45 protein-coding genes and 1 pseudogene (1 of these 46 running past the window's edge) are annotated in these 57,671 nt (G+C 71.9%); 36 read left to right on the plus strand and 10 right to left on the minus strand.

Going from position 1 to position 57,671, the window contains the following annotated elements:
* The 4 genes from IO33_RS0131425 to IO33_RS0131440 all read left to right on the plus strand — a co-directional run.
* A partial coding sequence (locus IO33_RS0131425; protein WP_031171240.1) for an AMP-binding protein occupies window positions 1-645 on the plus strand: 645 nt, incomplete at its 5' end.
* 37 nt (window positions 646-682) lie between these two features.
* Window positions 683-3,463 carry a serine hydrolase domain-containing protein gene (locus IO33_RS44645; RefSeq protein ID WP_245235931.1) on the plus strand — a complete coding sequence of 927 codons (2,781 nt, stop codon included), beginning with the start codon at window positions 683-685 and terminating at the stop codon, window positions 3,461-3,463.
* A complete protein-coding gene (locus IO33_RS0131435; protein ID WP_051927085.1) occupies window positions 3,463-4,728 on the plus strand; it encodes an MFS transporter in 1,266 nt (421 codons plus the stop codon). Before IO33_RS44645 ends, IO33_RS0131435 begins: the two co-directional genes overlap by 1 nt.
* A gap of 404 nt (window positions 4,729-5,132) precedes the next feature.
* Window positions 5,133-7,040, plus strand: coding sequence for an AfsR/SARP family transcriptional regulator (locus tag IO33_RS0131440; RefSeq protein ID WP_078963977.1), 1,908 nt, complete (start codon window positions 5,133-5,135; stop codon window positions 7,038-7,040).
* Here IO33_RS0131440 and IO33_RS0131445 read toward each other — a convergent pair.
* Entirely contained in the window at window positions 7,002-7,316 is a 315-nt protein-coding gene (locus tag IO33_RS0131445) for a hypothetical protein (protein ID WP_031171246.1), read from the minus strand. The genes IO33_RS0131440 and IO33_RS0131445 overlap by 39 nt on opposite strands.
* Before the next feature lie 262 nt (window positions 7,317-7,578).
* Here IO33_RS0131445 and IO33_RS0131450 point away from each other — a divergent pair, with 262 nt between their 5' ends.
* From IO33_RS0131450 to IO33_RS0131530, 17 genes are all read left to right on the plus strand, one after another.
* Entirely contained in the window at window positions 7,579-8,841 is a 1,263-nt protein-coding gene (locus IO33_RS0131450) for a sensor histidine kinase (RefSeq protein WP_031171248.1), read from the plus strand.
* On the plus strand, window positions 8,832-9,476 hold the full coding sequence (locus IO33_RS0131455) for a response regulator transcription factor (protein ID WP_031171250.1): 645 nt from the start codon (window positions 8,832-8,834) through the stop codon (window positions 9,474-9,476). Before IO33_RS0131450 ends, IO33_RS0131455 begins: the two co-directional genes overlap by 10 nt.
* Window positions 9,477-9,482: 6 nt before the next feature.
* Window positions 9,483-10,238 (plus strand): DUF4097 family beta strand repeat-containing protein, encoded by a 756-nt coding sequence (locus IO33_RS0131460; RefSeq protein ID WP_031171252.1) that lies wholly within the window; start codon window positions 9,483-9,485, stop codon window positions 10,236-10,238.
* Between the two features lie 305 nt (window positions 10,239-10,543).
* Window positions 10,544-15,301: a non-ribosomal peptide synthetase gene (locus tag IO33_RS0131465; RefSeq protein WP_037686454.1), complete on the plus strand. Its 4,758-nt coding sequence runs from the start codon at window positions 10,544-10,546 to the stop codon at window positions 15,299-15,301.
* A gap of 74 nt (window positions 15,302-15,375) precedes the next feature.
* Window positions 15,376-16,929: an amino acid adenylation domain-containing protein gene (locus tag IO33_RS0131470; protein ID WP_051927088.1), complete on the plus strand. Its 1,554-nt coding sequence runs from the start codon at window positions 15,376-15,378 to the stop codon at window positions 16,927-16,929.
* A gap of 89 nt (window positions 16,930-17,018) precedes the next feature.
* Complete coding sequence (locus IO33_RS0131475; RefSeq protein WP_031171258.1) at window positions 17,019-18,230, plus strand: cytochrome P450 family protein; 1,212 nt, start codon at window positions 17,019-17,021, stop codon at window positions 18,228-18,230.
* Window positions 18,231-18,438: 208 nt separating this feature from the next.
* Window positions 18,439-19,266: a thioesterase II family protein gene (locus tag IO33_RS0131480; RefSeq protein ID WP_078963980.1), complete on the plus strand. Its 828-nt coding sequence runs from the start codon at window positions 18,439-18,441 to the stop codon at window positions 19,264-19,266.
* Window positions 19,263-20,687: a condensation domain-containing protein gene (locus IO33_RS0131485; protein WP_031171263.1), complete on the plus strand. Its 1,425-nt coding sequence runs from the start codon at window positions 19,263-19,265 to the stop codon at window positions 20,685-20,687. Before IO33_RS0131480 ends, IO33_RS0131485 begins: the two co-directional genes overlap by 4 nt.
* A 34-nt stretch (window positions 20,688-20,721) precedes the next feature.
* Window positions 20,722-22,506, plus strand: a complete 1,785-nt coding sequence (locus IO33_RS0131490; protein WP_031171265.1) for a fatty acyl-AMP ligase — start codon at window positions 20,722-20,724, stop codon at window positions 22,504-22,506.
* Window positions 22,503-24,275 carry an acyl-CoA dehydrogenase family protein gene (locus IO33_RS0131495; protein WP_037686456.1) on the plus strand — a complete coding sequence of 591 codons (1,773 nt, stop codon included), beginning with the start codon at window positions 22,503-22,505 and terminating at the stop codon, window positions 24,273-24,275. Before IO33_RS0131490 ends, IO33_RS0131495 begins: the two co-directional genes overlap by 4 nt.
* The gene (locus IO33_RS51360) at window positions 24,272-26,011 is read left to right on the plus strand and encodes an acyl-CoA dehydrogenase family protein (protein WP_031171269.1); all 1,740 of its coding nucleotides are present in this window, start codon (window positions 24,272-24,274) and stop codon (window positions 26,009-26,011) included. The genes IO33_RS0131495 and IO33_RS51360 overlap by 4 nt, the downstream gene beginning before the upstream one ends.
* 49 nt (window positions 26,012-26,060) lie before the next feature.
* Window positions 26,061-26,345, plus strand: coding sequence for an acyl carrier protein (locus IO33_RS0131505; protein ID WP_031171271.1), 285 nt, complete (start codon window positions 26,061-26,063; stop codon window positions 26,343-26,345).
* Window positions 26,346-26,401: 56 nt separating this feature from the next.
* On the plus strand, window positions 26,402-27,403 hold the full coding sequence (locus tag IO33_RS0131510; protein ID WP_031171273.1) for a beta-ketoacyl-ACP synthase III: 1,002 nt from the start codon (window positions 26,402-26,404) through the stop codon (window positions 27,401-27,403).
* Window positions 27,404-27,745: 342 nt separating this feature from the next.
* Complete coding sequence (locus IO33_RS0131515; protein ID WP_031171275.1) at window positions 27,746-28,492, plus strand: DUF4097 family beta strand repeat-containing protein; 747 nt, start codon at window positions 27,746-27,748, stop codon at window positions 28,490-28,492.
* 158 nt (window positions 28,493-28,650) lie between these two features.
* Window positions 28,651-30,168 carry an aromatic amino acid ammonia-lyase gene (locus IO33_RS0131520; protein ID WP_107069429.1) on the plus strand — a complete coding sequence of 506 codons (1,518 nt, stop codon included), beginning with the start codon at window positions 28,651-28,653 and terminating at the stop codon, window positions 30,166-30,168.
* On the plus strand, window positions 30,165-31,094 hold the full coding sequence (locus IO33_RS0131525) for a MurR/RpiR family transcriptional regulator (protein WP_245235933.1): 930 nt from the start codon (window positions 30,165-30,167) through the stop codon (window positions 31,092-31,094). The genes IO33_RS0131520 and IO33_RS0131525 overlap by 4 nt, the downstream gene beginning before the upstream one ends.
* 103 nt (window positions 31,095-31,197) lie before the next feature.
* Window positions 31,198-31,782: a hypothetical protein gene (locus tag IO33_RS0131530; RefSeq protein WP_031171280.1), complete on the plus strand. Its 585-nt coding sequence runs from the start codon at window positions 31,198-31,200 to the stop codon at window positions 31,780-31,782.
* A gap of 10 nt (window positions 31,783-31,792) precedes the next feature.
* Here IO33_RS0131530 and IO33_RS0131535 read toward each other — a convergent pair whose 3' ends face one another.
* From IO33_RS0131535 to IO33_RS0131555, 5 genes are all read right to left on the minus strand, one after another.
* Complete coding sequence (locus tag IO33_RS0131535) at window positions 31,793-32,167, minus strand: roadblock/LC7 domain-containing protein (protein ID WP_031171282.1); 375 nt, start codon at window positions 32,165-32,167, stop codon at window positions 31,793-31,795.
* A 28-nt stretch (window positions 32,168-32,195) separates the two neighbouring features.
* Window positions 32,196-32,687, minus strand: coding sequence for a roadblock/LC7 domain-containing protein (locus tag IO33_RS0131540; RefSeq protein ID WP_031171284.1), 492 nt, complete (start codon window positions 32,685-32,687; stop codon window positions 32,196-32,198).
* Window positions 32,688-32,718: 31 nt separating this feature from the next.
* The gene (locus IO33_RS0131545; protein WP_031171286.1) at window positions 32,719-33,531 is read right to left on the minus strand and encodes a hypothetical protein; all 813 of its coding nucleotides are present in this window, start codon (window positions 33,529-33,531) and stop codon (window positions 32,719-32,721) included.
* The gene (locus tag IO33_RS0131550; protein WP_031171288.1) at window positions 33,528-33,911 is read right to left on the minus strand and encodes a hypothetical protein; all 384 of its coding nucleotides are present in this window, start codon (window positions 33,909-33,911) and stop codon (window positions 33,528-33,530) included. The genes IO33_RS0131545 and IO33_RS0131550 overlap by 4 nt, the downstream gene beginning before the upstream one ends.
* Before the next feature lie 179 nt (window positions 33,912-34,090).
* A complete protein-coding gene (locus IO33_RS0131555) occupies window positions 34,091-35,515 on the minus strand; it encodes a type III PLP-dependent enzyme domain-containing protein (protein WP_051927090.1) in 1,425 nt (474 codons plus the stop codon).
* A 106-nt stretch (window positions 35,516-35,621) separates the two neighbouring features.
* On the opposite strand from IO33_RS0131555, the gene hutU reads away from it, so the two are divergent.
* Genes hutU through hutI form a run of 4 tightly spaced genes read left to right on the plus strand, consistent with a single transcriptional unit; the run spans window position 35,622 to window position 41,069 of the window.
* A complete protein-coding gene (gene hutU / locus IO33_RS0131560; protein ID WP_031171293.1) occupies window positions 35,622-37,286 on the plus strand; it encodes a urocanate hydratase in 1,665 nt (554 codons plus the stop codon).
* 41 nt (window positions 37,287-37,327) lie between these two features.
* The gene (locus IO33_RS0131565) at window positions 37,328-38,530 is read left to right on the plus strand and encodes an allantoate amidohydrolase (RefSeq protein ID WP_031171295.1); all 1,203 of its coding nucleotides are present in this window, start codon (window positions 37,328-37,330) and stop codon (window positions 38,528-38,530) included.
* Window positions 38,527-39,864 carry a formimidoylglutamate deiminase gene (locus tag IO33_RS0131570; RefSeq protein ID WP_031171298.1) on the plus strand — a complete coding sequence of 446 codons (1,338 nt, stop codon included), beginning with the start codon at window positions 38,527-38,529 and terminating at the stop codon, window positions 39,862-39,864. Before IO33_RS0131565 ends, IO33_RS0131570 begins: the two co-directional genes overlap by 4 nt.
* Before the next feature lie 29 nt (window positions 39,865-39,893).
* Window positions 39,894-41,069, plus strand: coding sequence for an imidazolonepropionase (gene hutI, locus IO33_RS0131575; protein ID WP_031171300.1), 1,176 nt, complete (start codon window positions 39,894-39,896; stop codon window positions 41,067-41,069).
* A gap of 118 nt (window positions 41,070-41,187) precedes the next feature.
* Here the strand turns inward: hutI and IO33_RS0131580 are convergent, their stop codons facing one another.
* Together IO33_RS0131580 and IO33_RS0131585 are read right to left on the minus strand one after the other, a co-directional pair.
* Window positions 41,188-42,753 (minus strand): RICIN domain-containing protein, encoded by a 1,566-nt coding sequence (locus tag IO33_RS0131580; RefSeq protein ID WP_031171302.1) that lies wholly within the window; start codon window positions 42,751-42,753, stop codon window positions 41,188-41,190.
* Window positions 42,754-43,058: 305 nt separating this feature from the next.
* On the minus strand, window positions 43,059-43,955 hold the full coding sequence (locus tag IO33_RS0131585; protein ID WP_031171304.1) for an RNA polymerase sigma factor SigF: 897 nt from the start codon (window positions 43,953-43,955) through the stop codon (window positions 43,059-43,061).
* 246 nt (window positions 43,956-44,201) lie between these two features.
* Here IO33_RS0131585 and IO33_RS0131590 point away from each other — a divergent pair, with 246 nt between their 5' ends.
* The 6 genes and pseudogenes from IO33_RS0131590 to IO33_RS0131615 all read left to right on the plus strand — a co-directional run bounded on the left by IO33_RS0131590 (window position 44,202) and on the right by IO33_RS0131615 (window position 50,451).
* Window positions 44,202-44,579, plus strand: coding sequence for an STAS domain-containing protein (locus IO33_RS0131590; protein ID WP_031171306.1), 378 nt, complete (start codon window positions 44,202-44,204; stop codon window positions 44,577-44,579).
* 299 nt (window positions 44,580-44,878) lie between these two features.
* Entirely contained in the window at window positions 44,879-45,439 is a 561-nt protein-coding gene (locus tag IO33_RS0131595) for an ATP-binding protein (RefSeq protein WP_031171308.1), read from the plus strand.
* A gap of 430 nt (window positions 45,440-45,869) precedes the next feature.
* Window positions 45,870-46,565 carry an LPXTG cell wall anchor domain-containing protein gene (locus IO33_RS0131600; RefSeq protein ID WP_031171310.1) on the plus strand — a complete coding sequence of 232 codons (696 nt, stop codon included), beginning with the start codon at window positions 45,870-45,872 and terminating at the stop codon, window positions 46,563-46,565.
* Between the two features lie 33 nt (window positions 46,566-46,598).
* Window positions 46,599-47,450, plus strand: a pseudogene (locus IO33_RS48000) (COG1361 family protein); the annotation flags it as partial.
* A gap of 668 nt (window positions 47,451-48,118) precedes the next feature.
* Window positions 48,119-49,183, plus strand: a complete 1,065-nt coding sequence (locus tag IO33_RS0131610) for a hypothetical protein (RefSeq protein WP_031171314.1) — start codon at window positions 48,119-48,121, stop codon at window positions 49,181-49,183.
* Window positions 49,180-50,451, plus strand: coding sequence for a hypothetical protein (locus IO33_RS0131615; protein WP_031171316.1), 1,272 nt, complete (start codon window positions 49,180-49,182; stop codon window positions 50,449-50,451). The genes IO33_RS0131610 and IO33_RS0131615 overlap by 4 nt, the downstream gene beginning before the upstream one ends.
* 73 nt (window positions 50,452-50,524) lie before the next feature.
* Here IO33_RS0131615 and IO33_RS0131620 read toward each other — a convergent pair whose 3' ends face one another.
* Window positions 50,525-52,021, minus strand: a complete 1,497-nt coding sequence (locus tag IO33_RS0131620) for a peptide MFS transporter (RefSeq protein ID WP_031171318.1) — start codon at window positions 52,019-52,021, stop codon at window positions 50,525-50,527.
* 496 nt (window positions 52,022-52,517) lie between these two features.
* Between IO33_RS0131620 and IO33_RS0131625 the strand changes: the two genes are divergently transcribed.
* On the plus strand, window positions 52,518-53,195 hold the full coding sequence (locus IO33_RS0131625) for a response regulator transcription factor (RefSeq protein ID WP_020940464.1): 678 nt from the start codon (window positions 52,518-52,520) through the stop codon (window positions 53,193-53,195).
* Window positions 53,196-53,235: 40 nt separating this feature from the next.
* Complete coding sequence (locus IO33_RS0131630; protein WP_031171322.1) at window positions 53,236-54,507, plus strand: ATP-binding protein; 1,272 nt, start codon at window positions 53,236-53,238, stop codon at window positions 54,505-54,507.
* Between the two features lie 6 nt (window positions 54,508-54,513).
* On the opposite strand, the gene IO33_RS0131635 is transcribed toward IO33_RS0131630, so the two are convergent.
* Window positions 54,514-55,020 carry a GtrA family protein gene (locus tag IO33_RS0131635; RefSeq protein ID WP_031171324.1) on the minus strand — a complete coding sequence of 169 codons (507 nt, stop codon included), beginning with the start codon at window positions 55,018-55,020 and terminating at the stop codon, window positions 54,514-54,516.
* Window positions 55,021-55,202: 182 nt separating this feature from the next.
* On the opposite strand from IO33_RS0131635, the gene IO33_RS0131640 reads away from it, so the two are divergent.
* The 3 genes in view from IO33_RS0131640 to IO33_RS0131650 are tightly spaced (at most 5 nt apart) and all read left to right on the plus strand, a layout consistent with a single transcriptional unit that may run on beyond the window.
* Window positions 55,203-56,342, plus strand: a complete 1,140-nt coding sequence (locus IO33_RS0131640; RefSeq protein ID WP_031171326.1) for a 5-(carboxyamino)imidazole ribonucleotide synthase — start codon at window positions 55,203-55,205, stop codon at window positions 56,340-56,342.
* Window positions 56,339-56,860 carry a 5-(carboxyamino)imidazole ribonucleotide mutase gene (gene purE / locus IO33_RS0131645; protein ID WP_078963983.1) on the plus strand — a complete coding sequence of 174 codons (522 nt, stop codon included), beginning with the start codon at window positions 56,339-56,341 and terminating at the stop codon, window positions 56,858-56,860. Before IO33_RS0131640 ends, purE begins: the two co-directional genes overlap by 4 nt.
* Window positions 56,861-56,865: 5 nt before the next feature.
* Window positions 56,866-57,671: the 5' portion of a dipeptidase gene (locus IO33_RS0131650; protein WP_031171330.1), read on the plus strand. It continues 382 nt past the right edge of the window; only the first 806 of its 1,188 coding nucleotides appear in the window; its start codon is at window positions 56,866-56,868; its stop codon lies beyond the right edge, outside the window.

The following is a 57,671-nucleotide window of genomic DNA, read 5'->3' on the forward strand; positions in this document are numbered from 1 at the left end:
GAGAGCGTGTGGCTGGCGTCGACGTCGATCTCGTTCGACATTTCGGGGCTGGAGCTGTTCCTGCCGCTGGTCACCGGCGGGTGTGTGGTGATGGCGTCGGCCGACCAGGTCAAGGACGCCGAAGCACTCGTAGCGCTGATCAACGCGAACGAGATCACGCATGTGCAGTTGACGCCGTCGGGCTGGCGCTTGATGCTCGCGGCCGGGTTTGCGGCCGCCGGTGTGACGGCGCTGGTGGGTGGCGAGGCGTGTTCGCCGGAGTTGGCGCGTGAGCTGCGTGCCAGGACTCAGCGTCTGGTGAACGTGTACGGCCCGACGGAGACGACGATCTGGTCGACGTGCTGGGAGGTGCCCGAGGAGACCGAGTCGGTCTCGATCGGTGTGCCGCTGGCCAACACCGACCTGTATGTGCTCGACTCCAACGGCCGCCCCGTGGCAGATGGTGTCAGTGGTGAGCTGTTCATCGGTGGTGCGGGTCTGGCACGCGGTTATATGGGGCGTGCTGATCTGACGGCGGAGCGGTTCGTGCCGAGCCCGTTCGGTCCGGCCGGTTCCCGGCTCTACCGCACCGGTGACCTGGTGCAGCGCCTGCAGGACGGTTCGCTTCGCCTACGTGGTCGCCGACACCGCCTTCGATGCGGCTGACCTGCGGCGTCACCTTGGGTCGAGTCTGCCGGAGTACATGGTCCCGGCGGCGTTCGTGGAGATCGAGCGGGTTCCGCTGACCAACAGTGGCAAGGTCGACCACCGTGCCCTGCCGGCTCCCGAGGCGGAGATGTTCTCGGCGAGCCACTACGTCGCCCCGCGCACCCCGTTGGAGGAGCGGCTGGCCGCGATCTGGTCCGACGTCCTGGGCGTGGAACGGGTCGGTGTCGAGGACAGCTTCTTCGACCTCGGCGGCGACTCCATCCGCGCGGTACGACTGCTGTCCGTGGCTCAGGAGGCCGGGGTTCCGCTGTCCATGTGGCTGGTGCTCCAGGCGCGGAGCCTCGGTGAACTGGCGCAGATGATCGAGGCGGACGAGGACCGCTTCCCGGTCGAGGAAGGGATGCCGCTGCTGCCGGGCCACCTCAAGTGGCTGGGCACCGACTCCTCGGCGGGCCGGACGGTCCGGCTGCCGTTGAGTGGGGCGGCTGATGCCGACGCTCTCGAACGGGCGCTGCGGGAAGTGGTGCAGCACCATGAGGCTCTCCGTCTCAGGTACAGCGGCCAGGGTCCCGGCGCGCGGGCCCGGTTGGCGGAGCTGCCGGACGAGGCGCTGGTTCACGTACTCGACCTGGGTGCGGTGTCCGCCGACGACCGGTCGGCTGCCATGACCGAGGCGTTGGTCCAGGCGCGTGCCGCCCTCGACGCCGGGCAGGGCTCGGTGATCCGGGGAACACTGGTCCGGTTCGAGGAGGGGACGCCGGGCGAGCTGTGGCTCACGGCCCTCGACTCGGCTCTCGACCCGTACTCGTGGTCCGTCGTGCTCGGTGACCTGAACGTCGCGTACCGGCAGAGCGCCGAAGGGCGGCCGGTGACCCTGCCGGCGGTGGTCACGCCCCTGCACGCATGGGCGCGGGACATGGCGGAGCAGGCGTTCTCCGACGAGGTGCTGGATCAGGCCGGTGTGTGGCTGAACCGGCCCGATGCGACGGCCCTGCCCGTCGAGCACGCACGGGAGCACAACACGAACGTCACCGGCAGCAGCGTCACCGCGACCCTGTCGGCCGAACTGACCGGTGCGCTGCTGGACGAGGCGCACCCCGAGCATCTGCTGCTGGGTACGCTGGCGCGGACACTGGCCCGCTGGGCCGGGGCGGAGCGCGTGGACATCGACGTCACCGTCGACCCGCGCCACGACCCGGACCGTGGTGAGGCCCTGGCCCGTACGGTCGGCCCGCTGACCGACAGCTTCCCGGTGTCGCTGCGTGTTCCGGGCGGCGGCGACGCCACGGCCGCTCTGCGGTCGGTGGCACGGCAGCTGCGCACCCTTCCGGAGCCGAGTCATGGATACGGGCTGCTCCGCCATCTGGCGCCCGACGCCGATGTGGCGGAGGAACTGGCCACGCTGCCCACGCCGGAGGTCGGTTTCACCTTCGCTCCGCGGCAGGCGCCGGGCGGTGACGCCACGCTGGTGTTCGTCCCGGACCGGGTCGCACCGGTCGGTGCCGATGACGCGATGCGCGCGCATCTGCTGGAGGTCGAGGCATACCTCGTCGGGGACCAGCTCTATCTCCGGTGGACCCACAGCACGGCCGTGCACGACCCGCGGACCGTCCAGCGACTGGCCGACGAGCAGGTGGACGAGCTGAGCGCGGTGCTGCGGCAGGGGGCCGGCGCTGTCGGCAAGGGCGCCCGGCGCTCCGGGCCGGCGGCCTTCCAGGCGACCGTGGCCGAGGTGGAGAAGGTGATGGCCGAGCACGAGATCCCGGGTGTCAGCCTTGCGCTGCTCCAGGACGGGGTGGCCGCCGAGGTGAGGAGCTTCGGCCGGGTCGGTGCCGCGGATTCCGAGCCGGTCACCCCGGACACCGTGTTCGCCGCCGGTTCCATCAGCAAGCACGTGACGACGTTCACGGTCCTGCGACTGGTGTCGGAGGGCAGGCTCGACCTCGACCGGGATCTCAACGAGTACCTGACGTCGTGGCGCGTTCCCTCCGCGCCGGGGCACCCGGTCACGGCGAGGATGCTCCTGGCGAACCTCGGAGGGTTCGCCCAGCATCCGCCTCTCGCCGACGGGTATCACCGGTTCGATCCGGTGCCGACGCTGCTGGACGTGCTGAACGGGCGTCCTCCGGCCAAGACCCCGCCGGTCGCGATGGAGGAGACTCCGGGCAAGGTGTTCCGGAAGAGCCTGACCGGCTTCTCCGTGCTCCAGCAGGTCATGGTCGACCTGACGGGGGAGTCGTACCCCGATCTCACCCGCCGCTTGGTCTTCGAGCCGCTGGGCATGGACGACAGCAGCTTCGACCCGCGGTTCCCGGACACCGCCGGACGCAGTTTCGCGCGGGGCCACGACGAGGTGGGCAGGCAGATGTCCGACGGCTACTACGTCAACCCGGAGGCAGCCGGCGGCGGTCTGTGGACGACGGCCGCCGACCTCGCCGGGTTCGCCGCCGAAGTGCGCCGTGGCTACCTGGGGCGGGAGGCGGGCCTGGTCGACACCGAGCTGGTGCGGCAGATGCTCACACCCCAGTCCGATCGTGCCTACGGCTGGAGCACCATCATCGACACCACCGGTGGCGACATGGAGTTCGGCCACGGCGGACAGGCGGCCGGCTACCAGGCGATGACCTGGATGCGCGCGCACTCCGGGCTCGGCCTGGTGATGCTGAGCAACTCGGTGAGCGGCCGTGAACTGGTCAAGCACCTCATCGCCACCGTGCTGTCCGGGCGGACCCGGATGGCCGGGGTCTGGCAGCGGGCCATGGACGAGGCCGTGCGGCGGGAGCAGGGCAACGTCGACGGATCGGGCCGGGACTGATGACGGAGCCCACGGCCGTGACCGAGCAGTCGGTCACGGCCGGCGGCAGCGTGCCGCCCCTGCGCAAGAACGCCGACTTCATCCGGCTGTGGGTGAGCTCCGGGATCTCGCGGCTCGGTACCTCGTTCACGATGGTGGCCTATCCGCTGCTGGCCCTGTGGCACACCGGCTCGGCGAGCGCCACCGGACTGGTGACGTTCGCCGCCGCGCTGCCGAGCTTCCTGGTCCAGCTGCCGGCCGGTGCGCTGGTCGACCGGGTGGACCGCAGAAGGCTGATGCTCTGGTGTGACGTCGTCGGCCTCCTCGCGGTCGGCGGCGTCGCCGCGGCCGAGGCGGGAGGCTGGTTCTGGCTGCCGGGCCTGATGGCCGCGGCGTTCGTCCAGGCCGCGCTCGTGCTGGTGGGTCAGCTGGCCGAGCGCGCCATGGTCCGGCATGTGGTGGCCCCGGGACAACTGCCCGAGGCCATGGCGCAGAACGAGGTGCGCGGAGCCGCGATCGGACTGCTCGGCCAGCCGGGCAGCGGTCTGCTGTTCACGCTGGCGAGATGGCTGCCCTTCGCGGTCAACGCCGTCGCGAACGCCGTCGCCGTGCTGCTGCTCCTACTGCTCAGACGGGGCTTCAAGCCGCCGCACCCCGCCCCGCGGCAGCCTCTTCACGTCGACATCACGGAGGGCCTTCGCTGGCTGTGGCAGCGCAGGTACGCCAGACGTGTCACCGGTGTGTTCGCGGGGAGCAACCTGGTGTTCCAGGTGCTCCTGCTGGCCGTGATGGTGACGATCCGCAAGGGCGGGCACTCGCCCACCGTCGTCGGCGTCGTGCTCGGCGCGGGCGGGGTGGGCGGGGTGCTGGGCGCGCTCCACGCGCCCTGGGCCACCCGCAGGCTGACTTTCCACCGCTCGATGGTGGTCGGGTTCGCGCTGTGGACGATGCTCATACCGCTGGCCGTGGCCACGAGTGATCCGGTGGCCCTCGCCTGCATCCTGGCCGGAATTTCCTATGTGGCGAGCCTGTTCAACGTCATTGGTGCGGTGTACCAAATGCGGATCACACCGGATGAGCTGCAGGGCCGGGTCAGCGGTGCGAGCAGCTTTCTCTTGTCCGGCGCGAATGCGGTGGGGGCGGTGGCCGGCGGGTACGTGATCGAGTGCTTCGGTGTCACGGCGACCAGTATCGTCGTCGGTGCTTTCGTCCTGTTCCTGACTGTGTTGGTGGCTGTAACGCTGACTCCCGCCGAGGGTGGCGCGGATGAAGCCGGCCGCACATAGCAAGGTGAGCGGCCGTTTTTGGTCGTCTTCCGTCCGAGGCCCTGTCTGATTTCCGGCGCATAGGCTCACAGAACCCACATGGATGCCATCTGCATGGAGTGGTAGCATGAAGCTGACCTGGTTAATCCCGGTAAACGGGTGCGTCAGGGTAAGAGAAGGAAACGGGGAGGAAAGAGAAGGGGAAGAATAGGGGAGTACCGCTTGAATCATCGGCATGCTCCGGCTCGGCCCTGCCTCACCCCCTGCATTGCGCCACAGAACGCGCTTGAGCTCGGGGCTCCTTCTCGCGTGGTATTTTCGCTTTGGTATCGATCACGGTGGCTTGTCCCTTTTGGGACGCAGTGTGGCCAGCACTGCCGCTTTTACGTGAGAGTCACGATATCTACAGCATAGACGGGGGAAGTATGGATTTCCAGCTGCTTGGTTCCGTTGGAGTCAAGAGGGGCGGAAAGCCAATAGAATTATCCGGAGCCAAGGAGAACACCTTGCTGGCGGCTCTGCTGCTGGCTCGGGGAAAAGTGGTCTCGGACGAGCGTCTCATCTCACTTCTGTGGGGATGGAACCCGCCCAAGACGGTGAACGCGCAGATATACACCTATATATCTCGGCTGCGCAAGAGGCTGGGCGCGGAGGTGGAGTTCATCCGCCGCCAGCCCGGATACCTGCTGGACGTCCGCGATGCCCAGGTCGACGTGGCCGAGTTCGACCGGTTGGGGCGCTGCGGCGGGACCGCCCTGGAAGAGGGGCGCCACACGGAGGCGGCCCAGACGCTGCGCGAGGCCCTCGCGCTGTGGAGCGGCGGCGCGCTGGCCAATGTCACACCCCAGCTGGCGCAGGCGTATGTGCCGCAGCTGGAGGAGGCCTGGGCCACCGTACTGGAGCAGCGCATAGAGGCTGACCTGGCCCTCGGCATGCACCAGGAACTCATCGCGGAACTCACCGGCCTCGTCGCCGCATACCCGGTACGGGAACGGCTGCGGGCCCATCTCATGACCGCGCTGTACCGGTGCGGCCGGCAGGCCGATGCGCTGCACGTCTACTACGAGGGCCGTCAGGTGCTCTCCGACGAGCTGGGGATCGATCCCTCGTCGACGCTCACCGACGCGTACCAGGCGGTGCTCAACGGCGACCTCGACGCGTCGCCGCAACGCGAGGCCGACATACAGCCGGTCGTCCGTACGGGTGCGCCGGTCTCTCTTCCGCCGGCCCTTCCGGACTTCGTCGGCAGGAAGGAGCTGCTGGAAAACCTCTGCGGTCTTCTGCGGCCGGCGAACGGCGGTATCGGGCACGCGCCGTCGCGTCGCTTCCTGGTCGTCGGCATGGGCGGAGTCGGCAAGACGGCACTCGCCCTGCAGGCCGCCCACGACATGCGCGAGGCCTTCCCGGACGGTCAGATATACGTCAATCTCTGCGATGCGGACGGCGAGCCCAAGGAGACTAAGGAAATCCTGGTCGCTCTCCTGCGGGCGCTCGGTGAACGGCCGGATGCGTGCCGGGAGAGCCAGGACGACCTGGTGCGGCTGTTCCGCGCCGCCACCTTCGGCAAGCGGGTGCTCGTCTTCCTCGACAACGCTGTCGGCGATCTGCAGCTGGAGCCGCTTCTGCCCAACACGGCGGAACCCACCGTGCTCATCACCGGGCGCACCCGAATAGCCAGTGTCGCCGAGGCGAACACCCTCGTGGTGAATCCCATGGACGACGTCGATGCATTCCTGCTGCTCTCGAAGGTGGCGGGCGACAGGCGGACGAGCGGCACCTCGGGCGAGACGGAGAAAATCATCGCCCATTGCGCCGGTCTGCCCCTGGCCCTGCGGATCGTGGGAACCCGCCTCGCGGCCCGGCCGCAATGGTCCGCATCCCGGCTCGTGGCCCGGCTGAGTAATCCCCGCACCAGGCTCGACGAGTTGCATGTGGGGGATCTCGATGTACGGCGGAGTCTGTATCTGTCCGTGAACCGGCTGCCGGCGGAAATCCGCGACTTCCTGTGCCGTCTGGCGCCCACGGGACGAGGAGCGGTCTCTCCCGAGGAGATCGCCGCCAAACTGCGGATGCCGGTGGAAAGCGCCGAACGGATGATGGAGGCCCTGGTCGACGTGGGGCTTCTCAACGTCACGGGCGTGGACCACAAGGAGCGACTGCTCTACCGGCTCCACGATCTGCTGTATCTCTTGGCGGCCGAGATAGTCGAGGAGACTCCCGCGGCGTTACACATGACCCCGCCGCCGCGGTCGTGGACGCGCGCCGTCACCATGCTGGCGACCAGCCCGGTGCGGCTACCGATGCTTGGACAGCCGAGCGGCGTGTGTCAGTGACACACAGATCACCGCGGTCGCGCACCAGACGACCGCGACGGCCAGGGGGCTGTACCACGTAAGGATCAGGGAGATGACAGTGGCGGCGACTACCGTGGTCGTCAAGGGCAGGACGGGGACGCGCTGATGCTGCCGCATCCGTTCCTCGAGGAGCTCGTCGAGGATCTCACCGATGCGGTCGTCGATGGTGTCGCCGTAGCGGACGAGGAACTGGTCGGCCTCGTGCTCGTCGAGTCCTGCCGACTGGCTGCCCACGGTCAGTTGTCGCTCTGTCATACCTCCACTGTGCTGCTCCGGACGCCCGCGGTCGGCCACGTGAACCCACGAGCCCTTGGGCGGGTTATCCCTACCTCTCATCCGTCGGATCTCCTCGCTGACCTGCCCGCATCGGCTCGGCTACGGTCCTGTCGACGGAACGGCGTGAGACAGGTGGACACCTCGTCCAGCTCTCACGGAACGAGAGTCGGGCGATGAGTTGACCGGAAACACTGCTCAGAAGGTTCAGGACGGCGACGGTGCCGGCGCCGGGACGCCGGATGTGACGGTGCCCCGTAACCCGTTACGGGCACTGGCGTCGTCGGCTCTGTGGCGTGTCTGCGCCCACCTGGCCTTGGACGGCGTCATGGCCATGGCCGGCCTGGCCGTGCTCACGGTCCTGGGGACGGGGCTGTGCGCGGTGCCCTTCGGACTGGTGGGGCTGCCCGTCACCGTGGCCGCGGGATGGGCCCTCTACCAGCTCGCGGCCCTGGAGCGCATGCGCTTCGCCATCACCTCCGGGGCGAGGATCTCCGAACCGCCGCAACCGCCTTGGTCGTGGCGGTCGCTGGAGTCCGTCACCGGGCTTCTGCGCAGCCGTTGCACCTGGCGGCTGGTCACCTACTTCACCCTGCTGATCGGGGTGTCCACGGTGACCACCGTGGGTGTGGCGCTGGTCTGGGCGGTGCCGCTGATGCTGGTGCTGCTGCCGGCCTACTACCAGCTGCTGCCCCGGGGGCAGGTGCAGATCGGGCCGTGGGTGCTGGCCGGGCTGCCGTCGATGCTGCTGGTAGCGGGCCTGGCGCTACTCTTCGGCGCGGTGTTCTCGCCGTTGCTGGTCAGGCCCCTCATGGCCCTCGACAGCTTCCTCGGGCGCACCCTCCTGTCGCGGCCCGCGGGCATGGAACTGCGGCAGCGCGTCCAGGATCTGACCGCGAGCCGCGCCAAGGTCGTCGACGCGGCCGAGGCGGAACGCCGACGCATCGAACGTGACCTCCACGACGGGGCGCAACAACGACTGGTGGCCATGTCCATGACGCTGGGTCGGGCCAGTTCCCGGCTCAGGAAGTCGGGGGACGAGGTGACCGGCAAGCTGGTGGAGGACGTCCGCCGCGAGACGCTGTACACCATCACGGAACTGCGGAACCTGGCGCGCGGCCTGCACCCGCCGGTGCTCACCGACCGGGGTCTGGAAGCGGCGCTCTCCGCCGTCATCGCCCTGGCGCCCGTACCCGTGCGACTCGATGTCGACGCCGAACCGCGGCCCTCGGCCACCGTGGAGGCCGTCGCGTACTTCACGGTGACGGAGACGCTGACCAACGTCGCCAAGCACGCCGGGGCCAGCCGTGCCTGGGTGGAGATCAAACGGGAGGGCGACCTGCTCACCATGACGATCGGCGACGACGGGCGGGGCGGAGCGGATCCCGCCCGCGGCAGCGGCCTTTCCGGCCTGGAGGGCCGTATCTCAGGAGTGGACGGCCGGCTGCGCATCGACAGCCCCGTCGGTGGACCGACCGTGATCGAGGTGGAGATTCCATGCGGGTAGTGATCGCCGAGGATTCCGCGCTGCTGCGCGAGGGAATCGTCCTGCTTCTCGAGGAGGAGGACATCGATGTGGTTGCCGCGGTCGGTGACGGCGAAGCGCTGTTGCGCGCCGTGGCCGAGCACGAGCCCGACGTCTGTGTGGTGGATGTCCGCATGCCGCCCACGTTCATCGACGAGGGACTGCGGGCGGCGCTCGTGATCCGCAGCCGGTGGCCCGACGTCGGTGTGCTGGTGCTGTCGCAGTACGTGGAGGAGCGGTACGCCTTCGACCTGATCGACAGCAACGACAACGGCATCGGCTATCTGCTCAAGGACAGGGTGTCCGACGCCGCCGAATTCGTGGCCGCGTTGCAGCGCATCAACGACGGTGACACCGTGCTGGATCCCGAAGTGGTCAAGCAGTTGCTGGCGCGCAGCCGGAAAAGGGATCCCCTGGCGTCACTGACGCCCCGTGAGCGGGAGGTCCTCAACGCGATGGCGCAGGGCCGCTCGAACGCCGGCATCGCGACTGAACTGGTCATCGGTGCCGCTGCGGTGGAAAAGTACATCCGCAGCATCTTCACCAAATTCGGCTTGCAGCCCGAAGCGGGGGACCACCGCCGGGTACTCGCTGTTCTACGCTATCTGGGAGCTTGACAAAGTATGGCATCGAAAAAGCGCCGTGGAATCATTTACGGCGGTCTCGCCGTTCTCGTCGCGGTCATTGCTCTCGCCGGCTGGGGCACCGTCGAACTGCTGCGTCCGAACCACCCCTACACCCACTCCTGGCAGGCCGACGCGAGCGGCCGGAAACTGCTGGAGGTGCACACCGACGGTATGGGCGTCTCCCTGAGCCCCGGCGATTCGTCGCACCTCGAGGTCAAGGCCACCGGAGGGTACGACGACGGCGCCCCCCAGGTCTCGGTGAAGCCGTCCGGGCAGGGCCTGTCCGTCGTCGGCACGTGCCCCGGGGGCGGTTGCTCGGTGCAGCTCCACATCAAGCTGCCGGCGGACCTGGCCGTCAAGGCGGACACCGGTGGCCCGGCGATCTCCGCCAGCGATCTGAAGGGGCGGCTCGATCTGCGCACGGGCAGCGGCGCCATCGACGTGGACAACGCGTCCGGTCCCCTGAACCTGCACACCGGTGACGGCGCGGTGACCCTGGCCGACAGCCGTTCCGCGCGCGCCAGCGTGACCACCGGCGCGGGCGCGGTCGACGCGGGCTTCGTGAGCGCTCCGACCGACGTGAACATCGCGACCGGCGACGGGGCCGTCGACCTGCGTGTGCCGCACGGCTCCCGCTACTACATCGACGCCACGAGTTCCGACTCCACGCCCGACGTCCAGCTCCCGGTCGACCGGAACGCCCCGCACCAGATCACGGTCAAGACCCACAGCGGAGGAATCCAGGTGCACTGAGGGGCGCTGCGCCGCCGCTCCTTTCCCCCGCCGACCGCGCCGATGCCCGGGAGAATCCGAATCTCCCGGGCATCGGCGTATTGCTTTACCGGCGGGCGCCCACTCGTATAGGGCCGATATAGAGCACCCGCACACACTGACGATGCGGCAGCGGAGAATCACCGACGCCTGTGCGGACATGCCTCGTTTGAACCTCCGCCGGCCATGAGGCCGACGGTTCGGTGTGCTGAGCCGCGGACTGCCGCTCCGTTGTCGGGCTGATCCCCGAGTGCACTGTCCCTACGTTGTTGACCTCAGGAGCCGTTGTGACCCGGCATTCGCTTCCGCACCGCGTCGTCGCGCAGCATGCGACGCAATCCCCGACCGCCATTGCCGCCGTAGCGGACGGTCGTCACATCAGCTATGGGGAATTCGAGACGGAAGCCCGCCGAATGGCCTGTTTCCTCAGGGGCCACGGGGCTGGACCGGGCACGGCGGTGGGTGTGCGGCTGACGTCCGCCCCCGACCTGATCGTGGCCCTCCTCGGCGTCTGGAAGACGGGAGCCGCGTTCGTCCTCCTGCCGGACTCCCTCCCCGGCGAGCGGCTCGCGTCGATCACGCGCGATGCGCGGATCGGCCTTCTGCTGAGCGTGAGCACGAGCACGAGCGCCCCCGACCCGGGGAGCGGTGTCGAGGTGCTGTGCCTGGACACGGTGCGGGAGGAGATCGCCTCGTGTCCGGACGAGGCGGGGGACCAGGCGAACCATGCCGCCGATCCCGCGTTCATCAGCTACGGGGCGAGCGATTCCGGTCTGGTGGTCGACTGGGGGACCCTGGCCGCGTACGCCCCCGCGCTGGCGGGGCAGCACGACCTGTCCCCGTCCGACCGGGTCGTCTTCGGGGCCCCCGTAGACGAGGCCACCGTCTACGGCGCGCTGCTGGCAACCCTGGTGAACGGCGCCACGGCGGTCTTCCCGGCACTCGGCGACGCACCGGACGCCGCGGCGCTGCCGGCGGCGGTGGCGGAGTTCCAGGGCACGGTACTGGCCGTCCCCCACCCCCTGCTCGCCGATCTGGCGGACCTGTCCGGCTGGCCGCAGTGCCCCACCCTGCGCCTGGTGCGCTCCGACGCACCGGAGCTGGACCCCGGCACGGACGCGCAGACGTACCGGCGGCTCTCCGCCGTGACCACGGCGACCCTGGCGATCAGTTACGGCCAGGCCGTGTGCGGACTCCCGGTCACCCTGCTCGACGGGGAGCCCGAACACGGCGCCGACGCACCGCTGCTGGGCGCTCCGCTCGACGGGACGCGGATCGCCGTGCTCGACGAGTTCGGCGAGCCCCTGCCCTCGGGCCTGCCCGGTGAACTGCATGTCGCCGTGTCCGGCGCGTGGGCGGGCCGGTCCGGCGCGACCGCCGAGCGTTTCCTGCCCGACCCCGACGGCGAGCCGGGAAGCCGGATGCTGCGCACCGGCGCCCTCGTCCGCTGGCGTAACGACGGGACGCTGGAGCACCTCGGCCGCGCCGAGGACGACGCCGACCCGATGTGGGACGAGGAGCCCCTGCTGCTGCTCGACTCCGAACGCCCGCCCTACGTGGCGCCGCGCACCCCCGAAGAGCGTGCCGTGGCCGAAGTGTGGGCGGAACTCCTCGACCTCGACGACATCGGCGCCACGGACGACTTCTTCCAGCTCGGCGGCTACTCCCTGCTGCTGGCCAAGCTGTCCGAACAGCTCCGGCTGACCACCGGCAAGGACGTGGCCCTCGCGGACCTCTACCAGGCCGTCACGGTGGAGCAGCAGGCCGAGCTGGTGCGGACCGCGGGGACGGCCCGCGCGCTGATCGAGACCGTCGCCCGCGACGAGGCACTCCCGCTGTCCTTCGGGCAACGACGGGTGTGGCTGCTGAGCACCATGAACCCGGACAGCGCGGAGTGGATCGTCCCCCTGTTCCTGCGCCTGCCCGGTGACATCGCCCCGGACACGGTGCGCCGGGCCCTGGAGGCGCTCTCGGCCCGCCACGAGTCCCTGCGCACCCGTTACATCAGCCGCGCCGGCGAGCCCCTGCAGATCATCGAGCCGGCCGGCCCCGTCGACCTGCGGGTGATCGACGGCCCGACGAACCTGGAGCAGCTGGTGCGCGAGGAGTTCGAGGCCGGCTTCGACCTCGCCTCGGGCAAGCTGTGGCGTGCGCTGCTGGCCCGCCGCGCCGACCAGGACGGCCACGCCGGCCAGGACGCGCCCGCCGGTCAGGACGGCCACGCCGGTCGGGAACAGCTGCTGTTCCTCACGGTCCACCACATCGCCTGCGACGGCTGGTCCGCCACCGTGCTGGAACGGGAGTTCCGGGAGATCTGCGCGGCCTACCACGCGGGCCGGGAACCGGAACTGGACGCCCCGGGTGTCCAGTACGCGGACTACGCGGTGTGGCAGCGCAAGTCCAGGGACAAGGACAGCCTGACGGAGGACCTCGCGTTCTGGCGCGAGGAGCTGCGCGGCGCGGTGCCCGCGGAGCTGCCGACGGACCGTCCGCGCCCGGCGGAGCGCGACCCGCGCGGCGCACTGGTGCCCGTCAGGATCCCCGCGCCGCTGGCGGAACAGGTGATCGGCCTCGGCCGACGGCACGAGGCCAGCCCCTTCATGACGCTGCTGACCGCGTTCTCGGCGCTGCTGGCCAGGTACAGCGGGCAGTGGGACGTGAGCATCGGCGTCCCGGTCGCGGGCCGCACCCTGCCGGAGACCGAGCCGGTCGTCGGGTTCTTCATCAACTCCCTGGTGCTGCGCAGCCCGCTGGATCCCGGGCTGAGCTTCTCCGACGCCCTGGACCGGGTGCGGGAGACCAGCCTGGCGGCCTTCGCACATCAGGAGGTGCCCTTCGAGCACCTGGTCGAGGAGCTGCGCCCGGAGCGGGACCTGTCCAGGACGCCGCTCTACCAGGTCGCGTTCAACTTCAACGACGTCCAGGTCTCCGGGGGCATGCCCGGGGACGGCGACTTCGATCTGCTGCTGGGCAACCGCCAGGTCTCCAAGACCGATCTGACCCTGTATCTGCGTACCGAGAGCGACGGCGCGCTGACCGGCGTCGTCGAGTACGCGACAGCCCTGTTCGAGCGCGGCACCGTCGAACGCTTCGCGAGCCACTTCGTCCAGCTGCTCACGGCCGCCGTGACGGCTCCCGCCTCCCGGCTGTCCACGCTAAACATCCTGCCGGCCCAGGAGCGGGGCGAAGGAACCGGCCGCTGGAACGACACCCGCACCGAGTGGGACACCAGCTCGGCCCTCGACGTGATCGAGGCCCAGGTCGCCAAGACCCCGGAGGCCCTCGCCCTGGTGGCCGGTCAGCGCCGGATCAGCTACCGGGAGATGGACCGCGCGGCCAACCGCATCGCCCACCGGCTGCGTTCCCTCGGGGCCGGCCCCGACACCCTGGTGGGCGTGTGCCTCCACCGGGGACCGGAGCTCATCGAGTCCCTGCTCGGGGTGTGGAAGGCGGGCGCGGCGTACGTACCGATCGACCCCGCCAACCCCGCCGAGCGGCTGAACCACGTGCTGGCCGACAGCGGGGCGTCGATCCTGGTGAGCTCCTCCGGGCTGACCGAGCTGACGCGGTCGTTCCCGGGCGCCCGGCTGACGGTCGACCAGGAGACGGAGTGGCTCGCCGAGGGCGCCGACGCACCGCCGTCGAGGTCCCACGACCCCGAGCGGCTGGCCTACGTGATCTACACCTCGGGCTCCACCGGCAAGCCCAAGGGGGTCATGGTCACCCAGCACGGGCTCACCAACCACCTGCGCTGGGCGGCCCGCGACCTGGTCGTCGGCGAGGGCGGGGCACCGCTGTTCTCGTCCATCGCCTTCGACCTGCCGGCGACCAACGTCTACGCGCCGCTGATGGCCGGCCAGCCGGTGCACCTGCTGTCCGACCTCGACGACCTGACGGGCCTGGGGCAGGCGCTCGCGGCTTCGGGGCCGTACAGCTTCATCAAGCTCACCCCGGGACACCTCGACCTCCTGAGCCACCAGCTCAGCCCGGAGCAGGCCGCGGGCCTGGCCAACGTGGTGCTGGTCGCGGGCGAGGCGCTGCCCGCCAGGCTCGCCAACGACTGGCTGGAGCTGCTGGGCCCCGGCCGTCTGATCAACGAGTACGGGCCCACCGAGACGTCGATCGGCACCACCATCCACCCGGTCCAGGGGGAGCAGACCACCACGGTTCCGCTGGGCTCGCCGCTGCCGAACATGACGACCCACGTCCTGGACGACACCGGGCGTCCCGTGCCCGGTGGCGTGATCGGCGAGCTGTACATCGGCGGTGACGGCCTGGCCCGGGGCTACCTCGACCGTCCCGCGCTGACGGCCGACCGGTTCGTCCCGAACCCCTTCGGCGGCCCGGGGACGCGGCTGTACCGCACCGGCGACCTGGTGCGCCGCCTGCCCGACGGCGCCATCGCCTTCCTGGGCCGCGTCGACGACCAGGTCAAGATCCGCGGCTACCGGATCGAACTCGGCGAGATCGAGGCGGCCCTCACCGACCAGCCGGGCGTCGACCGTGCGGCCGTGGTCGTGCAGGAGACACCGGAGGGCGAGAAGTCGCTGGTCGCCTACCTGGTGGGCGCCGCGGACCGGCAGCTCGACGCCGACGCGGTCCGCGAGCGGGTCGCCGAGGTGCTGCCCGCCTACATGGTGCCCTCCGCGGTCGCCGTCCTCGACGCCCTTCCGCTGACCCCGAACGGCAAGCTGGACCGCAAGGCCCTGCCCTCGGTGGACCGCTCCGCCGAGCGTTACGAGGCCCCCGCCACCCCGGTCGAGGAGCACATCGCGGCGATCTGGTCGGACATCCTCGGCCGGGAGCGGATCAGCGTGCAGGAGAGCTTCTTCGAGATCGGCGGGCACTCCATCCTCGCGATCAGGATGACCTCGACCCTGCAGGACGAGTTCGGCATCGACCTTTCCCTGCGGACCGTCTTCGAACACCCCACCGTCCGGTCCCTCGCCGCCGCCGTCGAGGACCACATCAGGGCCGAGATCGAGCAGATGTCCGAGGACGAGCTGCGGGAGTACGACGCGCGGACCACGCACCGCCCGGAATGAGCGCCGCATCGAGGCTCACGGACGCCTCGCCGTCTTGCCACGATCCGGACCCGCAGGGGCCTGAAAGGGAAACCATGAACGCACTGGAGCGCGACGCCGCGACGCCGCCCGCCGGGCTGCTGACCGACCTGATCGAAGCACGGGCGGCCGCCGCGCCCGAGGCCGTCGCGGTGATCGCCGACGGCCGGGCGAGCACCTACCGGGAACTCGACCACCGGGCGAACCGGATCGCCCGCCGGCTGATCCAGCTGGGCGCCGCGGCGGACGTCCCGATCGGGGTGTGCCTGCCGCGCGGACGGGATCTGCTGCCCGCTCTCCTCGGCGTGTGGAAGGCGGGTGCGGCGTATCTGCCGCTCGACACCGCACTCCCCGTCCAGCGGCTCGAGTACATGCTCGCGGACAGCGGCGCGCCCGTGGTCATCTGCTCCTCGCGGTCGGCCGAGCGGATTCCGCCCGGATACCGCGGGGCCGTCCTCGCGCTCGACGACGACCGGGCGGACATCGAGGCGCAGCCGCCCGTCGCCCCGGACCGGCACACCGGTCCGGAGCAGCTGGCCTACCTCATGTACACCTCGGGCTCGACCGGGACCCCCAAGGGCGTCATGGTCAGGCAGCGGGCGCTGGTCAACCTGGTCTCCTCCATCCTCGACGACGCCGGGGCGGGCCACGGCGGCACCTGGCTCGCGAGCACCTCGGTCTCCTTCGACATCTCGGGCGTGGAGATGTACGCGCCGCTGGCGTCCGGCGGCCGGGTGGTGCTCGCGTCCGATGCCGAGGCCAAGGACCCGATGGCCCTGCTGCGGCTGATGGACGCGCACGGCGTCACCGATGTGCAGGCCACCCCTTCGGGCTGGCGGCTGCTGCTGGCCTGCGGCTTCGACCGGCCGGCGGTGCGCGCCCTGGTCGGGGGCGAGGCGCTGCCCGTGAAGCTGGCCGCGGAACTCCGCCGCCGGGCCGCGAAGGTGACCAATGTCTACGGGCCGACCGAGACGACCATCTGGTCCATGTTCTGGGGGGTCCCCGAGGAACCGGACCGGGTTCTCCTCGGCCGGCCCCTCGCGCGCACCCAGGCGTATGTGCTGGATTCCACGGGACGTCCGGTCCCCGACGACGGGACCGGCGAACTGTATCTCGGCGGTGAAGGGCTGGCCCGGGGCTACGCCAACCGCCCCGGCCTCACCGCGGAACGCTTCGTGCCCAACCCCTTCGGAGCGCCCGGAACACGTCTGTATCGGACCGGTGATTTGGTACGGCAGGCTTCCGGTTACACGATAGAATTCATGAGCCGGATCGATGATCAAGTGAAGATCCGGGGCTATCGCATCGAGCTTGGAGAAATCCAGGCACGGCTGATCGAACATTCCGATGTCCGCGATGCCGTCGTCACCGTTCGCTCGTCAGAGGACGGTGACAAGCGTCTCGTCGCGTATCTGGTCCCCACACCAGGTCGCCGGCCCGATGTGGCAGACATTCGAGCGCATCTCGCTGCCACCCTTCCCGATTACATGATTCCCCCCACGTTCATGGCGATCGGCCGAATCCCGTTGAACACCAGCGGAAAGACCGATTACCGCGCGCTGCCGGATCCCGGGCGAAGGGCCCGTCGCCCGGCGGGGACCGGCCGGTAGGCCGTGCCGCCGTAGCCCGGCCCGAGGGCCGGGCCACGGCGACTCCTCACCGCACGCACGTCGGGGGCGTCCGACTGCTGAGGAGCCACATGCACACCGGTCAGGTTCCTGAACTGACCTCCGCCGCCCCCCACTTCTTCACCGACCCCTACACCGCGTACCGCGCGCTCAGTGCCGAAGGCCCTGTCCAGCGGGTACGGATGCCCGACGGGCAGCCGGTCTGGCTGGTCCTCACCTACGACGCCGTCCGTACCGCGCTCGCCGATCCCCGGCTGCGCAACGACAGCCGGCATTCGGCCTCCTACCAGGACGGCCAGGACTCCGCCGTCGGCCGCAACATGCTCAAGGCGGACCCTCCGGACCACACCCGGCTCCGGTCCCTCGTCGCCCGCCAGTTCACCGCCCGGCGCGTCAACCAGCTGCGCGCGCGCATCGAGCAGATCTCCGGTGAACTCATCGACACCATGGCCGAGTCGAGCGGCGCCGACCTCGTCGGCGCCTACGCCATCCCCCTGCCGATCACCGCCATCTGCGAACTCCTCGGCGTGCCGGCCGTGGACCGCGAGGCGTTCCTGGGCTGGTCCAACAAGCTCGTGGACGTCGCCGACCCACAGGCCGCCGCCGTCGCGGCCACCGCGACGGCCGCGATGACCGACTACCTCACCGGCCTCATCGAGGAGAAGCGGCACCGCCCCCTGGCGGACGACGCCGACCTGCTGCACGTCCTCGCCCACGCCCAGGACGAGGACAGCGACCGCCTGTCGCCGGACGAACTCCTCGGCATGTCCTTCCTGCTGCTCGTGGCCGGACACGAGACGACCGTCAACCTCGTCTCCAGCGCCGTCCACCTGCTGCTGCGCAACCCCGCCCAACTCGCCGCCCTGCGCGCGGACCCGGGGCTGCTGCAGAACACGGTCGAGGAGACGCTGCGCTACGAGCCCCCGATCCAGGTCGCCGCCTACCGCTACACCGCCGAGGCCATGACCCTGGCGGACACCGCGATACCGCAGGGGGAACGCGTGGTGCTGTCGCTGGCCTCCGCCAACCGCGACCCCTCACGATTCACCGACCCCGACCGGTTCGACATCCACCGCGACATCACCGAGAACCGCGCCCAACTCGCCTTCAGCCACGGCATCCACCACTGCCTGGGAGCACAGCTCGCCCGGCTCGAAGCCACCGTGGCGCTGACCGACCTGCTCCAGCGCTTCCCCCGCCTCGCCCTGGAGGACGACGCCGCCGCGCCCCAGTGGCGGCCCAGTCTGCTCCGCGGCCTGCGCAGCCTCCCCCTGCGCTGGTAGCGCACACGACACACACGCAGTGAGGCGAGGCGATCCGCGGCGTCACCGAACGACCGCGGATCGCCTGGCCGTCCCGGTACGCGGGCTACGGAAGCGGTGATCGGCAGCGCCTTCCCCGGAATTCCATATAGCCGGTGTATAGGCGCTCCTTGCACGGTGGACCCGCGCACTGACCACGTTCATATATCGGCTGTCCTGGAGGAGACCGGTGACCCGTACGGGCGGCAAATGGTTCCAAAAACACGGCACGAGCGCTGATCCCGATCTGCGCCTGGTGTGTTTCCCGCACGCCGGAGGGGTGCCGAGTTTCTTCAACAGCTGGCCGCGCCATCTGCGCTCCGGAATGGAACTCCTGGCGGTGTGTTATCCCGGCCGGCAGGCCCGCTTCGGCGAGCCGTACGCGGAAAGCCTGGAGGACCTGGCCGACCAGATAGCCGACGCGCTCCGCCCCTACGACGACAAGCCGCTGGCCCTGTTCGGACACAGCATGGGCGCGGCGGTGGCCTACGAGGTCGCGCTCCGGCTCGACCAGAAGTACGGCGTGCAGCCGGTCCGGCTGTTCCTGTCCGGACAGTCGGCGCCGCATCGCGCCGAGCGGTCGAACCTGCACCGCGAGGACGACGCGACCCTGATCGCGGAAGTGAAGCAGCTCGGCCTGTCGACCGCCGACGCCATGGAGCACCCCGAACTGCTGGAGATCGCGCTCCCCACGCTGCGGGCGGACTTCCGCCTCGTCGAGACGTACGACCCGCCGTTGACGAAGATCAAGAGCCCCATCGTGGCCTACGTCGGCGACCAGGACCCCGACTGCCCGCCCGACGCGGTGTGCGCCTGGTCGGACCTGACCACCGGGACCTTCGAGTTCCGCGGCTTCCCCGGCGGGCACTTCTACCTGGAGGGGTACGAGTTCGACCTGCTGCTGCACATCGTCGGGCACCTCAAGGACGACCTCCGCCTGGCGGGAGCCGTGCGGGCGGCCGGCACCAGGCAGCCGGTGCCGTCCGCCTCCGCCCCGCGCACCGGCGGCACCCGATGAGCGTCACCCACCCGCTCTCCCACGCCCAGCAGGCCCAGTGGTTCCTCCACGCACTGGCGCCCGGCAGCGGCGCGTACAACACCGGTATCGCGGTCCGCGTCCGCTCGGCCGTCGACGTCCGGGCGCTGCGCGAGGCGGTGACGGCGATCGGCCCCCGGCACGGGATGCTCCGCTCGCGCTACGCCGAGGCCGACGGCCGGCCGGTGCGCGTGGAGTCGGCCACCAGCCCGGTCCGCCTGGTCGAGCGCGCCTGCGCCGGTGCCGACGACGAGGAGCTGCGCGCCGCCGTCCGCGCCGAGCTCAACGCCCCCTTCCCGCTCCGTGACGAGGTACCGTTCCGGTTCGTCCTGCTGACCAGGAGCCCCGAGGACGCGGTGCTCCTGGTGGCCGGACACCACATCTCCACCGACGCCGTGTCGAACACGCTGCTGCTGCGCGACCTCCTTGAGGCCTACGAGGAGCTCAGCACCGGAGCCGACGCGCCGTCGCCGCCGCCCACCGCGGACTACGGCGATCACGTCGACAAGGAAGCGCGGGTGCTCGACTCGGCCCGCGGCAGGGCCATGGAGGAGTACTGGAGCGGTGTGAGCCTCGGCTCGACGCCCGCCGGCCTGCCCACCGACCACCCCAGGCCGACCGCACAGTCCTTCACCGGGGACACCCTGCGGGAGACCGTGCCCCCGGAACTCGCCGACGCGCTGCGCACCTTCGCCCTGCGGTCGGGAGTCACGTCGTACGCCGTCCTGCTCGGCGTGTTCCAGAGCGTGCTCTACCGCCACACCCGGCAGGGCGACTTCGCCCTCGGCGTGCCGACCACCACACGGCTGAGCAGCAGGATGCGCGACGTGGTCGGCAACTTCATGAACACCGTCGTCCTGCGGGCCCGGTTCGGCGCGGCCACCACGTTCGACGACGCGGTGCGCGCCACCGACGAGCAGCTCAAGCTGAGCATGGACGCGGTCCGGTATCCGTTCTCGCTGCTCGCCCGCGCGTCGGGCGCCTCGCGTACCGCCGGCCGGTCCCCGATGTACCAGATCACCTTCAACATGCTGGCGACGGCCCGCTTCGACGCCCAGCTGCGGCCCGTCCTGGACACGACGCGCCCCGACCTCGTGACCCGGCACGCCGGGTTGCTCCTGAGCCCGTACCACCTGCCCCAGCAGGAGGGGCAGGTCGACCTGGCCGTCGACGTCCTCCAGGGCGAGGACACGCTGGCCGTCGACTTCCGCTACGACAGCCGGCTCTATGAGCGGGCGACCGTGGAGCGGCTGGCCCAGCACTTCCTGCGAGCCCTGGACATCGCCACCCGGACCCCGGACCTGCGCGTCGCCGCGGCCCGGCTCTGGGACCGCGCCGATGTCCGGCGCCCTCCCACTCGCGGTGGCGCACCCCGCGAAAAGCAACCCTCCGCTCTGCTCTGAGCACTGTCACGTTAGGAAGAAAGGGACCGCGGCTATGCGCGAGAACCTGGTGGAACGGCTTCTGCAGCACGCACGCACGGTGCCGGACAAGGACGCCGTCGTGTTCGTGCGGATGCACGGCGCCGAGCCGATGCCGGAAAGGGTGACCTACGCGGAGCTGGACCGCGACGCGCGCGCCATCGCCGAATGGCTGCGCGGCCGCTGCTCGGCGGGCGACCGGGCACTGCTGCTGTACCCCAACGGCCTCGACTTCGTCCGGGCCTTCGTGGGCTGTCTGTACGCCGGGGTCATCGCCATCCCCGCGCCGGTGCCGGACAACAACGGCCGGCGCGGGTCGCGCACCTCCGCCATCGCGGACAACGCCCAGGTACGCCTCGTACTCACCGACTCCGGGCACCTGGAGTCGGTGACCGAGGCCGTCCAGCAGTCGGGGCTGGAGGACGTCCCGTGCGTCGCCACCGACGCCACCGACTTCGGTGACGGCGCGAACGGCACCGTGCTGCGACCCGATGCCGACACCGTGGCCTTCCTGCAGTACACCTCGGGTTCGACCAGTGACCCGAAGGGCGTCATCGTCCCCCACCGTTCGCTCACCGCCAACCTCCGCTTCATCGCGGACTCCTTCGGTCTGGACCACGACGACACGGTCTCGTGCAGCTGGCTGCCGCTCTACCACGACATGGGCCTCATCGGCATGCTGCTGACGCCGCTGCTCATCGGCGGCACCGCCGTGCTGATGGCGCCCGGCGACTTCCTGCGGCGCCCGCACGCCTGGCTCCGGCTGTTCCAGGACCACCGCGGGACGTTCACCGCCGCCCCGAACTTCGCCTACGACATGTGCGTGCGGCGGGTGTCCCAGCAGCAGCTCGCCCAGCTGGACCTGTCCACGCTGCAGGCGGCCGTCAACGGTGCGGAGCCGGTCATCGCCGCCACCGTGGACCGCTTCAACAAGTACTTCGCCCCCGCGGGACTCCGCCCCGAGGCCGTCAAGCCCAGCTACGGCATGGCCGAGGCCACCCTGCTGGTCACCGGTACCCCGCACGGCCGCGGTCAGCTCATCACCCGGGTCGACGGCGCGGAACTGGAGCAGAACCGCTTCGTGCCGCAGTCCGAGGACGGCGACGGCCCGCTCATGGTGAGCAGCGGCCCCGTGGACCGGCTCGACGTGCGCATCGTGGACCCGGTCACCCGCGCGTCCCAGCCCGACGGCCGGATCGGCGAGGTGTGGCTGCGGGGCGAGAGCCTCGCGGTCGGGTACTGGAACAACGCGGCGGAGACCGAGCGGGCCTTCAACGCCGAGACCAGCGACGGGGAGCAGGGCTTCCTGCGCACCGGAGACCTCGGCGTGCTGAGCGGCGGCGAGCTGTACATCACCGGCCGCAGCAAGGACGTCATCATCATCCACGGCCGCAACCTCTACCCGCACGACATCGAGCGCGAGACGTCCCACCTGCACTCCGCGCTCCACGGCCTGCAGGGCAGCGCCTGTGTGGTGCCCGTCGGTCAGGAGGAGGAGATCGTGGTGATGCACGAACTCAGCCCCGTGGAGAGCGCCGGACTCGACCTGGCCGCCCTGGCCCGCGGCATCCGTGAGGAGCTCGCCGCGACGTTCAGGGTGCGGCTGCCCAGCGTGGTGCTGCTGCGACCCGGGCACGTCCGCAGGACCACCAGCGGCAAGGTGCAGCGGGCCCTGATGCGCGAGCTCTTCATGACCGGCGGCCTCAAGACCGTCCACGAGGAACTCAGCGCCGAGGTCAGCCGCCGTTACCGGGCGGGCGACGCGGACGGCGCCACCGCCGCGCCGGGTGACGCGGCATGAGGCACTCCGCGTATCGCGTCGCGGAGGAGTTCGACCACCTGCTGGGCGACCCCCGCGACGCGGGCCGGCTGTTCTCCCACGCGCGCTCCCTCGTGCTGGACGAGCGTGAGGAGTTCCCGCTGGAGATCTGCCGGGAGCTGGACCTGCTCGGGCTCCCCGCGCACTACGTGCCCGTCGCCCACGGCGGAGCGATGCGTGCCTTCGAGGACACCCTGCAGATCATGCGGGGCATCGCCCGCCGCGACCTCACGGTCGCCATCGCGCACGGCAAGACGTTCCTCGGCGCCGCTTCGGTGTGGGTCGCCGGGGATCCCCGGCAGAGCCGGGAACTGGGCGCCGAGGTGCTCCGGGGCACCCCCGTGTCCTGGGGCCTGACCGAGCGGGAGCACGGGAGCGATCTCCTCGCGGGGGAGGTGCGCGCGGAGCGCACCGCCGGCGGGTACCGCGTGACCGGTGAGAAGTGGCTGATCAACAACGCCACCCGGGGCGACCTGGTCTGCGTACTGGCCCGCACCGCACCCGAGGGCGGCTCGCGCGGGTTCAGCGTCCTCATGATCGACAAACGCGGGCTGGAGCCGGGGAGCTTCCGCACCCTCCCGGCGGCCCGGCTGCACGGCATCCGCGGCGCGGACATCAGCGGTGTGGCGTTCACCGGGGCCGAGGTCGACCGGTCCGCACTGATCGGCGCCGAAGGCGACGGTCTGGAGATCGTGCTGAAGAGCCTCCAGCTCACCCGCATCCTGTGCGCGGCACTCTCGCTCGGCGCGCTCGACCAGGCCCTGGACATGGCGACGGGATACGCGCTCGCCCGGCACAACCACGGCACGCCCCTGGTCGAACTGCCGCAGTCGCGGCGCCTGCTCGCCCGCTCGTACGCCGACCTGCTGACCGCCGAGGCCCTGACGGTGTTCGCGGCCCGGGCCCTGCACACCCTGCCCGGCGAGCTGTCGACCGTCTCGGCGGTGACCAAGTTCCTGGTCCCGACCCTGGCGGAACAGGCACTCGGCAGGCTGTCCAGGCTGGTGGGAACGCGGTCCCTGCTGCTCGGGGACACCTTCGAGCACGGCCGTTTCCAGAAGGTGCTGCGCGATCACCGGATCGTCGGCATCTTCGACGGCAGTTCGGTGATCAACCTGAACTCCCTGGTCAACCAGTTCCCGCTGCTGGCACGCGCGCATCGGCGCGGCGAGGTGGACGAGGCGGGGCTGCACGCCGCCGCCGGTCTGGCCGACCCCCTGCCCGAGCTGGACCCGGCGCGTCTGGAACTGCTGCCCCGCCGGGGCAGCAGCGTTCTGCACGCCGTGCCGGCCGCCGTGGCGGAGCTGCACTCCCTCGCCGCCGCCGGAGAGGTCCCCGCCTCGCTGGCGCGGCGCGCCGCGGAGCTGGCCGAGGTGGTGGACGAGGTGATCGAGCAGATCGGCCGGCACAAGCCGGTCCCGGTGGCGGCGCCCGCCCGCAGTTTCGGGCTGGCCGAGAACTACGCGCGGTGCTTCGCCGCGGCGGCCGCCCTGCAGCTGTGGCTACGCAACCGGGCCGCCGTCGACTCCGCGGCCACCCACGGGCTGTGGGAGTCGGGCCTGTGGCTGGAGTGCACCCTGACCACACTGCTGCGCCGGCTCCGCCCGACCCGGACCGAACGTCTCGTCGCAGGCGGCGGCGAGGACCCGGAAGCGGTCGTCGACCAGCTGGTGGAGCCGCTCCTCGGCCAGCACGCGGCGGGACGACTGCCGTCACTACTGCCCTACTCACGGCTGGGGGCGCTCGTATGACCGTCATCGACCCATCGCCTCGGCAGGCCGAACGCCTCGGCCCGCTCGACGACCTCGACACCCCGGAGCCGCTGGAAGCACTCTTCGGCGACCCCGCCGACCCCGGCAACCCGGTGGGCCACCAGGCCTTCGTCGACGCGGACGAGCGCGGGGACTTCCTGCCCGCCGGCCGCAAGACGCTCGAATCCTTCGGGATCGGCGCGGAGTTCGTGCCCCGGGCGCTGGGCGGGCGCCTCGGCCAGGCCGACGACCTCGCCCGCGTGCTGCGCACGGTGTTCCGCCACGACGGCGCGCTGGCCCTGGGGCTGGGCGCCATCAACCTCATCGCCTCGTCCACCGTCTGGGCGGCCGGCGGCGCCGAGCAGCGGCGCTGGCTGGCGTCCGTGCTGCTGGACAACCACCCGACCGCCGGTGCCATCACCGAGCTCGCCCACGGCGACGACCTCTCCAGGACCCGGTTGCGGGCGACCGAGCGGGACGGCGGCGTGGTGCTCGACGGCCGCAAGGAAGTGATCAACAACGTCGCCCGGGCGCACGCCGTCACCGTCCTCGCCAGGACCAGCGAGGACCCGGGCAGCCGCAGCCACACGCTGTTCCTGGTCGACCCGGCCGCGGTACCACGCGAACGCATGCGGTTCCTGCCGAGGTACCGCACCTCCGGGATGCGCGGGACCCACCTGGGCGGGGTCGAGTTCCTGGACTGCCCGCTGCCCGCCTCGGCGGCGGTCGGCGGGTACGGCGACGCCATGGAGACCATCCTGCGCTGCTTCCAGGTCACCAAGTCCGTGGCCAGCGGAGCGGCCCTCGGCATGGTGGACACCATGCTGCGGACCGTGGTCGACTTCGGTACACAGCGCAGGCTCTACGGCCGGTCCGTGACCGAACTGCCCTACGTCGAGGCCGAACTGGCCGACGTCTTCACCGATCTGCTCATCTGCGACGCCATGACGACGACGGCGTGCCGGGCGCTGCATGTGCTGCCCCGGCAGACCAGCGTGTACGCGGCGGCCACCAAGTACCTGGTCCCCGAGATCGAACAGCACGCGGCCGACCGGCTCGCGCTGGTGCTCGGCGCCCGCTCCTTCCTGCGCGAAGGTCCGCACGCCGCGTTCCAGAAGCACTTCAGGGACCTCCCCGTCGCGGCCCTGGCGCACTCGGGGGCCACGGTGTGCCTGGCCACGATCATCCCGCAGCTGCCCCGGCTCGCGCGCCGCAGCTGGTTCACCTCGTCCGCGCCGGAACCGGCCCTGTTCCAGCTCGGCCGGCCCCTCCCGGACCTGGACTTCGGGCAGCTGGAGGCGAACGCGGGCCCCGACGACCAGATCGTCGCGACCCTGCTGGACGTCGGGCAGGACCGGGTCACCGACCCGACGCTGCGCACCCTGTGCGGCCGGCTGGTCGACGAGCTGCGCATCCTGCGGGACGGCTGGCGCGCACTCGCTCCGCGCAATCGCACGCCCTTCGCCGGCCCGGTCGGCTTCGAACTCGCCGAACGGTACGCCGTCGTCCTCGCGGCCTCCGCCTGCCTGGGCGTGTGGTGGCACAACCAGGACCACCCCGACCCGTTCATGCGGGACACGGCCTGGGTCGTCAGCGCCCTGGACCGGCTGACGGTCCGGCTCGGCCACGAGCCGCTGCCCCAGGCCCGGTCCGCCGCCCGGCAGGTCTTCGCCGAACTGCTCGGCCGGCACGCCGAGCACCGGGCCTTCGACCTGATCGGCCGCCGCCTCCACTGAGCCGTCCCGGCCCCCACCCGAACAAGCCCTACGAAAGGAACCACACGCCATGGCAACCTCCGCTCCCGCCCCCGGAACCAGGATCGTCGACCGGGAAGAGATCCGGAGCAAGCTGCTGAGCCTGGTGGCCTCCTACCTGGAGCAGCCGGTCACCGACATCCAGTCGGACGTCAAGCTCGTGGAATACGGACTCGACTCGATCTTCGCGCTGACCCTGTGCGGCGACGTGGAGGACGAGTACGGCATCGAGGTCAAGTCCACCCTCGCGTGGGACCACCCCACGGTCGACGCGATCACGGACCACCTCTACGACACGCTCACCGCCGAGGCCTGACCGCCGGGCTCCTCCGAGCCGAAGTTCTCGCACCCGCTCTCCGGACGGAACGTATCGTGACCAAGAGCCTCACCACATCGTCGTCGCACTTCGAGCCCGCGCTCCTGGGGGTCGGTTCCTACCGGCCGCGTCGTGTCGTCGACAACGACGAAATATGCCGGCACATCGACTCGTCGGACGAATGGATCCGCTCGCGGACCGGAATCGTCAGCAGGCGGTGGGCGGGCGCCGACGAGTCGCTCGCCGACATGGGCGAACTCGCCGCGGAGAAGGCGCTCGCCGCGGCGGGAGTCCTGCCGGAGGACGTCGACTGCGTGATCGTCGCGACGTTCACGCACCTGCAGCAGACCCCGGCCGTGGCAGCGGTGATCGCGCACCGCATCGGTGCCGTCGCGGCCGCCGCGTTCGACATCTCCGCGGGGTGCGCCGGCTTCGTCCACGGCCTGGCGCTGGCCGCGGACACGGTCCGCAGCAGGGGGCGGCACGTCCTGGTCGTCGGAGCCGAGCGGATGACGGACCTGCTCGACCTGGAGGACAGGTCGACCGCCTTCATCTTCGGTGACGGCGCCGGCGCGGTCGTCCTCGGCCCGGCGGCGAAACCGGGCGTGGGCCCGGTGGTGTGGGGCGCCGACGGCTCACAGGCCGACGCCATCTCGCAGACCGTGCCCTGGGACGCGGTGCGCGACTCGCCCGGCCAGAGGTGGCCGGCGCTGCGGCAGGACGGCCAGAAGGTGTTCCGGTGGGCCGTCTACGAGATGGCGAAGGTCGCCCAGCGGGCACTGGACGCCGCGGGACTGCAGGCGGGTGACCTGGACGCCTTCATCCCGCACCAGGCCAATGTGCGCATCATCGACGGCCTGGCGAAAGGCATCCGGCTGCCGGACCACGTGGTGATCGCCCGGGACATCGTCACCACGGGCAACACCTCGGGAGCCTCGGTTCCGCTGGCCATGGACGCGCTCCTGGGCGCCGGCGAGGTCCGCTCGGGAGGGCTGGCCCTGCTCCTGGGATACGGGGCGGGCCTGTCCTACGCCGCGACGGTGGTCGAACTGCCCTAGCGGGCGCGCGGCCCTGTCCCGGCCCGCCCTCTCACCGTCTCTTCAGGAAGCGAGCCCCGATCCCCCGAGGCTGCGGCCGGCGCACGGCCGCAGCCTGGGGCGCCGCCTCCTGGAGAGACGATGAGAGGGCGGGCCGGGCCGGTACTCCCGGCGCATGGGTGGGTTATCCCTACCGTCACCTCGTGGGCTGCCCCGCTACCACGCCCGGCCGCCGACTGGCTAGCGTTCAGGCAGATCGTTTTTGGACCCCGACCGGGAAGTTGACCGATTCCCCGCGCCGTTGGCGATGACGGGGAAAGGGGGCTCCCCTCCTTTCAGACGAGGAGTTCTGAAATCAACACGTTGACTCGCGCTTCCCGGCGGTCCGTCGGAATCGCCCTGACCGCGCTTTCGACCACCGTCGTCCTGACCGGGTGCAATCCCACGACGGCACTCCACCGCACCAGCTACTCGCAGACGAGCCAGCTCTCCGTCCAGCCCGGCATGGCGCTGAAGGTCGACACCCCGGGTATCGGGGTGACCCTGAGCGCGGGCGACGACTCGCACGTACGGGTCTCCGCCACCGGCGACTATTCCGATGCGCGCCCCCAGCTGTCGACGTCGAAGTCGGGCGACACCGCCATCGTGAACGCCGGTTGCTCCGGATCGTGCGATCTCCAGCTGCACATCACGCTCCCCGCCTCCATGAGCGCCCATGTGCAGAGCGGGAATTCCGAAATCGTCGCGGAGGGCCTCGCCGGGAGTCTCGACCTGCGCACCGGGGACGGCGCCATCACCGTCAAGCACCCGACCGGGCCGCTGTCCCTGCACAGCGGGAACGGGCAGATCACACTGTCCGACGGCGCGTCACAGCGGGCCGGCCTCTCCACGACCGACGGGGCGGTCGACGCGGCCTTCACCACCGCTCCGGCCGACGTGAACATCGCCACCAAGGACGGCGCGGTCGACCTCGCCGTGCCCTCAGGGGCCGGCTACAGCGTCCTCGCCCACAGCACCGGTTCCACCCCCGAGGTGGACGTGCCGAACAGCCGTGGAGCGTCCCACGCGCTCACGGTCTCCACGGCCAGCGGCGGCATCCACATTCACTGAGGCGAGAACACGAACGGATATGCCTCGGATCACCCAGGTGCCGTACGTGAAGAAGTGACAGTGGCCCCCCTTGCCTGACTGTATAGGGTCATGCAGAGTTCTTGTTGTCTGAATAGACAGCAGAAGCGAAGGTCTGGGGCGAGGGGAGTTCGGGCGTGATGTCGTCTCGCGTCGTGCACGCACCGTGTTCCGTGCCGTCACCGCGATCCGCGGCCATCGTCCTGGACGGGTCCGCACTCGGCGTCGAGGACGTCGTACGCCTCGCCGACGGGGCCGCGCACCCGGTCCCCGAGGCCGGCGCCCTGCGGCGCGCGGAGCAGTCCTGGACCACCGCCCGGCGGATCGCCGCCACCGGACGGGTCTACGGCCGCTCCACCGGCGTCGGCGCCAACCGCGACGAGGACGTGCCCTCCGAGGCAGCCGCCGGCCACGGCCTGCGCCTGCTGCGCAGCCACGCCGGCGCCATCGGCGAGCGGCTCCCGGCCCGCCAGGTGCGCGCGATGCTCGCCGTCCGCGCCAACCAGCTGCTGGCCGGCGGCGCGGGCCTCAGGCCCGGCGTGATCACCGCCCTGTGCGAGTCCCTGGAGACCGGCGCGTATCCCGCCGTCAACGAGTTCGGCTCGGTCGGCACCGGTGACCTCGCCGCCCTGGCCCAGGTCGGGCTCGCGCTCGCCGGGGAACACCCCTGGCACGGCCGGGGTGCCCCCGCGCCACAGCCCCTCGACAACAACGACGCCCTCGCCCTGATCAGCAGCAACGCCCTCACCCTCGGCCAGTCCGCGCTCGCCCTGCACGAACTGCGCGGCCTCGTCGGCGCCACCCAGGTCGTCGCGGCACTGTCCCTGCTCGCCGTCGACGGCTCCCACGAGGCCTACGCCGCCCCCGTGCACGCCGCCCGCCCGCACCACGGCAGCACCGAGGTGGCCCGGCGGATGCGGGAGCTGATCGGCGCCGCCGACCGGCCGACCCCGCCGCTCGGCCGCATCCAGGACCCGTACGGCCTGCGCTGCCTGCCCCAGATCCACGGCCCCGCGCACGACGCGGCCGACGCCCTGGAGCAGGTCCTGACCGTGGAGATCAACGCGGCGGCCGAGAACCCGCTCATCGCCCCCGAGGACCTCGCCGCCTACCACCACGGCGGCTTCTACCAGGCCCAACTCGCCCTCGCCCTGGACCACTTCCGGCTCGCGCTCACCCAGGTGGCCCGGCTGTCCACGTCCCGCCTGTCCACGCTCAACGAGCCCGCCTACACCCGGCTGCGCCCCTTCCTCGCCGACCACGAGCCGGCCTCCTCCGGCGTCATGATCCTGGAGTACGCGGCCGGAGCGGCCCTCGGCGATCTGCGGGCCTTCTCCGCCCCCGCCTCGCTCGGCCACGCTGTACTCTCCCGGGGCGTCGAGGAACAGGCGAGCTTCGCCTCGCTCGCCGCGCGGCAGACCCTGCGCGCGTGCGGTGCGTACCGCCTGGTGGTCGGCTGCGAACTCGTCGCCGCCACCCGTGCGCTGCGCCAGCGGGACCTCAGCCCCGACCCCGGGCTGCCGGTCGGCCGGGCCTTCGCGCTCGCCGCAACCGTCCTCGACGCCGACCTGGCCGACCGGCCGCTCACGGACGACGTGACGGCGGCGGCAGCACTGCTCGACCGGTTCACGGACATCTGGAGGGGAAGCGCGTCATGAGCGTGGACAGGAGTACCGCCGCGGGGGCCGGGGGAGGCGCCGCGTCCGGTGCGGCGTCCGGCGGGCACCCCGGTGCGGCCTCCGGCGGGCCGACCGACACCCCCGCCAACCGGCTGCAGGCGCTCTTCGAGGGGCACCGGCTCACGCCGACCCAGCGCCGGATCGCGCACAGCATGGTGCGGCGCGCCGCCGATGTGCCCTTCCTGTCCAGCGTGGAGCTGGCCGAGCTGGCCGGGGTCAGCCAGCCGTCGGTCACCCGGTTCGCCGTCGCCCTCGGCTTCGACGGCTATCCGGCGCTGCGCAAGCACCTGCGCGAGGTCGTCCCCGCGGAACCGGCCGCCGAGGCGGGTGCCTTCAACGAGTACCAGCAGGCCGTCGAGGCCGAGATCGAGAACCTGAGACACCTCGCCGAACTGCTCGCCGACCCGCGCCCGGTGCAGCGGGCCGGCCGGATCCTGGCCGCCTCCCGTCCGCTGCCGGTGCTCGGCCTGCGCGCCGCGGCCTCCCAGGCGTACGGCTTCGCCTACTTCGCCGCCAAGGTCCACCCGGACGTCCGGCTGCTCAACGAGGGCGGCACGATGATCCAGGACCGGATCGACGCGGCCGTCCGCGCGGGCGCCTCGGCGCTGCTGTGCTTCGCGCTGCCCCGGCATCCCCGCGAGGTCGTCGACACCCTCGCCTACGCCAAGGACGTCGGCCTGACCACCGTCACGGTCGCCGACTCCGCGTTCGCTCCGGTCGCCAGGTACTCCGACCTGCTGCTGCCCGCCGCCGTCGGCACCGGGCTCGCCTTCGACACCGCGTGCGCGCCGATGCTGCTCGGGCGGGTGCTGCTGGAGGCGGTCTGCGACGACCTGCCGCAGGCGCAGGCCCGGCTGGAGGAGTTCGACGCGAAGGCGGCGGCCCGGGGTCTGTTCGTGGAGTGACCGGCCGTCCCTCGCGTGTGCTCTCAGACTCGTCTCAGGTTCTGCCACTAGCGTCGCTCATGAGACACAGGCGTTTTGCGGACACGTGACACGGGAGGCCGACGTGGCGCGCGGAGGACAGGGACTGGCCCGGGTGGCCGTCGTCGTACGGGCGGGGGCCGCCCCGCTGTGGTGGGCCGGAGTGTGCGCCGCCGGGACCGGTGTGCTGCCGCCGGGGGTGACCGGGCGCCGGATCGGGGTGCTCGCCGGGGCCGCGCTGTTCCTCGTGAGCGCGGCCGCCATGGCGCTCGTACGACGCGGGCGGTACCGCGCCCTCGCCCGCGGTGCGGCCCGCGCGGGCAAGTACGACGTGCTGCAGGACCGTGCGGTGACCCTGCGCAACTGGCGGCGGGGACACCGCTGGTGGCTGCTGTCGGCCTTCGCCGTCGCGCTCGGTTCCTCCTTCGCCGTGCCGGCGGCCGGCGGCATGCTGCTGGCCGGGCTCGGCACCGGGCTGCGGCTCAAGGCCGCCTGGATCGGCCGGCGGGAGCGGGCCGGGGAGACGCTGCTGTGGGTGCGCGTCGACTGGCTCGACCGGCGCGGCGGAGGCCCCGCGGGCAAGCCCGTCAAGGGCCTGCGCGGTACGGGCGTCGCGGCCGGCGACGCGGCCCCGGGCGGGGCCCGCCGCCGTACCGCGGCGCTGGTGTAGGCCTGTTCGCTCAGACCTCCAGTTCCTCCTCGATCTTCTTCAGCTGGTGCCGGGCCATCGCCAGGTTGGCCCGGGCGGAGTCGAGGACCAGGTAGAGGAACAGGCCGTTGCCGCCGCGGCTCTTGAGCAGGCGGATCAGGTGGTACTGGTCCGAGAGCGTGATCAGGACGTCCTCGATCTCGCCCTTGAGGCCCAGCATCTCCATCGTGCGCATCTTGGCGCGGATCACGTCGGTGTTGCCCGCCGCGGCCACGTTCAGGTCGAAGCTCTTGCTGTTGCCCATCGTGCCCAGCGCCATCCCGCTGGTGTAGTCGACGAGTGCGACGCCGGTGGCGCCCTCGATGGAGGTGAGGGCTTCCTTCAGGGCGGTCTCGGTGTTGGCCATGGTGGTCCTTTCGAACGGTTGGGTTGTCTCAGTTGTCGGTCGCGGTGCGTGCCTCGGCGGCCGTGGTGCGGGGCGTGCGGGTGGCGCGAGTGCGTGCGGGTGCGGTCCGGGCGGGGCGGCGGGCGGCCCGGGCGGCGGCTTCGGCGGCGTCGAGCAGCTCCCCGATGCGGGCGCCGGCCCGGCGCCCCTCCAGATGCAGCCGGCCGACGTTGACCCGGCCGTCGGCGAGCAGGGTCAGCACGGCGGTGCGGCCGGCCGCGTAGGTGGAGATGTAGCCGCGCTCACCGCGCACCAGCAGCTCCCGGAAGCCGCCGTGCCCGGTGGCGTCGCTGACCCGTACGGCGACGCCGAGCGCGGCGGCGGTGAGCGCCGAGAGGCCCTCGGGGTCGACGCCGGGGGTGTCGTGGGCGACGACGAGACCGTCGACGCCGGCCGCGAGCGCTCCGGTGAGCTGCGGCACCCGGGCGCGCAGCCGGTGCAGCTCGTCCAGGACCGTTTGAAGGTCCTCCTCGGACACCATCAGCTCTCTCCTCTCGGCGGGGCGGTGCCGTTCAAAGCGCCTCCAGTGCATCCCTGAGCCTCTTCAACAGCGCGATGTCGGGGTCGGTGACCGGGGGTGGGGGCGGTGGGGCGGGTTCGGGGACGACGGGTGGCAGGGGCGCGACATGGCCGGCCGCCGCGAGCCGGCGCACGTCGACCAGGGTGTGAAAGGCCTGCCGGCCCAGGTTCCGGGCGATCCCGGTGGCCGTGCGGATGCCGTCCACGCGGTCCAGGACCGCCCGTTGCCGGGGTGTGACGGGTGCGGTGCAGGCCGGTCCGGCGGCCGGGTCCGCACGGATCAGCGGGACGCTGTCGGCGGCCGGGTCGGGCCACAGCCGGTGCAGCATCAGACGGCGGCGCAGCGTCTCGCGTTCCAGCGCGACGACCGGGACCGAGGGCAACGGGCCGACGCGGGGCGCGTTGTCGTAGCGGAAGCGTCCCGGGGTGCTGCTCGGGGCCAGCGCGAAGTACCCGGCGTCGTACAGCGCGTCCAGATGGCACAGCTCCAGCGCGCCGGCGGGCAACACCCCGGACTTCAGGAGGAGTTCGGCGGCCTGCAGCGGGCCGGCCGTCGCGGCGGCGGCCCGCTGCCAGGCGGTGGCGGCGAGGGTCCCATGGGCCGTGAGGAGCACGTCGAGGCCGGGGGCGAGCGGGCTCTCGGCGTGCACCACGCGGCCCTCGGCGAGGTACAGGGTGCCGTGCTCGCGGACCAGGACGCCGGTGGCCCGCTCCTCGGCGAGCCGGGTCAGCATCGGCGACAGCGCCCGTGTGGCCGCCTTGTCCCGCACCGGCAGGGGCGGCGGAGGTATCTGCACCACGGTCATCCCAGCACCAGCCGGTCCGCCATCTCGCCGAGCCGGATCCGGGCGAGCGCCAGATTGCCGTCCTCGCGGCCGAGCCACAGGTGCAGGAACACGCTGCTGTCGAAGGACGTGTCCACGAACCGCAGCAGGTGATAGCTGTCGCGGTTGCTGACGATCACGTCCTCGACCGGCGGGTGTCCGTCCCCCTGGGCCGCGAAGGCTCCGTGCTCGGCGGCCATCCGGGCCAGTTCGGCGGCCTCGGCGGCGGTCGTCTCGTGATCGCCGCCGGGCGCCTCCCCGACCGTGCCGAGGGCCAGTCCGCTCGTCCAGTCCACCAGCGCCGCGCCCCGGGCACCCGGTAACCGCATCGCTTCCAGCAGGCACTCGTCGATTCCGGGCACCGTGGGCTCCCCTCCCGCCTGGGACTCCGGCTGAGTGACAGCGACACTACGCACAGTGCGCGCGGAAGGGCGAGCCTTTGGCATTTTCCGGTGGAACATGCGTCCGGGGTACTAGTGTGGGTCAACTGACGTCTGTGCCGGACGAGTTGATCCATTTGTTCGAGGGTGCCGGGGGTGCGTCAACGGCTCCTGGGTGTGCCGAGGGTGGTGAGTGCGGACGGATGCGCCCCGCCGGACTCGGCCACCACCTCGGCGACCGTCTGCGGCTCCCGTACGGTGGCGAAGGCGACCCCGCCCGAACCGTCCGGTGCGAAGCCGTGGATGCCGGGCCGGGCCAGGGAGTTGTAGGCGTAGTGGTGGGCGAAGTAGTACGCGCCCGTGTCCAGCGCCGCCGCGTAGTCGCCCTGCTCCAGCAGGGGCAGCGCGCGGCCCTCGGCCAGCAGGTCGCCGGAGAAGCAGGCCGGCCCGGCCACGTCCTGCACCACCTCGGGCCCCGGCTTCGGCCGCCCCTTGGCGTCGTACGCGGCGATCCTGAGCGGCCACGCCCCCGGCGCGTACACCGTCCGCGTCGCCACCTGCACGCCCGCGTGCGTCACCGCGATCCGCCGCCCGCCCGCGCTCTTGGTGTACTCCACCCGGGCCACCACCGTCCCGTGCTTGGCCAGCAGCGACCGCCCGAACTCGGTCACCAGCCCGTACCGCCCGTCGAACAGCCCCGGCACCCGCTCGGCCAGCAGCCGGGCGTACTCCGCGTACGACGGTGCACTCGCCTCGGCCGCGAAGTTCACCGGCAGTCCGCCGCCGATGTCGAGCGTGTCGACCTGCCGCCGCCCCGCCCGCGCGTTGATCTCCTCCGCCAGTGCGTACGCCTCCGACGCACCCCGTGCCAACAGGGCCAGCGGGATGCCCTGCGAGCCGGTGTGCGCGTGCAGCCGGGTCAGCCACGGCCGGTCCAGGTACGCCCGGACGACCCACTCGCGCGCCCCCTCGTCGCGCAGCGCCACCCCGAACTTCGAGGTCTCCGTCGCCGTCGAGGTCGCCCCGATCGCGCCGGCGCCGACCTGCGGGTTGATCCGGATGCCGACGGGGGAGCGGGTGGGCGCGGACCGGATCAGGGCGTCCAGGCGGTCCAGCTCCTGCGGGTTGTCGGCGTTGACGGCGACCCCCAGCGCCAGCGCCTCACGCAGTTCGGCCGGGGTCTTGGCGGGCGAGTCCAGCACGGTCAGGGCGGGCGGCACCCCGGCCGCGCGGGCCAGGGCCAGCTCGCCCGGGCTCGCCACCTCCGCGCCGATCCCGGCCTCGTGCAGCAGGCGCAGCACCGGCACCAGCGGGGTCGCCTTCACCGCGAAGGCGTGCAGCACCGGCGTCCTCGGCGGCAGGACCGCGTCGAACGCCGACCGCAGCGCCGCCGCGGACTTCCGGATCCCGGTGACGTCCAGCAGCCCCACCACGGCGGCGTCCGGCCCCAGCAGGCCCTGCTCGACGGCGGCGCGCACCGCCTGGTCCCGCCGGGCGGCGCGCTCCTGTGCCTCGGCGGCCTCCGTCTCGATGTCCTGCGCCACGGCCTCTCCCCTCGTGTCCCTACGTGCCCCGCTCGGATACATCCAGCCAAACACCGACGGCGCGCGGACGCGTGCGCCCCGATGTATTGACTAGTTCTATTCAGAGGGTCAGGATGTGAATAGACGTAGTAACAGGAGGAGGCAGACGATGTCGGGACCCCGCCCCGTACGAGCACCGCGCGGCACGGAACTCAGCGCCCTGGGATGGCAGCAGGAAGCCGCTCTGCGCATGCTGCAGAACAACCTCGACCCCGAGGTCGCCGAGCACCCCGACAAGCTCGTCGTCTACGGCGGTACCGGCAAGGCCGCCCGTGACTGGCGCTCCTTCGACGCGATGGTCCGCACGCTGCGGACCCTCAAGCAGGACGAGACCATGCTGGTCCAGTCCGGCCGTCCGGTCGGCGTGATGCAGACCCACGAATGGGCCCCGCGCGTCCTGATTGCCAACTCCAACCTCGTCGGCGACTGGGCCAACTGGGAGGAGTTCCGCCGTCTGGAGGCCCTCGGCCTGACCATGTACGGCCAGATGACCGCCGGCTCCTGGATCTACATCGGCACCCAGGGCATCCTCCAGGGCACCTACGAGACCTTCGCCGCCGTCGCCGCGAAGAAGTTCAACGGCACCCTCGCCGGCACCATCACCCTCACCGCCGGCCTCGGCGGCATGGGCGGCGCCCAGCCGCTCGCCGTGACCATGAACGACGGCGTCGCGATCTGTATCGACTGCGACCCGCGCGCCATCGAGCGCCGCATCGAGCACCGGTACCTCGATGTGAAGGCCGACAGCCTGGACCACGCCCTCCAGCTGGCGGTGGAGGCCCGCGACCAGCGCAAGCCGCTGTCCATCGGTGTCCTCGGCAACGCGGCCGAGCTGGTCCCGCAGCTGCTCGCGATGAACGCCCCCATCGACATCGTCACCGACCAGACCTCCGCCCACGACCCGCTGGCCTACCTGCCCGTCGGCGTGGCCTTCGAGGACATGGCCGACGCCGCCGCGAAGGACCCGGCCGGCTTCACCACGCGGGCGCGGGAGTCCATGGCCAGGCACGTCGAGGCCATGGTCGGCTTCATGGACGCCGGCGCCGAGGTCTTCGACTACGGCAACTCCATCCGCGGCGAGGCCCAGCTGGCGGGCTACGACCGGGCGTTCGCCTTCCCCGGCTTCGTCCCCGCGTACATCCGCCCGCTCTTCTGCGAGGGCAAGGGCCCGTTCCGCTGGGCGGCGCTGTCCGGCGACCCCGCCGACATCGCCAAGACCGACAAGGCGATCCTGGAGCTGTTCCCGGAGAACGAGTCCCTGGCCCGCTGGATCAAGATGGCCGGCGAGCGCGTCCACTTCCAGGGTCTGCCCGCGCGCATCTGCTGGCTCGGCTACGGCGAGCGCGACAAGGCCGGCGAGCGCTTCAACGACATGGTGGCCTCCGGTGAGCTGGCGGCTCCGCTGGCGATCGGCCGGGACCACCTGGACTGCGGGTCGGTGGCCTCGCCGTACCGCGAGACCGAGGCCATGCTCGACGGGTCCGACGCGATCGCCGACTGGCCGCTGCTGAACGCGATGGTCAACGTCGCTTCGGGCGCCTCCTGGGTGTCCCTCCACCACGGTGGCGGCGTCGGCATGGGGCGGTCCATCCACGCCGGGCAGGTCACCGTGGCCGACGGGACGAAGCTGGGTGGCGAGAAGATCCGGCGCGTGCTCACCAACGACCCCGGCATGGGCGTCATCCGGCACGTGGACGCGGGGTACGACATCGCGGAGTCGGTCGCGGCCGAGCGCGGGGTCCGGGTGCCGATGCGTGAGGGTGACGAGGCGTGAGCCAGGATCCAGGCGGGCACAGCGGCGCCTCCTTCCAGGAGATGTGGCGCGAGTTGCTCTCCGTCGGGCGGCACCCCGACTCCGGGGGTTACCGGCGCTTCGCCTGGACCGGGGCCGACGCCGACTGCCGGGCCTGGTTCCGGCAGCAGGCCGAGGACCGCGGGCTGGCGTACGAGGTCGACCGCAACGGGAACCAGTGGGCCTGGCTCGGCGACCCCGCCGCGGGCGACGCCGTCGTCACCGGGTCGCATCTGGACTCGGTCCCGGACGGGGGCGCCTTCGACGGGCCCCTCGGGGTCGTGTCCTCCTTCGCCGCTCTGGACGAGCTGCGCGGCCGGGACGTGCGGTTCGGCAAGCCCCTGGCCATCGTCAACTTCGGCGACGAGGAAGGCGCTCGGTTCGGGCTCGCCTGTGTCGGGTCGCGGCTCACCGCCGGGCAGCTGAGCGTCGAGCAGGCCCATCGGCTCACCGACGGCGACGGGATCACCCTGCCGCAGGCCATGGAGGCCGCCGGGTACGACCCCGAGGGCATCGGGGCCGACCCCGAACGGCTGGCCCGGATCGGCGCCTTCGTCGAGCTGCACGTCGAACAGGGCCGCGCGCTGGACCTGTCCGGCGACCAGGTCGGCGTCGCCAGCGCCATCTGGCCGCACGGCCGCTGGCGGTTCGACTTCCGGGGCGAGGCCAACCACGCCGGCACCACCCGGCTGGTCGACCGCCGCGACCCGATGCTGTCCTACGCCGAGACCGTGCTCGCCGCCCGCCGCGAGGCCGCACTCGCCGGTGCCGTCGCCACCTTCGGGAAGATCGCGGTGGAACCGAACGGCGTCAACGCGATCCCCTCGCTGGTGCGCGGCTGGCTCGACTCCCGCGCCGCCGACCAGGAGACCCTGGACACGGTGGTCGGGGGCGTGGAGAAGGCCGCACGCGAGTACGCCGACGCCCACGGCATCGACCTGGACGTCGTCCGGGAGTCCTTCACGCCGGTCGTGGAGTTCGACCACGCGCTGCGCGACGAACTCGGCCGCATCCTCGGCAAGGACACCGGTCTGAAGGCGCCCGTCCTCGGCACCGGGGCCGGACACGACGCCGGAATCCTCTCCGGCAGCATTCCTACCGCCATGCTGTTCGTGCGCAACCCCACCGGAGTCTCGCACTCCCCGGCCGAGTTCGCCGCCGAGGACGACTGCGTGGCCGGGGTGCACGCGCTCGCCGACGTACTGGAAGGGCTGGCCTGCAGGTGACCAAGGGGACCTACTGGTTGGAGCACGCCTGGCTCGGCGACCGGGTCGAGCCGGGAGTGGTGGTGGAGGTCGGGGACGGGCGGATCGGCGCGGTCCGCACCGGGACGCCCACCCCGCCGCCCGACGCCGAGGTGCTGCGCGGGCTCACCCTGCCCGGGCTCGCCAACGCCCACAGCCACGCCTTCCACCGGGCGCTGCGCGGCACCGTCCAGGTCGGCAGCGGCACCTTCTGGACCTGGCGCGAGGTGATGTACTCCGTCGCCGACCATCTGACCCCGGACACCTACCACGCCCTGGCGCGCGCGGTGTACGCCGAGATGGCCCTCGCCGGCATCACCTGTGTCGGCGAGTTCCACTACGTGCACCACGCGCCCGGCGGCACCCCCTACGCCGACCCCAACGCCATGGGCGAGGCGCTGATCGACGCCGCCGCCGAGGCCGGCATCCGGATCACCCTCCTCGACACCTGCTACCTCTCGGCCGGCTTCGGTGAGCCGCCCAACCGCCACCAGCTGCGCTTCTCCGACGGCAGCGCGGAGGCCTGGGCGGACCGCTGTGCAGTTCTCAAGGAACGGGATCACGCACGGATCGGGGCGGCGATCCACTCCGTACGGGCCGTGCCCGCCGGCCAGCTGGCGACCGTCGCCGGATGGGCCGAACAGCGGCGGGCCCCGCTGCATGTGCACCTGTCGGAGCAGACCGCCGAGAACGACGCCTGCCTCGCCGCGCACGGCTGCACGCCCACCCGGCTGCTGGCCGACCACGGCGTCCTCGGCGCGCGCACCACCGGGGTGCACAACACCCACCTCACCGACGAGGACATCGCCCTGCTCGGCGGCTCCGGCACCGGCACCTGCATGTGCCCGACGACCGAGCGCGACCTGGCCGACGGCATCGGCCCGGCCGTCGCCCTGCAGCGGGCCGGCTCACCGCTCTCCCTCGGCTCCGACAGCCACGCCGTCATCGACCTGCTCGAAGAGGCGCGCGCGATGGAGCTGAACGAGCGGCTGCGCACCCGCACCCGGGGGCACTGGACGGCCGCCGCCCTGCTGTGGGCCGCCACCGCCGACGGTCACGCCGCCCTCGGCTGGGACGAGGCCGGCACCCTCGGCCCCGGCGCCCTCGCCGACTTCACCACCATCGCCCTCGACTCGGTCAGGACGGCCGGGCCGCTGCCCAGGCTGGGCGCCGAGACGGCCGTATTCGCGGCGGGCGCGGCGGACGTACGGCACACGGTCGTGGGTGGCCGGCACGTCGTACGCGACGGCGCGCACACGCTCGTACCGGACGTGCCGCAGGCGCTGGCCGCCGCTGTCGAAGCCCTGCGGGGCTGAGGAACGCCGACCCCCACAAGGACGACACCATGAGCAGCAGCACCGTCATCACCAACATCGCCACGCTGGTCACCAACGACCCCTCCCTCGGCGACGGATCCCCCCTCGGTCTGGTCCAGGACGCGGCCGTCGTCATCGACGGCGACCGTGTCGCGTGGGCCGGTGAATCCAGCAAAGCACCCGCCACTGACAACCGGGTCGACGCGGGCGGCCGGGCGGTGCTGCCGGGCTTCGTGGACTCGCACTCGCACCTGGTCTTCGCCGGCGACCGCACGCAGGAGTTCAACGCCCGCATGTCCGGCCGCTCCTACACGGCGGGCGGCATCCGCACCACGGTCGCCGCCACCCGCGCCGCGACGGACGCGGAACTGGAGGCGAACCTCACCCGTTACCTCGACGAGGCCCTCCGCCAGGGCACCACCACCTTCGAGACCAAGTCGGGCTACGGCCTCACCGTCGAGGACGAGGCCCGCGCACTGCGCATCGCGGCGCGGCACACCGACGAGGTGACGTACCTCGGCGCCCACATCGTCTCACCGGACCACGCCGACGACCCGGCCGCCTATGTCGCCCTGGTCACCGGCGAGATGCTGGACGCCTGCGCGCCGCACGCCCGCTGGATCGACGTGTTCTGCGAGAAGGGCGCCTTCGACGGCGACCAGGCCCGCGCGATCCTCACGGCGGGCCGGGCGAAGGGCCTGCACCCCCGCATCCACGCCAACCAGCTCTCCTACGGTCCCGGCGTCCAGCTGGCCGTCGAGCTGGACGCGGCCAGCGCCGACCACTGCACCCACCTCACCGACGCGGACGTCGACGCCCTGGCGAACGGCGACACGGTCGCCACCCTCCTGCCGGGCGCCGAGTTCTCCACCCGTGCCGAGTGGCCGGACGCCCGCCGCCTGCTGGACGCGGGGGTCACGGTCGCCCTGTCCACGGACTGCAACCCGGGCTCGTCCTTCACCTCGTCCGTGCCCTTCTGCATCGCCCTGGCCGTCCGGGACATGCGGATGACCCCGGACGAGGCGGTCTGGTCGGCCACGGCGGGCGGCGCGGCGGCCCTGCGCCGCACCGACATCGGCCGCCTCAGCCCCGGTGCCTACGCCGACCTCACCCTCCTCGACGCCCCCAGCCACGTCCACCTCGCCTACCGCCCGGGCGTGCCCCTGGTCAGCGGCGTGTGGCGGCGCGGCGCGCGGGTGGTGTGAGGGGCGGCTGGTGTCCGGGGCGGCCCGCCGTCCATCCGGCCTCAGCCGTCCACCCGGCCTCAGCCGTTCACCCCGGCCGGCCCCGCTCCGGCCCGCCACCGCGGGCCGTCGCGGCCGTTCACCTCGCCCCGGCCCGCCACCGCTGGTCGCCGCGGTCGTCCAGCGGTTCCAGGGCTACCCCGTACCGGCCCTCCGGAGTGACCGCCGTCTCGATGGCGATGTCCGGGCGGATCGTGCCGTCGGGGTCGATGGTGAAGCGCAGGTTGTCACCGTTGTCGCTGTAGACGGCGTCGCACTCCCAGATGCCGACGCCCCGGTCCACCGAGCCCCGGCTGTCCAGGCAGAAGCGGTCGTCGGCGCCCGAGCGGAGCACCCCCAGGTAGGTGTCGAAGCGCCAGCGCTGCGTGCCGGCGGAGGAGCAGGGGGCCGTGACGACGTCGTTGCCCTCGGACAGGTCGCCGTCGCGGATGTCCAGGCAGCGGCCCCTCGCCAGGTTCACCACCTGGGCGAAGGAGGTGCCGGGCGGTGTGAAGGAGGGCGTCGGCCGGGGAGTGGTGCTGTGCCGGGGCGGCGGGGGCGTGGCCGTCGGGCGCGCTGAACTCGGCGTGAGGGAAGGGGACTTCGAGGGGGACGCGGTGGGAGTGGAAGTGGGGGAGGGGGACGGGGACGGGGTCACGGACACCGTCGCGGTGACCGTGACCGGCGGAGGCGTGGGTGTCGCGGCCGCCGGCTGCTGGTCGTCGGTCTGCGCCGGGGTGAGCAGGAACACCAGCAGCGGGGTCAGGGCCACCCCCAGGGCCGCCGAGGCCAGCAGGACGCGGCGCCGGGGCGGCCAGGCCGCCCGTACGGCAGGGGGACCGGGTACGGCCGGCGGCTCCTCGGCGCGTAGGTAGGCCGTTCCGTTCCACGGCAGCAGCCCCTCCGCCAGGGTCTGCCGGGGCGCGTCCCGCAGGGCCCGCAGATCCTCGAACGCGGCCGTGCAGTGCGGGCAGCGGGCCATGTGGACGTCCAGGTCGGCGCTGTGGCGCGGGCCGTCCGGCCGTACCGCCTCCTCGATCAGCCGGCGGAAGTCGGCGCAGCTGGGGTCGTCGGAGGCGGCGAGGCGCTCCCGGAGGCAGGCCTGGGCCAGGGCCTTGAGGGCCTGCGGGGTGCCGTAGGTCACGTCCGCGCGGCTCAGGCCGAGCAGTGCGGCGGTCCGTTCCTGCGGCTCCCGCTCCAGCACGCCGTACCAGAGCAGCCCCTGGGTGCGGGACGGCAGTGACTGGAAGGCGGGCAGCAGGGCGGGGGTGGGGCCGTCGGGCAGGCCGGAGGCGTTCAGGACCAGCAGCAGTCCCGGGTCGAGGCCGGTGGCGCGCTCGTCGCGCGCCCAGGCGGCCGCCAGCGCGGCGGTCAGCAGCAGGAGCCGGTGGCGCAGCGGGACGGCCGGCTCGGCCCCCCGGGCCGTCTCACGGGCCGCCGTGGTGACGGCCTCGGCCGCCAGCCGGCGGGCGGACGGCTCGCTCGCGGCACACAGCCGGGCGTAGGCGAGGGCCGCCGGCTGGTGCCGGCGGCGCAGTTCCTGCAGGGCGGGGTACGCCGTCGCCGTGGCCGAGCGCAGCAGTGCGGTCAGCCGGGCGTCCGGTACGTCCTCGTACGCGTCGCCCGTCTCGGTTCCGCCCGCCCCGGCCCCGTCCCCCTGAGCCATCGTCCAGCCTCCTCGCACCAGCGGGCGACCGCGTCGTTGCGGTCCCGCCCGGCATACCAGCCGGTTTGGGGGGCCATAGTGGTCGAGGGGGGCGGCCGGGGAAAGAGGTTTCCGCGGGTAACCGCATAACGGTTGGGACGTCAGGGCCAGTTGACCGAAACGCTGGCCCGAATCCGGGCATGGCCGCAAGGACCGTGGATACCCGCGCCACTCGGAGGGGTGGGTCCGGGGAACGCACGCGGAAGCGGCCCGGCACCGACGGCCGGGCCGCTTGCGGAGGTGTCACCGCGCCAGGGGCCCGCGTGTCACTCCTCCAGCGTCAGCCCCTTGCGCAGCCGTACCAGCGTGCGCGACAGCAGCCGGGAGACGTGCATCTGGGAGATGCCGAGCTCCTCGCCGATCTCCGACTGGGTCATGTTCGCCACGAAACGCAGGGAGAGGATCTTCCGGTCCCGGGGCGGGAGTCCGGCGATCAGCGGCTTGAGGGACTCGATGTACTCGATGCCCTCCAGGCCGTGGTCCTCGTACCCGATGCGGTCCGCGAGCGCGCCCTCCGTGTCGTCCTCCTCGGGCTGGGCGTCCAGCGAGGAGGCGGTGTAGGCGTTCGAGGCGGCCATGCCCTCGACGACCTGGTCGTTGGAGATGCCGAGCTGCTCGGCCAGCTCCGCGACCGTCGGCGCGCGGTCCAGCCGCTGGGCCAGCTCGTCCCCGGCCTTGGCCAGGTCCAGGCGCAGCTCCTGCAGCCTGCGCGGCACGCGCACGGACCACGAGGTGTCGCGGAAGAAACGCTTGATCTCGCCGATGATGGTCGGCATCGCGAAGGTCGGGAACTCGACACCGCGGGTGAGCTCGAAGCGGTCGATCGCCTTGATCAGGCCGATGGTGCCGACCTGGATGATGTCCTCCATCGGCTCGCTGCGGGAGCGGAAGCGGGACGCGGCGAACTTGACGAGCGCGAGGTTCAGCTCGACCAGGGTGTTGCGGACGTACGAGTACTCGTGCGTCCCTTCCTCCAGCGACTGGAGGCGCTCGAAGAGGGTCTTGGACAGGGCCCGCGCGTCGACCGGGCCGATCTCGTCGTACGGGGGGATCTCCGGGAGTCCCTCGAAGGTGTCGAGGGCGTCGATGGGATGATCCAGTTGTTCCGGTGGGGGTGTCGACGTCGCGATCGGGGTATGCGATGCGTCGAGCCGGGGTGACATGGTGTCCTCCATCGTTCTCGGCATATGGCTGCCGAAGCCGGTGCGTGCACTGCGGTGTGCGGCGCCTCCAAAGCCGGCGTGTAGGGATAGGTGTCCTTACTAGCCCTACCCGCTTCACCGAGACGATCGCAAGTGCGTTCTGTTCAGGTATGTCCGGTTCTGTGAAATTCTTCGGGTGCCGGAGTGCGCATGGAAGGCGTAATGTTCGAGAGCAATCAGCGTCCACGACCTCGGGAGAGAGACGGCATGGACCACGGGACGGTCGGCAGCGCACAGTCGGGCCGGCTTCTGGTGGAGGTGCGGGAAGAGGGCTCCAGCGCCGTTGTGACACCGGCGGGTGAGCTCGATCACCACACCGCCGATCTTTTGCGTGAGCCCCTCGACGACCTCCTGGCCAAGGGCTTCTCGCGCCTCGTCGTGGATTGTTCACGCCTGGAGTTCTGTGACTCCACGGGCCTGAACGTGCTGCTCGGCGCCCGGCTGAAGGCGGAGGCCTCCGGCGGCGGAGTCCATCTGGCAGGGATGCAGCCGGTGGTCGCCCGCGTGTTCGAGATCACCGGGGCCGAGGCGGTCTTCACCGTCCACGACTCCGTGGAGGCGGCCCTGGCCGACGGCGCCGACTGAGCCCGCCGCCCCTCCCCGTGCCCCGGCCCCCGGGCGTTGCGTTCGTCACGCCGAAGACAGGGGTGTCGTGCCGGATCGGCCGGGCAGGAGAGGGCAGGAGAAGCGGGACAGACCCCGACGAACGCCGGCCCGGGACCGCACCGGGGCCGGTGCAACGACTGGACGGGACGTACGTGCGACGGACGGGCGAACAGGAACCCTGCGCGGACGACGGGCGGACGGCGTACGGACCGGCCGGCACGGACCGGGTGCCGGCCATTTTGAATCGTGAATTGGTGAATCGGTGAGGTGAAGCGCTGATGAGCACCACCCGGCCTTACTCGCCGGGCGACCGCGGCCCGGAGCCCAGCGGCGCTTCCGGGGTGTCCGAGGGGGGTGCGCCGACCGCAGGCGTACCCACGGGGGCAGCCGCGCCGTCCGGATCTGCCGGCGGCACTCAAGGCAGCGGCGGGCCCCAGGTCCGCAGACTCGGCCTGCGCGGCGAGAGCGGGGTCGTCCCGCTCGCTCGCGACTTCGCCCGCCAGGCGCTGTACGCGTGGGACTGGCTGCCGGCCGCCGGCGCCGACCAGCGGGCCGCCGCCGAGGACGTGCTGCTGGTCGTCTCCGAACTGGTCACCAACGCCTGCCTGCACGCCGAGGGGCCGGACGAACTGCTCCTGGCCTGCGACAACAAGGTGATCCGGGTGGAGGTCTCGGACCGCGGCAGCGGTCAGCCGGCCCCCCGCACCCCGCACCGCGCCGGCCGCCCCGGCGGCCACGGCATGTTCATCGTGCAGCGGCTGTGCCTGGACTGGGGTGTCGTCCGCGCGGCCGGCCGGCCGGGCAAGACGGTGTGGGCGGAGCTGGGCGCACCGGCCTAGGCTCCCCGCCCGGTGCCGGTGGAAATTCGGTTTCCGCCGGCCGCGGCACTTCCTGCCCTGGGCGCAACGCGCTGACGAAGACGAGTAGCCCGGAAACCGCGAGCCGAGAGAGCCGTCGGCAGCTGGGAAGGCGGCCTCGCACCCCGGGTGAATCCCCTCCCGAGTGCGGGGAGGAACGGGCCGCCGCGCCACGGCGGCCCCCATGCCCCGCCGGCCGGCCCCCGTCATCGGGCCCGACGAGGCCGTCGTACGACGGCGAAGGCGTGGTGGCACCGCGAGCACCCTCTCGCACCCTCCACGCCGGCCACGCGTCACACACGCCGGATCGCCACAACTCCGGCGTGTGATGCGTCTTCCCTCCTCATGGTGCCGGGCGTACCTTGACGGCCGAATCTGATGTGCCGTCAGGAACGAATGAGGTGGACCGACCGTGTCGTACCCGAAGCGAACCGCCGCGCTCGCGTCCGCCGCCGCCCTGGCCGGCTCGGCGGTGCTGCTGGCCGCGCCCGCGGCCCATGCCGACGTCGTCGACGTCAACTACCGCTGCCAGACGCCGATCGGTGTCAAGAGCGCCGTCTCGCCGATCGACATGACGGGCGTCAGGAGCGGCAGCGGCTACAAGATCACCATGTCCTGGCGGAAAGGCGTCTCCTCCAGCCCGGTCGAACTGGGCAAGGGTGCGATGACCCCGAGCGCCACCGTCAGGCTGGGCGGCGCCGACACCGGCACGCTCGCCGTCAGCGGGCCCGCCAACGCGGCGGCGATACCCGCCAACACCCCCATCAAGATCAGCGACCTGAGCGGCACGTACACGCCGAGGAAGACCGGCAAGGTCACCTTCACACCGGGCACGCTCGTCATCAAGGCGCTCGGCACGACGACGACCTGCAACCCGACCAACAGCCCCGGGCCGGGGCTGACACTGCAGGTGACCGCGCCCGGCGGCTCCTCCTCCGGGGCCTCCTCGTCGTCCTCTTCCGGCGGTTCCCCCTCCGGCGGACAGCTCCCGCAGACCGGCCCCGACGACTCCGCGATCGCCCTCGGCACCCTCGGCGGCACGGTACTCCTCGCCGGTACGGCGGGCGCCCTCTGGCTGACCCGACGGGGACAGACGGCACACCGCTGACCCGACGCACCCCAGGTCCCGCTGGAGCCGCCCATGCCGTCCGCCGCCCCCGCACCGATCCGCCGCCGGCGCCCGCGCCGCGCCGCCCTGCCCGCCGCCCTCTGCCTGTGCGCCGCGCTGGGTGCGGCGCCCCGTGCCTCGGCCGCCGCGGGCTGGTCCGTCGCGCCCGCCGGCGGCGGCCGCCCGTCCTTCTACGCCGAGGGCACACCCGGGACGGTCCTGCAGGACACGGTGTCCGTCACCAACCCCGGGCGGGCAGCGGTCGTCGTACGGCTGTCCGGCACCGGCCTGCGGACAGTCTTCGCCGAACAGGCCGGCACCGGGATACGCGTCCCGGCCCGCACCCGTGCCGAGGTGCCCTTCACCGTCACCGTGCCGGCCGGTGCGGCGCCCGGCGACCGCACCGGTGCCGTCGTCGCGCGGGACGCACGGGGGCGTACGGCGACCGTCCCGGTCCGGCTGCGCGTCGGCGGACCCACGCTCGCCGCGCTGACCGTCGAACACCTCGACGTGCACGCCGACCGCATCACGTACGAGCTGGTCAACCGCGGTACGACCGTCCTCGCACCGAGGCTCGCGGTGCGTGCGGACGGCATCCTCGGCCGGGTCCTGGACCGCGCACCGCGCACGCTCCCCGTCCGCCTGCGCCCCGGCGCGCGCCTGAAGCTCAGCGAGCCCTGGCCCGACCGTCCCGCGCTGGACGCCGTCGACGTCCGCCTGACGGTCACGGCCCCGGGCGGAGCCCGCGGTACGGCGACCGCCTCGGCCCGGTTCGTGCCCTGGCCGGCGGTGGCGGGGACGGGTGCCCCGCTGCTCGCGACGGCGGCCGCACTGACCGCCGCCCGCCTCCGACGCCGCCGCCCACGACCCGACGACCCGTCCCCCGACGGTACGTCGGCTGGTGTTCCCGCGTCCGGCGCCCGCCTGCCCGACACACCGGCCCCCGACGGGGCGTCACCCGGTGTTCCGGCGTTCGGTTCCCGCCTGTCCTGTGCCCGGGCGCCCGGCGCGCACTTGCCCGATCCCCCGGCTCCTGGCGGTCCGTCGGCTGATGTTCCGGCGTCCGGGGCGGGCCTGCTGGATGTCCTGGCTCCTGGCGGTCCGTCGGCTGATGTTCCGGCGTCCGGGGCGGGCCTGCTGGGTGTCCCGGCTCCTGGCGGTCCGTCGGCTGATGTTCCGGCGTCCGGGGCGGGCCTGCTGGATGTCCCGGCTCCTGGCGGTCCGTCGGCTGATGCCCCGCCGCCCGGCGCGCGGCTGTCCGGTGCCCCGGCTCCCGACGGTGCTACCCCAGGTGTTCCGGCGCCCGGCGCGCGCCTGTTCGACCCACAGGCCCCCGACGGTCTGTCACCCGGGGTTCCGGTGCCCGGCGCCTGCCTGTCCGACTCCCCGGCTCCCGTCGGCCCCTCGGCTGGTGTCTCGGGGCCGCGTGACGCGGTGGGTGGGGGGCCGGGGCCCGGTGGATCGGGGGGTGGGCAGGGCGTGGGGTCGGGCGGAGCTCGGGACCGCGACGGTGAGCTGACGGAAGGCGCGGTGAAGTGAGCCGGAAGGTGAGGATGCCGCGGCTGTCGGCGGTGGTGGCGGTGCTCGCGCTGCTTCTGCTGCCGGTGGGCGGCTGGGCGAGCGCGGCGGACGGGCCGGTCGTGAAGCTGTCGGCAGCGCAGGCCGGCACCGGCGGGTCGGTCACCGTCACCGGCACCGGCTGGCGGTCGCACACGTTGCTGATGCTGTTGGTCTGTGGACGGGCCACACCGTCCCGGGGTGTCATCGGCGGCACCAACTCCTGTGCCAACGGCGACGGCCGGGCGGTGACCACCGACGCCCGGGGTGCCTTCAGCCGGAAACTCCCGGTCGCCGAACCGCCCGTGCCCTGCCCCTGTGTGGTGCACGTGGCCACCGTCACCGGCGCCGGGGCGGAGTCGGACGCCGCTCTGAAGGTCGCCGGGCACCCCGTCGCCCCGCTGCCCGCCGAGACCACCGGCGGCCGGCTGGCGATCCTGTCCGACACCCGGCTGACCGGCTCCAGCGGCCCGCTGACCTGGTTCGGGGCGCCACCCGGCCGCACCCTGGTCTTCACCGTCGGCAACACCGGCACCAGCGCGGTCAAGGACCCGGTCTTCCAGGTCGGCGCCGCGCACGGCGTCTTCGCCCCGCAGTGGGACGACCGGCAGTGGCAGGGCACCCTGGCGCCCGGCCGGCGCGCCGAGGTCAGGCTGCCGGTCGAGCTGTCCGCCGGAGCGCACGGCGACTACACCGTGTCGCTGAAGTACGACGGCAAGATCCTCGCCGAACAGCCGTGGGGCGTCGGACGCCCCTGGGGCGTGACGCTGTTCTGGATCCTGCTCTGCCTGGTGGTCCCCGCCGCGCTGTTCCGCATCGGCATGGCGGTGGTGGACCGGCTACGGCCGCGCCGCCCGGGCGGCGCCCGCCACGACGGCCACCGGTTCCGGCCCATCCCGCGGCTGCCGCGCTCCCGCACCCCCGGACCGCCCCCCACGCGCCCGACCCTGCCGTGGTTCGCCCCGGACTCCGTCCCGGGCGACCCGGCCGGCCGGCTCTCCGCACCGCACACCGACAGCCCGACGAGTCCTACGACTCCCACCACGAAGGGACCCACGTGAGCATCCGAAGGAGAGGGACGGCCGCGGGCGCCGCGCTGGCGCTGAGCGGTGCGGGCGTCCTGCTGGGCATCGCCGCGAGCCCCGCGCAGGCGGCCGAGGTGGCGTACGCCACCCACTGTGTGCCGCCGGCGGGCATCAGCCCGGTCGACGGCACCACGAAGGTCGAGATCACCGCGCCGGCCACGGCGAAGGTCGGCGACACGGTGGACGTCGTGTGGAAGTTCGTCCAGGCGGCGTCCAAGAACCCCGACATCATCGACCTGCCCGCCAACTCGGTCCAGCCGTCCGGCGTGCTGAAGGCGGCCGGCGCGCAGAGCGCCGACATCGCGATGCAGGGGGCGCGGCAGAACCCGGCGATCCCCAAGGGCGGCGCCATGGTGCTGTCCGACATGAAGGGCAGCGTCAAGCTGACGGCGGCCGGCGAGGTGACGCTGACGCCGGACGCGTACACCGTCAACGCGATGTCGACGGACACCAGGTGCACGCCGAAGGAGACCGTGCAGAAGGCGGCGACGATCCAGGTGACGGGTGGTGGCGGCACGTCCGGTCCGACACCGACGCGGTCGGCCACTCCGACCCGGTCGAGCACCCCCACGGCCACCCCGACCGCGACCGGCGGCAGCGGCCAGACCGACTTCACCGGCAAGGAGGTGCAGATCCCCTACGCCTGCAAGACCCCGATCGGCGACAAGAACGCGACCTCGCCGGTGCAGATCGACGCCAGGAAGAACGGCGGCGACTTCGGCCTCACCGTCAAGTTCAAGAAGTCGGTGATGAACAGCCCCGCCGACATCCCGAAGGACTCCGTGAAGCCCTCCATGGAGGTGGTGCTGGGCGGCGCCGACAAGGGCACCGTGCACGTGGAGGGGCCGGCCAACCCCGCCCCCATCAAGTCCGGCGACCCGATCGACATCCCGGACCTCACCGGCACCTACAAGCCCGGCGCGAGCGGCAGTTCGACGCTGTCCCCGGGGGTCCTGACGGTCAAGGCGCTCGGCACGACCACGACGTGCACACCGACCAGGACCGAGGTCTCGCTGACCCTGGACACCAGCCGGCAGCAGGGCGGATCGTCCGGCGGCACGTCCACCTCCGGCGGCTCGACCGGCTCGACCGGCGGAACCAGCAGCGGCAGCGGCTCCGGCGGCCTCGCCGAGACCGGGGCGAGCGACCACGGCGCCCTGAAGGCGCTCGGCCTGGTGGCCGGCACGGCGATCCTGCTGGGCGGGGCGGTGTTCACGTTCATGCCGGGACGCAGGACACGCTGACACCCCTGACGTGAAGAGGGCCACCGCATCCGCAGATGTGGTGGCCCTCTTCAGCGAGCTGTGCCAGGGGACGTCAGTGGACGTCGCCCATCAGCTTGTTGACCTTCTTGCGGTACACCCACACCGCGACACCGGCGAGCACGGCCTCCAGGCCGACGTAGCCCATCTTGTCGAGGTTGACCCCGCCTATGGCCGGGTTCGACATCAGCGCGGTGAGCGAGTCACCCGCGGTGACGGCGAGGAACCACACGCCCATCATCTGGGAGGCGTACTTCTTCGGCGCCATCTTCGTCGTCACCGACAGACCCACCGGAGACAGCGTCAGCTCACCGATCGTCTGCACGAAGTAGATCGCGACCAGCCACATCGCCGCGGCCTTGTGACCGCCCTCGGCGACCGACAGCGGGGCGAGGAAGAGGAAGAACGACGCACCGATCAGGACCAGACCGGAGGCGAACTTCACGATCGTGCTCGGCTCCTGGCCGCGGCGGTTCAGCCACAGCCACAGCCAGGCGAAGACCGGCGCCAGGGCCATGATCATGACCGGGTTGACCGACTGGTACCAGGAGACCGGGAAGTCCCAGCCGAAGATCGAGTTCTTCGCGCTCTTCTCGGCGAACAGCGACAGGGTCGAACCACCCTGGTCGTAGATCATCCAGAAGACGGCGGCGGCGACGAAGAACCAGACGTACGCCGACACCTTCGAGCGCTCGTCGGCGCTCAGGTCCTTGTCCCGGTGGATGCGGGTGATGACCAGGATCGGCACGATCAGACCGATGAGGGTGAGCGGGATCAGCGCCCAGTTCAGGGTGAAGTGGCCGGTGCCGCCGACGACACCGTAGAAGACCGCGGCGACGGCCAGCCAGATCAGGCCCTTGCGCAGGGTGGCGGACTTCTCGTCGGCCGTGAGCGGGGTCGGGACCTCGCTGCTCTTCGCGCTCAGGTGACGGCCGCCCAGCAGGTACTGGGCCAGACCCAGCGCCATGCCGAGCGCGGCCAGCGCGAAGCCCAGGTGCCAGTTGACGTTCTCACCGACGGTGCCGATGACCAGCGGCGCGACGAAGGCACCGACGTTGATGCCGATGTAGAAGAGCGTGAAGCCACCGTCGCGGCGCGGGTCCTCCGGACCCTTGTAGAGGTGGCCGACCATCGTGGAGATGTTGGCCTTCAGCAGACCCGAACCGATGGCGACGAGGCCCAGGCCGACGAAGAAGCTGGCGGCCACGGGCAGCGCGAGGCACAGGTGGCCGAGCATGATGATCAGACCCGCGACGGCGACCGTCTTGCGGGGGCCGAGCACGCGGTCGGCGAACCAGCCGCCGGGGAGGGCGAGCAGGTACACGAGCGACACGTACACCGAGTAGATCGCGGTCGCCGTGCCCGCGTTCAGATGCAGGCCACCCGGGGCCACCAGGTACAGCGGGAGCAGGGCCCTCATGCCGTAGTAGGAGAAGCGCTCCCACATCTCGGTCATGAAGAGAGTGGCCAGGCCGCGGGGGTGGCCGAAGAAGGTCTTCTCGGAACCGGGGGTGCCCGGGCGGACCGAGTCCTTCGTCAGGCTGGACGCCATGGTCGTTCCTTGCTGGTCGGGACGCGCTGCTGGAGCGTTGCGCGCCCGGTGAGGGGTGCGGCCGGCACCGGCAGGGTCGGTCGTCCACCCCCCAACGCCCGGGGGGAGTCCGTTTCCGGGTCTCGGAAGCGGCGGACGGCGACCACCGGGATCCACGCCCCGACGCGACGATGCGTCCGGAGCCCGGCCAGAGGTCATTCCTTTCAAGGCTGATCTTGATCAGCCCGCACACAAAAGAGACCCTCAGCGTCAAGTGCTCGCCAAAGGTCCCCGGTGTACTACAGGCGTTCAGGTCACCATACGGCAGGACACTGCCGGATATGGAAGGACTTGAGACGCGGATCACAGGTGTCGGGGGAACCGCGGAAACGCATTCGAAGGTCTCTCCTACGATCGCACCCCCGGAGCAATGGTTCGTACCAGCCGTGTGCGAAGGTAAGAGTTCCTGGGAGCGATCACACCTCGGCACCGTGCGCGGGCGGTCTACCATCACCTCATGACCCGTGTACTGCTCGCCGAGGACGACGCGTCCATCTCGGAGCCGCTGGCCCGCGCCCTGCGCCGGGAAGGTTACGAGGTCGAGGTGCGCGAGGACGGACCCACCGCACTCGACGCCGGAATGCAGGGCGGTGTCGATCTGGTCGTACTCGACCTGGGCCTGCCGGGCATGGACGGCCTGGAGGTCGCCCGCCGGCTGCGGGCCGACGGCCACACCGTGCCGATCCTCATCCTGACCGCGCGGGCCGACGAGGTGGACACCGTCGTCGGCCTGGACGCGGGCGCCGACGACTACGTCACCAAGCCCTTCCGGCTCGCCGAACTGCTCGCCCGGGTGCGGGCGCTGCTGCGGCGCGGTGCCGCCGAGCCGCAGCAGCCGCCGGCCACGCACGGCGTGCGGATCGACGTCGAGTCGCACCGGGCGTGGATGGGCGACGAGGAACTGCAGCTCACCGCCAAGGAGTTCGACCTGCTGCGGGTACTGGTGCGGGACGCCGGCCGGGTCGTCACCCGCGACCAGCTGATGCGCGAGGTCTGGGACACCACGTGGTGGTCGTCCACCAAGACCCTGGACATGCACATCTCCTGGCTGCGCAAGAAGCTCGGCGACGACGCGGCGAACCCGCGCTACATCGCCACCGTACGAGGCGTGGGCTTCCGCTTCGAGAAGAGCTGAGCCCCCGCCGGGACCCAGCGAGCACCTCAGGTAACGGAACATGCGTCGACGACTCATCCAGTCCACCCTCGCCGTCGTCCTCGTGGTGATCGCCGTCTTCGGCATCTCCCTGGTGATCGTCGAGAGCCGGACGATCAGCAACAGCGCCCAGGAGCGGGTGGAGTCCGAGGCGGTGCGGCTGGCCAGCATCGTGGACAGCCGGATCCTCGCCACGGAGAACGTCAACGCCGACGTGCTGCGCAACCCGGTCAGCAAGGACCAGTACGCGGTGATCCGCATGCCCGGCAGGCCGCCGATCGAGATCGGCACCCAGCCGCGGGGCGACGTCATCAGCGCCTCGCAGACGGGCGAGGAGGGCGAGAAGGTCACCGTGCAGGAGCCGCGCTCCGCGGTGACCCGCGAGGTCGGCCGGACCCTGCTGATCATCGCGCTGGTGGCGCTGCTCGCGGTCGTCGCCGCGGTGCTGCTCGCCGTACGGCAGGCCAACCGGCTCGCCTCCCCGCTGACCGACCTCGCCGAGACCGCCGAACGGCTCGGCTCCGGCGACCCGCGCCCACGGCACAAGCGGTACGGCGTTCCCGAGCTGGACCGGGTCGCCGATGTGCTGGACTCCTCCGCCGAGCGGATCGGGCGCATGCTGACCGCCGAGCGGCGCCTCGCGGCGGACGCCTCCCACCAACTGCGCACCCCGCTGACCGCGCTGTCCATGCGGCTTGAGGAGATCACCCTCACCGACGACCCGGACACCGTGAAGGAAGAGGCGAACGTCGCCCTCACCCAGGTCGAGCGGCTCACCGACGTGGTCGAGCGGCTGCTGACGAACTCCCGCGACCCGCGCACCGGCTCCGCCGTCACCTTCGACCTGGACGAGGTCATCCAGCAGCAGCTCGCCGAGTGGCGGCCCGCCTACCGCAGCGCCAACCGGGCCATCGTCAGTTCCGGCAAGCGGCATCTGCAGGCCGTCGGCACGCCGGGCGCGGTCGCCCAGGTGCTGGCGGCGCTGATCGAGAACTCCCTCATGCACGGGGGCGGCACGGTCGCGCTGCGTACCCGGGTCACCGGCAACCAGGCCGTGGTGGAGGTCACCGACGAGGGTCCCGGCGTCCCGGCCGACCTCGGCGCGCGCATCTTCGAGCGGACGATCAGCGGTCGCAACTCCACCGGGATCGGCCTGGCCGTCGCCCGTGACCTCGCGGAGGCCGACGGCGGCCGACTGGAGCTGCTGCAGGCCCAGCCGCCGGTGTTCGGGCTGTTCCTCTCCCGCACGCCCCCGGCCCGCAAGCCGGAGGGGGACCGGCCGACGGTCCGTTGAGCCCGGCTAGGGCACTCGCTGGGACTTCGGCTCCGGCTCGGGGTGCGGCTTGCGCGACTCGGCCGCCAGGATCGACTCCGCCTCCTGTGCCGGCTGCGCGCGGAACACCCAGGTGCGGTACGACCAGAAGCGGAACAGGGTCGCGATGCCGATGCCGAGGAACTTGAAGACGTTGCTCTGCAGCGGGCTGTCCCAGCCGAAGCCGTAGGTCGCCAGGTACAGCACGCCGTTCTCGATCACCAGACCGATCGCGCTGAAGAACAGGAACAGCGTGAGTTCCTTGGTGCGGCCGTTCTTGTCACGGTCCCGGTACGTCCAGTAACGGAAGCCCACGTAGTTGAAGGCGATCGCGACCACCGTCGCGATGATGCTGGCGCGCACCACCGGCAGGTCGGAGACGTGCCGGACCAGGTTGAACACACCGAGATTGACAAAGATGCCCGCGCCGCCGACGGCGCCGAACTTGGCCACCTCGCGTACGAGCCGTTGCAGCCCCGAGGAACGAGGTTCCATGGTGGTGCAGCTCCCGTCGGTAGGTTTCGTCAGCCCCGCCATGCTATCCAGGCGGAACGACGGACGCCTCCGCACTGGGCCACAGCTCGGAAACAGGTCGGAAAGAGGGCGGAAAACGGCGGGTAAGAGATCGTGAGAGGGACGCGATCCGGCCGCGTCGGCGTGGCCGATACGCTAGGGGTGTGACGTTCCCGGTAGTCGGCATGGTCGGCGGGGGGCAGCTCGCGCGTATGACGCACGAAGCGGGCATCCCGTTGGGCATCAGGTTCAAGCTTCTCAGTGACACCCCTCAGGATTCCGCGGCGCAGGTCGTCAGCGATGTCGTCATCGGCGACTATCGCGACCTGGACACGCTGCGTGAGTTCGCGCGCGGGTGCGATGTGATCACCTTCGATCACGAACACGTACCCACCGAGCACCTCAGGGCCCTGGAGGCGGACGGCATCCCCGTGCGCCCAGGGCCCGACGCGCTGGTGCATGCCCAGGACAAGGGGGTGATGCGCGCGAAGCTCGACGCGATCGGCGTCCCGTGCCCGCGGCACAGGATCGTCGCGGACCCGCAGGACGTCGTCCGGTTCGCGGCCGAGGGGGACGGCTTCCCGGTCGTCCTGAAGACCGTGCGCGGCGGCTACGACGGCAAGGGCGTGTGGGTCGTGGATTCCGCCGAGGAGGCCGCCGAGCCGTTCCGGGCCGGCGTCCCGGTCCTCGCCGAGGAGAAGGTCGACTACGTCCGCGAGCTGGCCGCCAACGTCGTACGCTCCCCGCACGGCCAGGCCGTCGCCTACCCGGTGGTGGAGTCCCAGCAGGTCAACGGCGTGTGCGACACCGTCATAGCGCCGGCCCCGGACCTCGACGAGTCCCTCGCCCTGCAGGCCGAGCGGATGGCGCTGACCATCGCCAAGGAGCTGGACGTCGTCGGGCACCTCGCCGTGGAGCTGTTCCAGACCCGCGACGGCCGCATCCTCGTCAACGAACTGGCGATGCGCCCGCACAACTCCGGCCACTGGACCCAGGACGGCGCGATCACCTCGCAGTTCGCCAACCACGTCCGCGCGGTCCTCGACCTCCCGCTCGGGGACCCGCGCCCGCGCGCGAAGTGGACCGTGATGGCCAACGTCCTCGGCGGCGACTACCCGGACATGTACTCCGCGTACTTGCACTGCATGGCCCGCGACCCCAAGCTCAAGATCCACATGTACGGCAAGGATGTGAAGCCCGGCCGCAAGGTCGGACACGTCAACACCTACGGCGACGACCTGGACGACGTGCTGGAGCGCGCCCGTCACGCAGCCGGCTACCTGAGAGGCACGATCACCGAATGAGCCCTGTTGTTGGCATCGTCATGGGGTCGGACTCCGACTGGCCCGTCATGGAGGCCGCCGCCAAGGCCCTGGACGAGTTCGAGATCCCGTACGAGGTCGACGTCGTCTCCGCGCACCGCATGCCCCGCGAGATGATCACGTACGGCGAGCAGGCCGCCGACCGCGGCCTGAAGGTGATCATCGCCGGTGCGGGCGGGGCCGCCCACCTGCCCGGCATGCTCGCCTCCGTGACCCCGCTGCCGGTCATCGGCGTGCCGGTGCCGCTGAAGTACCTCGACGGCATGGACTCGCTGCTGTCCATCGTGCAGATGCCGGCCGGCGTGCCGGTCGCCACCGTCTCCGTCGCCGGCGCCCGCAACGCCGGTCTCCTCGCGGCCCGCATGCTCGCCGCGCACGACGAGGACCTGCTGCACCGGATGCGCGACTTCCAGCAGGACCTGAACGACCAGGCCACCGAGAAGGGCAAGCGGCTGCGCTCCAAGGTCGAGGGCCAGGGCCACTTCGGCTTCGGGAAGTGACGCGGATGACCTCCCTGGACGAGGCCCGCGCGCTGCTGCGCGAGTTCCCGGTCGTCGACGGCCACAACGACCTGCCGTGGGCGCTGCGCAAGAAGGCCGGCTACGACCTCGACGCGCTCGACATCGCCGCCCCCCAGAACGCGCAGCTGCACACCGACCTCCCGCGGCTGCGCGAGGGCGGCGTCGGCGCGCAGTACTGGTCGGTGTTCGTGCCCGCCGAGCAGCCCGCGCCGGTGGCGGCGACGCTGGAGCAGATCGACTGCGTACAGCAGCTGCTGGCCCGCTACCCGGCGGACCTGGCGCCCGCGCTGACCGCCGCCGACATGGAGGCGGCGCGCCGGGACGGCCGTATCGCCTCCCTGATGGGCGCCGAGGGCGGCCACTCCATCGCCAACTCGCTCGGCGCCCTGCGCGGCCTGTACGCGCTCGGCGTGCGCTACATGACGCTCACCCACAACTCCAACGTGGACTGGGCGGACTCCGCGACCGACGAGCCGAAGGCCGGCGGCCTGACCGCGTTCGGCCGCGAGGTCGTCCGTGAGATGAACCGGCTCGGCATGCTGGTCGACCTCTCGCACGTGGCGGCGACGACCATGCGGGACGCGCTGGACGCGACCTCCGCGCCGGTGGTCTTCTCGCACTCCTCCGCCCGTGCGGTGTGCGACCACCCGCGCAACATCCCCGACGACGTCCTGGAGCGGCTGCCCGCCAACGGCGGCGTGGCGATGGTGACGTTCGTGCCGAAGTTCGTGCTCCAGGCCGCCGTCGACTGGACGGCCGCGGCCGACGAGAACCTGCGCGCCCACGGCTT

The organism is Streptomyces durhamensis, assembly GCF_000725475.1.
In the GTDB taxonomy this organism is placed as follows: Bacteria; Actinomycetota; Actinomycetes; order Streptomycetales; family Streptomycetaceae; genus Streptomyces; species Streptomyces filipinensis.

What these genes read in the sequence shown, in the direction of transcription:
- IO33_RS44645 (WP_245235931.1), top strand. Translation starts at nt 683, where the DNA reads ATGGTCCCGGCGGCGTTCGTGGAGATCGAGCGGGTTCCGCTGACCAAC.
- IO33_RS0131435 (WP_051927085.1), top strand. Translation starts at nt 3,463, where the DNA reads ATGACGGAGCCCACGGCCGTGACCGAGCAGTCGGTCACGGCCGGCGGC.
- IO33_RS0131440 (WP_078963977.1), top strand. Translation starts at nt 5,133, where the DNA reads ATGGATTTCCAGCTGCTTGGTTCCGTTGGAGTCAAGAGGGGCGGAAAG.
- IO33_RS0131445 (WP_031171246.1), bottom strand. Translation starts at nt 7,316, where the DNA reads ATGACAGAGCGACAACTGACCGTGGGCAGCCAGTCGGCAGGACTCGAC.
- IO33_RS0131455 (WP_031171250.1), top strand. Translation starts at nt 8,832, where the DNA reads ATGCGGGTAGTGATCGCCGAGGATTCCGCGCTGCTGCGCGAGGGAATC.
- IO33_RS0131460 (WP_031171252.1), top strand. Translation starts at nt 9,483, where the DNA reads ATGGCATCGAAAAAGCGCCGTGGAATCATTTACGGCGGTCTCGCCGTT.
- IO33_RS0131470 (WP_051927088.1), top strand. Translation starts at nt 15,376, where the DNA reads ATGAACGCACTGGAGCGCGACGCCGCGACGCCGCCCGCCGGGCTGCTG.
- IO33_RS0131475 (WP_031171258.1), top strand. Translation starts at nt 17,019, where the DNA reads ATGCACACCGGTCAGGTTCCTGAACTGACCTCCGCCGCCCCCCACTTC.
- IO33_RS0131485 (WP_031171263.1), top strand. Translation starts at nt 19,263, where the DNA reads ATGAGCGTCACCCACCCGCTCTCCCACGCCCAGCAGGCCCAGTGGTTC.
- IO33_RS0131490 (WP_031171265.1), top strand. Translation starts at nt 20,722, where the DNA reads ATGCGCGAGAACCTGGTGGAACGGCTTCTGCAGCACGCACGCACGGTG.
- IO33_RS0131495 (WP_037686456.1), top strand. Translation starts at nt 22,503, where the DNA reads ATGAGGCACTCCGCGTATCGCGTCGCGGAGGAGTTCGACCACCTGCTG.
- IO33_RS51360 (WP_031171269.1), top strand. Translation starts at nt 24,272, where the DNA reads ATGACCGTCATCGACCCATCGCCTCGGCAGGCCGAACGCCTCGGCCCG.
- IO33_RS0131505 (WP_031171271.1), top strand. Translation starts at nt 26,061, where the DNA reads ATGGCAACCTCCGCTCCCGCCCCCGGAACCAGGATCGTCGACCGGGAA.
- IO33_RS0131520 (WP_107069429.1), top strand. Translation starts at nt 28,651, where the DNA reads ATGTCGTCTCGCGTCGTGCACGCACCGTGTTCCGTGCCGTCACCGCGA.
- IO33_RS0131525 (WP_245235933.1), top strand. Translation starts at nt 30,165, where the DNA reads ATGAGCGTGGACAGGAGTACCGCCGCGGGGGCCGGGGGAGGCGCCGCG.
- IO33_RS0131535 (WP_031171282.1), bottom strand. Translation starts at nt 32,167, where the DNA reads ATGGCCAACACCGAGACCGCCCTGAAGGAAGCCCTCACCTCCATCGAG.
- IO33_RS0131540 (WP_031171284.1), bottom strand. Translation starts at nt 32,687, where the DNA reads ATGGTGTCCGAGGAGGACCTTCAAACGGTCCTGGACGAGCTGCACCGG.
- IO33_RS0131545 (WP_031171286.1), bottom strand. Translation starts at nt 33,531, where the DNA reads ATGACCGTGGTGCAGATACCTCCGCCGCCCCTGCCGGTGCGGGACAAG.
- IO33_RS0131555 (WP_051927090.1), bottom strand. Translation starts at nt 35,515, where the DNA reads ATGTATCCGAGCGGGGCACGTAGGGACACGAGGGGAGAGGCCGTGGCG.
- hutU (WP_031171293.1), top strand. Translation starts at nt 35,622, where the DNA reads ATGTCGGGACCCCGCCCCGTACGAGCACCGCGCGGCACGGAACTCAGC.
- IO33_RS0131565 (WP_031171295.1), top strand. Translation starts at nt 37,328, where the DNA reads ATGTGGCGCGAGTTGCTCTCCGTCGGGCGGCACCCCGACTCCGGGGGT.
- hutI (WP_031171300.1), top strand. Translation starts at nt 39,894, where the DNA reads ATGAGCAGCAGCACCGTCATCACCAACATCGCCACGCTGGTCACCAAC.
- IO33_RS0131580 (WP_031171302.1), bottom strand. Translation starts at nt 42,753, where the DNA reads ATGGCTCAGGGGGACGGGGCCGGGGCGGGCGGAACCGAGACGGGCGAC.
- IO33_RS0131585 (WP_031171304.1), bottom strand. Translation starts at nt 43,955, where the DNA reads ATGTCACCCCGGCTCGACGCATCGCATACCCCGATCGCGACGTCGACA.
- IO33_RS0131590 (WP_031171306.1), top strand. Translation starts at nt 44,202, where the DNA reads ATGGACCACGGGACGGTCGGCAGCGCACAGTCGGGCCGGCTTCTGGTG.
- IO33_RS0131595 (WP_031171308.1), top strand. Translation starts at nt 44,879, where the DNA reads ATGAGCACCACCCGGCCTTACTCGCCGGGCGACCGCGGCCCGGAGCCC.
- IO33_RS0131610 (WP_031171314.1), top strand. Translation starts at nt 48,119, where the DNA reads ATGCCGCGGCTGTCGGCGGTGGTGGCGGTGCTCGCGCTGCTTCTGCTG.
- IO33_RS0131620 (WP_031171318.1), bottom strand. Translation starts at nt 52,021, where the DNA reads ATGGCGTCCAGCCTGACGAAGGACTCGGTCCGCCCGGGCACCCCCGGT.
- IO33_RS0131625 (WP_020940464.1), top strand. Translation starts at nt 52,518, where the DNA reads ATGACCCGTGTACTGCTCGCCGAGGACGACGCGTCCATCTCGGAGCCG.
- IO33_RS0131630 (WP_031171322.1), top strand. Translation starts at nt 53,236, where the DNA reads ATGCGTCGACGACTCATCCAGTCCACCCTCGCCGTCGTCCTCGTGGTG.
- IO33_RS0131635 (WP_031171324.1), bottom strand. Translation starts at nt 55,020, where the DNA reads ATGGAACCTCGTTCCTCGGGGCTGCAACGGCTCGTACGCGAGGTGGCC.
- purE (WP_078963983.1), top strand. Translation starts at nt 56,339, where the DNA reads ATGAGCCCTGTTGTTGGCATCGTCATGGGGTCGGACTCCGACTGGCCC.